At 69.8% G+C, this 56205-nt stretch carries 49 protein-coding genes and 1 tRNA gene (2 of these 50 only partly in view); 33 read left to right on the top strand and 17 right to left on the bottom strand.

All coding sequences use genetic code 11. The features are described 5' to 3' along the window. The 9 genes from LZ199_RS37330 to LZ199_RS37290 all read left to right on the top strand — a co-directional run. A protein-coding gene (locus LZ199_RS37330; RefSeq protein WP_253998566.1) for an ATP-binding protein crosses the window boundary here: on the top strand, positions 1-958 show its 3' portion. It extends 1538 nt beyond the left edge of the window; 958 of the gene's 2496 nt are visible here — the last part of the coding sequence; its start codon lies beyond the left edge, outside the window; it ends in the stop codon at positions 956-958. 43 nt (positions 959-1001) lie between these two features. Then, a complete protein-coding gene (locus tag LZ199_RS37325; RefSeq protein WP_253998565.1) occupies positions 1002-2879 on the top strand; it encodes a tetratricopeptide repeat protein in 1878 nt (625 codons plus the stop codon). Between the two features lie 12 nt (positions 2880-2891). After that, complete coding sequence (locus LZ199_RS37320; RefSeq protein ID WP_253998564.1) at positions 2892-3731, top strand: alpha/beta hydrolase; 840 nt, start codon at positions 2892-2894, stop codon at positions 3729-3731. Between the two features lie 55 nt (positions 3732-3786). Beyond that, the gene (gene bacN / locus LZ199_RS37315) at positions 3787-4128 is read left to right on the top strand and encodes a bactofilin BacN (RefSeq protein ID WP_141648417.1); all 342 of its coding nucleotides are present in this window, start codon (positions 3787-3789) and stop codon (positions 4126-4128) included. 59 nt (positions 4129-4187) lie between these two features. After that, complete coding sequence (locus LZ199_RS37310) at positions 4188-4511, top strand: bactofilin family protein (protein ID WP_002636698.1); 324 nt, start codon at positions 4188-4190, stop codon at positions 4509-4511. Positions 4512-4514: 3 nt separating this feature from the next. Beyond that, positions 4515-5210 carry a bactofilin family protein gene (locus tag LZ199_RS37305; RefSeq protein WP_253998563.1) on the top strand — a complete coding sequence of 232 codons (696 nt, stop codon included), beginning with the start codon at positions 4515-4517 and terminating at the stop codon, positions 5208-5210. A 97-nt stretch (positions 5211-5307) separates the two neighbouring features. Next, the gene (locus LZ199_RS37300) at positions 5308-6459 is read left to right on the top strand and encodes a ParB N-terminal domain-containing protein (protein ID WP_253998562.1); all 1152 of its coding nucleotides are present in this window, start codon (positions 5308-5310) and stop codon (positions 6457-6459) included. After that, positions 6459-7025 carry an orotate phosphoribosyltransferase gene (gene pyrE / locus LZ199_RS37295; RefSeq protein WP_253998561.1) on the top strand — a complete coding sequence of 189 codons (567 nt, stop codon included), beginning with the start codon at positions 6459-6461 and terminating at the stop codon, positions 7023-7025. The genes LZ199_RS37300 and pyrE overlap by 1 nt, the downstream gene beginning before the upstream one ends. Next, entirely contained in the window at positions 7022-7651 is a 630-nt protein-coding gene (locus LZ199_RS37290) for a hypothetical protein (protein WP_253998560.1), read from the top strand. The genes pyrE and LZ199_RS37290 overlap by 4 nt, the downstream gene beginning before the upstream one ends. 18 nt (positions 7652-7669) lie before the next feature. On the opposite strand, the gene LZ199_RS37285 is transcribed toward LZ199_RS37290, so the two are convergent. Genes LZ199_RS37285 through nadB form a run of 3 tightly spaced genes read right to left on the bottom strand, consistent with a single transcriptional unit; the run spans position 7670 to position 10588 of the window. Beyond that, a complete protein-coding gene (locus tag LZ199_RS37285; RefSeq protein WP_253998559.1) occupies positions 7670-8266 on the bottom strand; it encodes an LOG family protein in 597 nt (198 codons plus the stop codon). Between the two features lies 1 nt (position 8267). Continuing rightward, entirely contained in the window at positions 8268-8993 is a 726-nt protein-coding gene (locus LZ199_RS37280) for a rhomboid family intramembrane serine protease (protein ID WP_253998558.1), read from the bottom strand. Positions 8994-8998: 5 nt separating this feature from the next. Further along, on the bottom strand, positions 8999-10588 hold the full coding sequence (gene nadB, locus LZ199_RS37275) for an L-aspartate oxidase (protein WP_253998557.1): 1590 nt from the start codon (positions 10586-10588) through the stop codon (positions 8999-9001). An 87-nt stretch (positions 10589-10675) separates the two neighbouring features. Between nadB and LZ199_RS37270 the strand changes: the two genes are divergently transcribed. The 9 genes from LZ199_RS37270 (at position 10676) to LZ199_RS37230 (ending at position 24518) form a co-directional block, all read left to right on the top strand. Beyond that, complete coding sequence (locus tag LZ199_RS37270) at positions 10676-11365, top strand: lytic transglycosylase domain-containing protein (RefSeq protein ID WP_253998556.1); 690 nt, start codon at positions 10676-10678, stop codon at positions 11363-11365. Further along, the gene (locus LZ199_RS37265; RefSeq protein ID WP_253998555.1) at positions 11322-12887 is read left to right on the top strand and encodes a tetratricopeptide repeat protein; all 1566 of its coding nucleotides are present in this window, start codon (positions 11322-11324) and stop codon (positions 12885-12887) included. Before LZ199_RS37270 ends, LZ199_RS37265 begins: the two co-directional genes overlap by 44 nt. Before the next feature lie 11 nt (positions 12888-12898). Beyond that, a complete protein-coding gene (gene pgsA, locus LZ199_RS37260) occupies positions 12899-13588 on the top strand; it encodes a CDP-diacylglycerol--glycerol-3-phosphate 3-phosphatidyltransferase (protein WP_253998554.1) in 690 nt (229 codons plus the stop codon). 89 nt (positions 13589-13677) lie between these two features. Then, positions 13678-13752: transfer RNA gene (locus LZ199_RS37255), tRNA-Gly, on the top strand. Between the two features lie 259 nt (positions 13753-14011). Beyond that, complete coding sequence (locus LZ199_RS37250) at positions 14012-14794, top strand: ABC transporter permease (RefSeq protein WP_253998553.1); 783 nt, start codon at positions 14012-14014, stop codon at positions 14792-14794. A gap of 9 nt (positions 14795-14803) precedes the next feature. After that, on the top strand, positions 14804-16096 hold the full coding sequence (locus LZ199_RS37245; RefSeq protein ID WP_253998552.1) for an ABC transporter ATP-binding protein: 1293 nt from the start codon (positions 14804-14806) through the stop codon (positions 16094-16096). A 74-nt stretch (positions 16097-16170) separates the two neighbouring features. Then, entirely contained in the window at positions 16171-19986 is a 3816-nt protein-coding gene (locus tag LZ199_RS37240) for a rhamnosyltransferase WsaF family glycosyltransferase (RefSeq protein ID WP_323390163.1), read from the top strand. A gap of 270 nt (positions 19987-20256) precedes the next feature. Continuing rightward, positions 20257-22230 carry a methyltransferase gene (locus LZ199_RS37235; RefSeq protein ID WP_253998551.1) on the top strand — a complete coding sequence of 658 codons (1974 nt, stop codon included), beginning with the start codon at positions 20257-20259 and terminating at the stop codon, positions 22228-22230. Then, positions 22227-24518 carry a glycosyltransferase gene (locus tag LZ199_RS37230; RefSeq protein WP_253998550.1) on the top strand — a complete coding sequence of 764 codons (2292 nt, stop codon included), beginning with the start codon at positions 22227-22229 and terminating at the stop codon, positions 24516-24518. Before LZ199_RS37235 ends, LZ199_RS37230 begins: the two co-directional genes overlap by 4 nt. 62 nt (positions 24519-24580) lie before the next feature. Here the strand turns inward: LZ199_RS37230 and LZ199_RS37225 are convergent, their stop codons facing one another. The 3 genes from LZ199_RS37225 to LZ199_RS37215 are packed head-to-tail and all read right to left on the bottom strand — an operon-like array spanning position 24581 to position 28966. Further along, complete coding sequence (locus tag LZ199_RS37225) at positions 24581-26773, bottom strand: glycosyltransferase (protein WP_253998549.1); 2193 nt, start codon at positions 26771-26773, stop codon at positions 24581-24583. 20 nt (positions 26774-26793) lie between these two features. Then, complete coding sequence (locus LZ199_RS37220) at positions 26794-27333, bottom strand: hypothetical protein (protein ID WP_253998548.1); 540 nt, start codon at positions 27331-27333, stop codon at positions 26794-26796. Then, the gene (locus LZ199_RS37215; protein WP_253998547.1) at positions 27323-28966 is read right to left on the bottom strand and encodes a glycosyltransferase; all 1644 of its coding nucleotides are present in this window, start codon (positions 28964-28966) and stop codon (positions 27323-27325) included. Before LZ199_RS37215 ends, LZ199_RS37220 begins: the two co-directional genes overlap by 11 nt. 119 nt (positions 28967-29085) lie before the next feature. Here LZ199_RS37215 and rfbB point away from each other — a divergent pair, with 119 nt between their 5' ends. The 4 genes from rfbB to rfbC are packed head-to-tail and all read left to right on the top strand — an operon-like array spanning position 29086 to position 32454. Beyond that, positions 29086-30111, top strand: coding sequence for a dTDP-glucose 4,6-dehydratase (gene rfbB, locus LZ199_RS37210; RefSeq protein WP_253998546.1), 1026 nt, complete (start codon positions 29086-29088; stop codon positions 30109-30111). Position 30112: 1 nt separating this feature from the next. Beyond that, positions 30113-31015, top strand: coding sequence for an SDR family oxidoreductase (locus tag LZ199_RS37205; RefSeq protein WP_253998545.1), 903 nt, complete (start codon positions 30113-30115; stop codon positions 31013-31015). A 15-nt stretch (positions 31016-31030) separates the two neighbouring features. After that, positions 31031-31912, top strand: a complete 882-nt coding sequence (gene rfbA, locus LZ199_RS37200; RefSeq protein ID WP_253998544.1) for a glucose-1-phosphate thymidylyltransferase RfbA — start codon at positions 31031-31033, stop codon at positions 31910-31912. Then, a complete protein-coding gene (gene rfbC, locus LZ199_RS37195) occupies positions 31909-32454 on the top strand; it encodes a dTDP-4-dehydrorhamnose 3,5-epimerase (RefSeq protein WP_253998543.1) in 546 nt (181 codons plus the stop codon). The genes rfbA and rfbC overlap by 4 nt, the downstream gene beginning before the upstream one ends. Positions 32455-32482: 28 nt before the next feature. Here rfbC and LZ199_RS37190 read toward each other — a convergent pair whose 3' ends face one another. Next, positions 32483-32923, bottom strand: a complete 441-nt coding sequence (locus LZ199_RS37190; protein ID WP_253998542.1) for an SRPBCC domain-containing protein — start codon at positions 32921-32923, stop codon at positions 32483-32485. Positions 32924-32975: 52 nt separating this feature from the next. Here LZ199_RS37190 and LZ199_RS37185 point away from each other — a divergent pair, with 52 nt between their 5' ends. After that, positions 32976-33305 (top strand): ArsR/SmtB family transcription factor, encoded by a 330-nt coding sequence (locus LZ199_RS37185; RefSeq protein WP_253998541.1) that lies wholly within the window; start codon positions 32976-32978, stop codon positions 33303-33305. A gap of 19 nt (positions 33306-33324) precedes the next feature. Here LZ199_RS37185 and LZ199_RS37180 read toward each other — a convergent pair whose 3' ends face one another. Further along, positions 33325-35004 (bottom strand): hypothetical protein, encoded by a 1680-nt coding sequence (locus LZ199_RS37180; protein WP_253998540.1) that lies wholly within the window; start codon positions 35002-35004, stop codon positions 33325-33327. A gap of 187 nt (positions 35005-35191) precedes the next feature. After that, positions 35192-35974, bottom strand: coding sequence for an AAC(3) family N-acetyltransferase (locus LZ199_RS37175; RefSeq protein WP_253998539.1), 783 nt, complete (start codon positions 35972-35974; stop codon positions 35192-35194). A 198-nt stretch (positions 35975-36172) separates the two neighbouring features. Here LZ199_RS37175 and LZ199_RS37170 point away from each other — a divergent pair, with 198 nt between their 5' ends. Further along, positions 36173-37198, top strand: a complete 1026-nt coding sequence (locus LZ199_RS37170) for an LLM class flavin-dependent oxidoreductase (protein ID WP_253998538.1) — start codon at positions 36173-36175, stop codon at positions 37196-37198. 150 nt (positions 37199-37348) lie between these two features. Then, a complete protein-coding gene (locus LZ199_RS37165; protein ID WP_253998537.1) occupies positions 37349-37678 on the top strand; it encodes a hypothetical protein in 330 nt (109 codons plus the stop codon). 95 nt (positions 37679-37773) lie between these two features. On the opposite strand, the gene LZ199_RS37160 is transcribed toward LZ199_RS37165, so the two are convergent. Genes LZ199_RS37160 through LZ199_RS37150 form a run of 3 tightly spaced genes read right to left on the bottom strand, consistent with a single transcriptional unit; the run spans position 37774 to position 42224 of the window. Next, positions 37774-39645 (bottom strand): serine/threonine-protein kinase, encoded by a 1872-nt coding sequence (locus LZ199_RS37160; protein ID WP_253998536.1) that lies wholly within the window; start codon positions 39643-39645, stop codon positions 37774-37776. A gap of 34 nt (positions 39646-39679) precedes the next feature. Beyond that, positions 39680-40675: a tetratricopeptide repeat protein gene (locus tag LZ199_RS37155; RefSeq protein ID WP_253998535.1), complete on the bottom strand. Its 996-nt coding sequence runs from the start codon at positions 40673-40675 to the stop codon at positions 39680-39682. Then, complete coding sequence (locus LZ199_RS37150) at positions 40665-42224, bottom strand: PEGA domain-containing protein (RefSeq protein ID WP_253998534.1); 1560 nt, start codon at positions 42222-42224, stop codon at positions 40665-40667. The genes LZ199_RS37155 and LZ199_RS37150 overlap by 11 nt, the downstream gene beginning before the upstream one ends. 210 nt (positions 42225-42434) lie before the next feature. Between LZ199_RS37150 and LZ199_RS37145 the strand changes: the two genes are divergently transcribed. Further along, positions 42435-43508, top strand: coding sequence for a YihY/virulence factor BrkB family protein (locus LZ199_RS37145; protein ID WP_253998533.1), 1074 nt, complete (start codon positions 42435-42437; stop codon positions 43506-43508). 198 nt (positions 43509-43706) lie between these two features. Further along, positions 43707-44156 (top strand): RrF2 family transcriptional regulator, encoded by a 450-nt coding sequence (locus LZ199_RS37140; protein ID WP_253998532.1) that lies wholly within the window; start codon positions 43707-43709, stop codon positions 44154-44156. Positions 44157-44181: 25 nt separating this feature from the next. Here LZ199_RS37140 and LZ199_RS37135 read toward each other — a convergent pair whose 3' ends face one another. Next, positions 44182-45780 (bottom strand): ABC-F family ATP-binding cassette domain-containing protein, encoded by a 1599-nt coding sequence (locus LZ199_RS37135; protein WP_253998531.1) that lies wholly within the window; start codon positions 45778-45780, stop codon positions 44182-44184. A gap of 212 nt (positions 45781-45992) precedes the next feature. Here LZ199_RS37135 and tgt point away from each other — a divergent pair, with 212 nt between their 5' ends. From tgt to LZ199_RS37120, 3 genes are all read left to right on the top strand, one after another. Further along, positions 45993-47162 carry a tRNA guanosine(34) transglycosylase Tgt gene (tgt, locus tag LZ199_RS37130; RefSeq protein WP_253998530.1) on the top strand — a complete coding sequence of 390 codons (1170 nt, stop codon included), beginning with the start codon at positions 45993-45995 and terminating at the stop codon, positions 47160-47162. After that, positions 47159-48004 (top strand): MnmC family methyltransferase, encoded by an 846-nt coding sequence (locus tag LZ199_RS37125; RefSeq protein ID WP_253998529.1) that lies wholly within the window; start codon positions 47159-47161, stop codon positions 48002-48004. Before tgt ends, LZ199_RS37125 begins: the two co-directional genes overlap by 4 nt. A 223-nt stretch (positions 48005-48227) precedes the next feature. Further along, positions 48228-49091: an alpha/beta fold hydrolase gene (locus tag LZ199_RS37120; RefSeq protein ID WP_253998528.1), complete on the top strand. Its 864-nt coding sequence runs from the start codon at positions 48228-48230 to the stop codon at positions 49089-49091. Positions 49092-49134: 43 nt separating this feature from the next. Here LZ199_RS37120 and LZ199_RS37115 read toward each other — a convergent pair whose 3' ends face one another. Then, entirely contained in the window at positions 49135-49980 is an 846-nt protein-coding gene (locus LZ199_RS37115; RefSeq protein WP_253998527.1) for a hypothetical protein, read from the bottom strand. Between the two features lie 216 nt (positions 49981-50196). Here LZ199_RS37115 and gspC point away from each other — a divergent pair, with 216 nt between their 5' ends. Both gspC and LZ199_RS37105 read left to right on the top strand, forming a co-directional pair. Continuing rightward, positions 50197-51072: a type II secretion system protein GspC gene (gene gspC / locus LZ199_RS37110; protein ID WP_253998526.1), complete on the top strand. Its 876-nt coding sequence runs from the start codon at positions 50197-50199 to the stop codon at positions 51070-51072. Positions 51073-51293: 221 nt separating this feature from the next. Continuing rightward, positions 51294-52199 (top strand): NADP-dependent oxidoreductase, encoded by a 906-nt coding sequence (locus LZ199_RS37105; protein ID WP_253998525.1) that lies wholly within the window; start codon positions 51294-51296, stop codon positions 52197-52199. 59 nt (positions 52200-52258) lie between these two features. On the opposite strand, the gene LZ199_RS37100 is transcribed toward LZ199_RS37105, so the two are convergent. Both LZ199_RS37100 and LZ199_RS37095 read right to left on the bottom strand, forming a co-directional pair. After that, entirely contained in the window at positions 52259-53863 is a 1605-nt protein-coding gene (locus LZ199_RS37100; RefSeq protein WP_253998524.1) for an LVIVD repeat-containing protein, read from the bottom strand. Positions 53864-54026: 163 nt separating this feature from the next. Then, positions 54027-54785 carry a trypsin-like serine peptidase gene (locus LZ199_RS37095; RefSeq protein ID WP_407667292.1) on the bottom strand — a complete coding sequence of 253 codons (759 nt, stop codon included), beginning with the start codon at positions 54783-54785 and terminating at the stop codon, positions 54027-54029. A 278-nt stretch (positions 54786-55063) separates the two neighbouring features. Between LZ199_RS37095 and LZ199_RS37090 the strand changes: the two genes are divergently transcribed. After that, entirely contained in the window at positions 55064-55324 is a 261-nt protein-coding gene (locus LZ199_RS37090) for a hypothetical protein (protein WP_253998523.1), read from the top strand. 28 nt (positions 55325-55352) lie between these two features. On the opposite strand, the gene LZ199_RS37085 is transcribed toward LZ199_RS37090, so the two are convergent. Continuing rightward, on the bottom strand, positions 55353-56205 hold the 3' portion of the coding sequence (locus LZ199_RS37085) for a pyridoxamine 5'-phosphate oxidase family protein (protein ID WP_253998522.1). Its footprint extends 179 nt past the window's final position; 853 of the gene's 1032 nt are visible here — the last part of the coding sequence; its start codon lies beyond the right edge, outside the window; the stop codon is at positions 55353-55355.

Here is a 56205-nt window from a genome sequence, read left to right as displayed (position 1 = left end):
CTGCAAGGAGTTCGTGGAGCTGCACGGCGGGGAGATCTGGGCCGAGAGCCCGCCGGAGCATGGCTGCCTCTTCGTCTTCACGCTGCCGCTCGCGCAGGAGGCGCCGCGCAACCCGCGTCCACCCGTCGCGGCGACCAGTGTGCACGAGCAGCCGCGCGTCCTCGTGGTGGAGGACGAGCCGGAGATCGCCGCCGTGCTCTCGGAGGTGCTGCGCTCGAAGTACCGCGTGGAGGTGGCGCGCGACGGCGCGGAGGGCCTGGCCCGGGCGCGTGCCCAGCGGCCGGACCTGATTGTCATGGACGTCTTCCTGCCCAAGCTGGACGGCCTGGACGCCGCCATGGCGCTGAAGTCGTCGTCCGACACGGCGCACATCCCCGTCATCCTGCTGTCCGCGCACCAGGGCGTGGCGGAGAAGGTCCGCGCGCTCAACCTGGGCGCCGTGGACTACATGAGCAAGCCGTTCAACGCGGTGGAACTGCTCAACCGCACGGACCGCGCGCTCAAGCTGCGCCAGGGGGAGCGTGAGCATCAGGAGGGCTCGTCACTCCAGCGTCGCACGGGCAGCGACCCCGCCACGGGCCTTCATGACCGGCGCGGCCTGCTGATGCGGCTGGAGCAGGAGCTGGCGCGCAGCCGGCGCTACCACCGGGCCCTGAGCCTGGCGGTGCTGCGGCCGGACCGCCCCGTGGACCCGGTGCCCGCCAACATCGCGGACGTCATCCGCAAGCGGGTGCGTCACCCGGATGCCATCTCCCACCTGGGCGGAGGCGTCTTCGTCGTCGTTCTGCCCGAGTGCAACGCGGAGGCGGCGCGCAACGTCATCAGCCGGTTGATTCCGGATGTGGAGAAGGCGACGGACACCGAGTACCGCTCGGCGGTGGCGGACGTGAGCCAGGACAGCGACCCGGTGGAGAAGCTGCTGGAGAAGCTGGGCGCGCCTCCCCCCGAGGTGACCTGAGGCACCTGCACGCGGGCTGGGGCCGCGCTAGACTTCGTCTCGCGTGAGCCCCTCTCGCCTCCTCGCCGTCGTGCTGCTTGCCGCCCTGTGGGAGCCCGGAGCCCTCGCCGCGGCCCCTCCGGCCAGGCGCCCGCGCGTGGACCGGGAGGCGATGCGGGAGGCGATGGACGCGGCGGCCTCGGACGAGGGGGCGTTCTCCTCGTCCGCGAGCTACTCCCAGTACCTGCGCGCGCGGCTGCTGCACCATGCAGGGGACCATCGCGGCGCCGTGGATGCGCTGCGTCTGGCCCTGGCCACGGATGACGGCCACCCCCTGCTGCTCACCCGACTGGCGGAGGAGTACGCCCGGCTGGGGGACCTCGACAAGGCGGAGCAGGAGCTGCGCCGCGCCGTGGAGCGCTCCTCCGCGTACTACCCGGCCCACGCCATGCTGGGGCGCGTGCTGCTGGAGTCGGGCCGCTTCACCCGGGCGCGCCTGCACCTGCGTCGGGCCATCGCCCTCAAGCCTCGCGAGCCCGAGGCCTACCTCGTCCTCGCGCAGCTCTACATGGAGTCCGGCGCTCCGGCCGAGGCGGTGAAGGTGGTGGAGTCCCTCGCGCGGGCGCTGCCGGGCGAGGCCTCCGGCTACCGACGCCTGGGGCTGGCCCTGGCGGAGCGCGGTGACACGCACCGGGCCGAGCGCCTGCTGACGGAGGCCGCCTCGAGAGATCCGGGCGACGTGGAGGTGCTGGGCACGCTGGCGAAGCTGTACGAGGAGACGGGGCGGCCCGGCCGCGCGGAGGAGACCCTGGCCCGGGCCCTGGAGCGCGAGCCGGACAGCCAGGAGGTGTTGATGTCCGCGGGGCGCTCGGCGCTGAAGGCGGGCTCCGTGGTGCGGGCCCGGGCGTACTTCGACCGGCTCCTGTCGCTCTCCGGCGAGCCCGAGACGGCGGTGCGAGTGGCCTTCAGCTACCTGGCCGAGCGCGAGCCCGCCGCCGCCGTGGAGGTGCTGGAGTCCGCCCGCGCGGCCAGTGGCGACGAGCCCCGGCTGGCCTACTACGCGGGCCTGGTGCACGAGCGTCTGCGGCGCTTCGCCGACGCGGCGCAGGCCTTCGAGGCCGTGCCCGAGAGCTCCGACGTCTTCGCCGATGCCCGCGTGCGCCGCGCCCGGTGCCTGTCGCTCGCGGGGCAGCATCCCCGGGCCCTCGCGCTCCTGCGCGCCGCGCTCCAGGAGGCCCCGTCGGACCTGGAGGTGCGTGCGCAGTACGCCCGTGCGCTGGAGCGCAGCGGGGCGGCCGCGCGCGCCGAGTCCGTGCTGAAGGAGGGCCTGGCGCAAGGCCCCTCCGCCGCGCTGTATGACGCGCTCGCCGGCACGCTCCAGCGTCAGAACCGGGGCGCGGAGGCACTGGCCCTGCTGCGTGAAGCCGTGACTCGCGCGCCCAAGGACCAGGCCCTCTTGTATGTGCAGGGCGCCGCCTTCGAGCGCCAGGGGGACCTGGCCGGGGCGCAGGCGCGCATGCGGGCCGTGCTGGAGGTGGAGCCGGACCACGCCGCCGCCCTCAACTTCCTGGGCTACCTGCTGGCTCAGACAGGCCGAGACCTGGACGAGGCGGAGCGGCTGGTGCTCCGCGCGCTGGAGCTGCGTCCCGACAACGGTGCCTTCCTGGATTCCCTGGGCTGGGTCTACTTCCGGCGGGGGGACTATCCGCGCGCGGTGGAGGCGCTGGAGCGCGCGTCGTCGCTGGCGCCGGACGAGCCGGTCATCCTGGAGCACCTGGGAGACGCCTACCAGCGCGCGGCTCGGAGCGCGGATGCCGCCGGTGCGTGGCGCCGGGCGCTGGAGGTGTTGTCGTTGGACCCCGAGTCCGCCGAGCCCCCCGGGCAGCGGGAGGCGCTGGAGCGCAAGCTCAAGGCGCTATCCATGGGTGCGGCGGGCCGCTAAGTTGCTGGGCCTATGGCTCGCCACGACGAGGGCTATTTCACTGGCCGGGATGGAACGCGGCTCTTCTGGAAGACGCACCTTCCGGACGCGGAGCCGCGAGCGCATGTCGCGGTGGTGCACGGCTACGGTGACCACTTCGGTCGCTATCAGTACGTGACGGACGCGCTGCTGGCGGACGGCTTCGCGGTGCACGGCTTCGACTACCGGGGCCACGGCCGCGCCGAGGGCCGGCGCGCGTACAGCGAGAAGTGGCAGTACTACGTGGATGACCTGGAGGTCTTCTGGGAGCGGGTGCGCGCCGCGGCTGGTGGCAAGAAGACCTTCGCGCTCGGCCACAGCCACGGCGGGCTGATGGCGGCGCACTGGGCCGGCGGCCGCAAGGTGGAGGGCCTGTCCGGACTGGTGATGTCAGGCCCCTACTTCAAGCTGGCGTTGACTCCGCCCGCCGTGAAGGTGATGGCGGCACGCGCGGTGGGTTCACTGGTGCCTTGGCTGGGACTGGCTTCGGGACTGAAGGTAGAGCAGCTCACCGCGGACCCGGAGGTGCAGCGCGCCACCCGGGAGGACCCGCTCTACCTGTCCATCGCCACGCCTCGCTGGTTCATTGAATCCACCAAGGCCCAGGCGGAGGCGATGCTCCTGGCGCCGAAGATTCAAGTCCCGCTGTTCGTGCTCTGCGGAGCGGACGACGGGGTGGCGGCGCCGGCGGCGGCGCGGGTGTTCTTCGAGACGGCGGGCTCGGCGGACAAGAAGTTCAAGGAGTACCCCGGCATGAGGCACGAGCCGCTCAACGAGGTGGGGCGCGCCGAGGTGTTCCGGGATATCTCCGGCTGGATCTCCGCGCATCTCTGACATAATCAAAGCGCTCGGCTCCTCGGAAGGAGCGGGCTCTGGGTGAGGTCACCGCATGGCAACGGGTGAAACGGGCATCATCGGTAAGGGCATCGTCATCAAGGGGAACCTCACGGGCGGAGGGGACCTTGTCATCGAGGGACGGGTGGAGGGGCAGATTGCCCTGAAGAACCACCTCACCATCGAGAGCACCGGCAAGGTGCAGGCGGACATCCGCGCCGAGGAGTTGACCATCAATGGCGAGGCGAGCGGCAACATCGACGCCTCGACTCGCGTGGCCATCAACGCTTCGGCCAAGGTGGCCGGCGACATCAAGGCACCTCGCATCGTCATCGAGGATGGCGCCGTGTTCAACGGCTCCATCGAGATGGACGTCCGGCTGCCAGACGACATCTGAAGCTCAGGCCGCGCCGCTGACGGCGTGGCACACACCTTTCTAGAGGGCGGACAACACTCATGGCGAATACGGTCATTGGTTCGAGCATCGTCATCGACGGAGAGATTTCCGGAGACGAGGACCTGGTCATCCAGGGCACCGTGAAGGGGAAGATCTCCCTCAAGGAGAGCCTCTACGTCGAGGGCAGTGGCGTCGTCGAGGCGGACATCGAGACGCAGAACGTGGAGATCGCCGGCCGGGTGACGGGCAACATCGTCGCCAGCGACAAGGTCGAGCTGAAGACGGACTGCCGCGTCGTGGGCGACATCAAGGCGCCCCGCATCCTCATCGCCGATGGTGCCTCCTTCAAGGGCAACGTCGACATGGACATGAAGGAGCGCTGATTCGTGGCCACCCCGAAGGAGTTGAGCGGTAGCAACGACGTCAACAACACCGTGGTGGGGCCTTCCATCCTCATCAGCGGTCGGTTGACGGGCGATGAGGACCTCACCGTCCGGGGCCGCGTGGAGGGCGAGCTGACGCTCAGCCGTACCCTCATCGTCGAGCCGTCGGGCGTGGTGAAGGCGAACGTGGCGGTGCGCAACGCCATCGTCAGCGGCGTGGTGGTGGGCAACATCAACGCCACGGAGAGCGTGGAGCTGACCCGCGAGGGCCGCATGGTGGGCGACATCCACGCCCCGCGCGTCATCATCGTGGACGGCGCCAGCTTCCGCGGCCGCGTCGACATGGGTGACGTGGAGCCCGGCCGTCTGCCGTCGCAGCGCCCCGTGGTGGCCCGTCCGGCCGCTCCGGTGACGCGTCCCTCCGCGGCGCCTGCCCGCCCGAGCGCGCCCCCCGCGCGTCCGAGCGCGCCTCCCGCGCGTCCCCTGATTCCCGTGGCGACCCCCCGGCCCGCGCCGGCGCCGACGGTCACCACGCCCGCCCGTCCCGCGAGCAAGCCGCTGCCGCCGCCTCCGCCCCCTCGGGCCGAGCCGCGTCCGGTCGCCCCGCCCGTGGAGCCTGCTTCTGCCGAGCCGCCAACGCCCTTCGCGTTGGGTGCTGGCGCCAAGAAGAAGGTCGTGGTGAAGAAGAAGACCCGCTAGAGCTCGCTTCCCGCGCCGCCGGAGTCGGTGGCGCGGGAGTGGGCAGACCAGGGGTGCCACCATGGACGCCGAGCACAGGGTTGACGGAGAGGAAGGGATGCCGGGTTCTCCGGAAGGTGGCTCGTCGTCCACGCCCGAGGCTGTCTCGGCGCGAGGTGACGGAGGGCCCCAGGACTCCGCGCCGGGCGAGCCCGCGCCGCGGGAGCCGACGCACGTCGAAGGTGGGGAAGGGGAGTCATCCCCTGTCACCGCGACGGATGCGGGCGGCGCATCCCCGGAAGGAGGCTCGGTGGAGTCTCAGGCAGTCGCCGCCGAAGGAGCACCCGCCACGGGTGAGCCCGAGCGGCCCATGGAGTCGTCGGTGGGTGCGTCGGAAGAGTCGCAGGTGAAGTCCGCTTCGGAGCCGGGTGTCCCCGAGGAGTCGCGGCGCGAGGAGGGCTCCGGGCAGGAGTCCGCCACGGCCGCGAGTGCCTCCCCCGAGGAGACGCGGACGGATGTCCCCGAGGCGGGTGCTGTGTCCGCCGAGGCCCGGTCCGATGCCGCCGAGCCGACCGCTGCTGGCGAGTCGGAGTCCGGTGCGTCCGAGGAAGAGGAAGAAGACTCGGAGCCGGAGATGCTGGCCGCGCCGGAGGAGCGTCTGGCTGGTCGCGTGGTGACGGTGTTGATGCCGTTGGAGCGGCTCGAGGACGAGTCGGCCTACCGGCTGCGTCCCGAGGGTGACGTGTCGGGGCTGGCCACGGACATCGCGCGGCTGGGGCAGTTGTTCCCGGTGGACGTGCGGCCCCGGGGCGGCGAGAGCTACCAGTTGGTGTGCGGCTTCCGGCGCGTGGCGGCGCTGCGCTTCCTCAAGCGGGACGCGGTGCAGGCGCGCGTGCACACGGACCTGTCGGACGAGGACGCGCTGCTCATGTCGCTGGCGGAGGCCATCCACGCCACGCCGGTGGAGCCGGAGGTGCTGGAGGCCAAGCGCGACCAGCTGGAGGCCCAGGGCCGGCTGAGCGCGGCCGTGGCCGACATGCTCGCCAAGGCGCTCGCCACCGATGATGAGCTGGCACCCGAGGGCGTCGAGGAGGAGATCGACGCCGACGAGCTGGCGGGTGACGTGTCGCAGCGGCTGGGGACCATCAACCAGGAGCTCTCGCTGCTGGCGGACGTGTTCACCTCGCTGGATGAGTCGCGTCGCGCCGAGCTGTTGATGCAACTGCGGTACTCCTCCGAGCTGGTGGCGTACCTGGAGGGGTTGAAGTGATGTCCGACTTGCTCGCCCGTGACAGGGCCCGGCTGCTGGAGCTGCTCACCGAGCGCTCCTTCGAGCGCCGCCGCGTGGTGCTCTCGTCCGGCAAGGAGTCGGACTTCTACATCGACTGCAAGCGCACCGCGCTCCTGGCCGAGGGACACTTCCTCATCGGCCGGCTCTTCCTGGACGCCATCCGCCGCGAGGCGCCCGAGGCGGTGGGCGCGGGCGGGCTGACGTTGGGCGCGGATCCGCTCGCGTCCGCGGTGAGCCTCACCGGCTACCTGTCCGGGTATCCGCTGGCCGCGTTCATCGTCCGCAAGGAGCCCAAGGGCCACGGCACCGGCCAGTGGATTGAGGGCCTGAGCGGACTGGGCGCGGGCGCGAAGGTGGCCATCGTCGAGGACGTCGTGACGACGGGTGGCTCCACGCTCAAGGCGATTGAGCGGGCGAAGTCGGAGGGGTTGACGGTGCTCGGGGCGTTCGCCCTGGTGGACCGACTGGAGGGGGGACGCGAGGCGGTGGAGGCCGCGGGCCACCGACTCACCACGTTGTTCACCCGCAAGGACTTCATTCCGTGAAGAAGCTTCTCGCCACGGGAGCGCTGCTGGGCATGTTGTCCGGCTGCTCCACCATGCCTCCCGCCGTTGGCGAGCAGGCCCCCACGCTGCACGACGAGAACGCGGAGGCGGCCTACCGGGCGCTGCTCCACAAGTACTCGGGCCAGCAGGAAATCTACGACGGCTTCGACACCCGCCTCTTCGCCGGGGTGACGATACAGACGATGACGTTCCGCGAGGCGCGGGTGCTGCGCCAGGCGGCCTTCCAGGTGCTGCCGCCTCCCAAGGTGGAGGAGCTGCTCGCCGAGGAGCGCGCCGAGGCCGCTCAGGTGCACGAGTTCTTCATGGCCGTGCACGTCAACGACTACCGGTACCTCGACTTCGACTTCAAGAAGACCATCTGGCGCATGGCGCTGGTGACGCCCGCGGGTGAGGTGACGCCGGTGCGCATCCGTCGCCTGGGCCGCGCGGACCTGGAGATGCGCGCCTACTACCCGTACACCAGCGTCTTCTGGGTCGGCTACGAGGTGCAGTTCCCCACGGTGATGGCCAGCGGGCAGCCCGTCATTCCTCCCGGCACGGAGCAGGTGACGTTCCGCCTGGCCTCGTCGCTGGGACAGGCGGAGTTGAAGGTGTCCGCGCAGTAGCCGCTCGCGGCCCCGGGCTTACGTCTGCTCGGGGCGCTTGAGCCACTTCTCCGTCACCGTGAGCGTGGGGCCGGCGAGCAACCGGTCCACCAGCTCCGACGGTGACTCGCTCACCGCGAAGGGCAGGGCCTGCTCCATGGCCACGAAGCCCTCGGTGGCCATGTGCCGGGCCAGGGTGACGAGGGGCTGGAAGAAGCCGCGCGTGTCGAGCAGCCCCATGGGCTTCTGGTGCAGGCCCAGCTGCGCCCAGGTGATGATTTCGAAGAGCTCGTCCAGCGTGCCGAAGCCGCCGGGCAGGGCGAGGAAGGCGTCCGAGCGCGAGGCCATCAACGCCTTGCGCTCGTGCATGGAGTCCACGCGGACAAACTCCGTGAGGCCCAGGTGGGCAATCTCCCGCGCGCCCAAGAAGTGCGGCAGCACGCCCACCACCTTGCCACCGGAGGCCAGGGCGGCGGCGGCCACGGTGCCCATGAGGCCCACGCTCGCCCCACCGTAGACGAGCGTCAGGCCGCGCCGTCCCAGCTCGTGGCCCAGGGCCGTCGCCGCCTCGGCGTACTCGGGCCGCGCGCCCGGACGCGAGCCACAGAAGACGCAGATGCTCCGCACGTCCCCCATGTCAGAAGGCTCCGCGCCGCTCGGGGTGGGCCGCATAGAGAGCCACCAGCGCGGTGAGGAACAGGATGATGGGCAGCGCGAGCGCGTACACCTGACGGCCCTGCCGCAGGGCCACGCCACAGGGCAGTCCGAAGAGGAAGCCGCCCAGGTGTCCGGACCAGCTGACGAAGGGCAGCAGGCTGAGCACGGCCACCTGCACCAGCCAGATGCCCAGCTCCCGGCGGCCCTGGCGCGTGGCGATGGGCAGCATGGCGCCCGCCCACCCCAGAATCATCCCCGACGCGCCGACCATGGGCGTGTCGAAGTTGAACAGCAGTGAGAAGGTGGACGCGCCCAGCGCGGTGACGAGCGACAGCCCCAGGAAGCGCACGCTGCCGATGCCTCGCTCCAGCGTGAAGCCCAGCGTCACCACCACGGACATGTTGAACACGAGGTGGAGGATGCCGCCGTGCTCGAAGGCCGCGCCGAGCAGCCGCCAGTACTGGCCGCCCTGCACCGCGGGGCCGTACAGCGCCCCCACGGGAAGTTGTCGCGAGGCGAACGACGGCAGCTGGCCGGCCTCCTCCAGTCCGAACACCCCCACGCAGATGGCGATGATGGCGTAGCAGACCCAGGGCTTGGGCTGGGGCGCCTGGGGCGGCGGCGGGGTGCCGAACGGGTGGCCCCCTCCGCGCTGTTCAGGACCCGAGCCGGGGGCGTCGAGGATGTGTCGCGGTCCGGAGGACATGTCGCTCACAGCTCCCGGGAGAGGGTGGTGTCGCGCAGCCAGTGATGGTCATCCGGGTGCGGATAGTCGAGCGTGAAGTGCAGGCCGCGGCTCTCCTTGCGGCGGCTGGCGCAGTCGACGATGAGCAGGGCCACGTCGGCGATGTTGCGCAGCTCGATGACGTCGCGAGTCACCTTGAAGCGCCAGTAGTAGTCGCGAATCTCCTCGCGCAGGAGCTCCAGCCGGCGCCGCGCGCGCATCAGCCGCTTGTCCGTGCGGACGATGCCGACGTAGTTCCACATGAGGCGGCGAATCTCGTCCCAGTTGTGGCTGACGACGACGCTCTCGTCGGACTCCACCGCGCTGCCAGCGTCCCACGCCGGTGGGTCCTCGCTCGGCGGGGACAGGGCGGCCATCTCCTCCTGCGCCACCTGGACGGCGCGCTGGCCGAACACCAGCCCCTCCAGCAGCGAGTTGGACGCGAGCCGGTTGGCGCCGTGCAGGCCCGTGCAGGACACCTCGCCGATGGCGTACAGGCCCGGCACCGACGTGCGCCCGTGCAGGTCCGTCACCACGCCGCCGCACTGGTAGTGGGCCGCGGGCACGACGGGGATGGGCTGCACCGCCATGTCGATGTTGAACGCCTTGCAGGTGGCGTAGATGTTGGGGAAGCGCTCGGTGAGGAAGGCCCGGCCCATGTGCGTCATGTCCAGGTACACGCACTCGTCGCCGGTGCGCTTCATCTCCGCGTCGATGGCGCGCGCCACCACGTCGCGCGGGGCGAGCGCGCCCAGCGGGTGGTAGCGCTCCATGAAGGTCTGCCCGCCCTTGAGCTTGAGCTTGCCGCCCTCGCCGCGCAGCGCCTCGCTGATGAGGAAGCTCTTGGCCTCCGGGTGGTACAGGCAGGTGGGGTGGAACTGGTAGAACTCCATGTTCGCCACCTGCGCGCCCGCCCGGTACGCCATGGCCACGCCGTCACCCGTCGCCACGTCCGGGTTGGACGTGTACAGGTACACCTTGCCCGCGCCGCCGGTGGCCAGCACCGTCACCTTCGCCAGGAAGCGCTCGATGCCCCCGTCCTCCAGGAGCGCGTACGCCCCCACGCACCGCGTGGTGCCGGGCCGGGGCTGACGCCGGTCCAGGATGAGGTCGATGGCGGCCGTGTTGGCGAAGAAGGTGATGTTGGGCGTCGCGTCGCACTGGGCCAGCAGGGCGCGCTGCACCTCGCGCCCGGTGATGTCGCCCGAGTGGATGATGCGGCGCGCGGAGTGGCCTCCCTCGCGCGTCAAATCAAACTCGCCGGAGGTCTGCCGGTTGAACTCCGCGCCGAGCGTCACCAGCTCCCGCACGCGCTCCGGCCCCTCCCGCACCGTCACCTCCACCGCGTCCCGGTGGCACAGGCCCGCGCCGGCCACGAGGGTGTCCTCGATGTGGGCGTCGAAGCTGTCGGTGGGGGCGAGCACACTGGCGATGCCTCCCTGGGCATAGGCCGTGTTGCTCTCTCCGCGCTCGCGCTTGGTCAGCACGGCCACCGTGCCGTGCCTGGCCGCCTGGAGGGCGAACGAGAGGCCCGCAACGCCACCTCCCAGGACGAGAAAGTCGAACCGATGGGGCATGGCGGACAGGCTTAACGACTGTAAGTGCCGGAAACAAGGCGTTTTCTTGAGGACTTTCCTGCGTGTGTCTAAGGTTCGGGGGCCGATATGCGTGCCATTCCCGCGCTCAGCCTCTTCGCCGTGCTGGCCCTCCCGCTGTGGGCGGGGGCGTCCGAGTCCATCTACCGCTACGTGGAGAAGGACGGGACCATCGTCTACACGAACGTTCCGCCCTCCGGCTCCAAGGCCGCGAAGAAGATGAAGGGCTCGTTCGCCCAGGCGCCCGCGAAGAGCTCGCCGGTGGTGGGCCGCAAGAACACGCCGCCGGACCTGGACCCGCACATCGTCGCGGCGGCGCTGCGCTATCGCATCCCCACCGCGCTGGTGCGCGCCATCATGCACGCGGAGAGCAACTTCAATAAGAACGCCCTCAGCCACAAGGGCGCCAGCGGACTGATGCAGTTGATGCCGGCGACCGCGTCGGACATGTATGTGAAGGACATCTTCGACGAGCGCGACAACATCGAGGGCGGCGTGCGCTACCTTCGCGTGCTCGCCAACATGTTCGAGGGCGACATGGTGAAGATGATTGCCGCCTACAACGCGGGGCCAGACGCGGTGAAGCGCTACGGCGGCAAGGTGCCCCCCTACGAGGAGACGCAGGGGTACGTCCGCAAGGTGCTCCAGCTCTACTACCACTACAAGGAGCGCGAGCGGCCCGCCGAGAGCGGTCCCCGCGAGCCCACATCCCAGAATGACGACGCGCGTGAAGGGCCGGGCGGAGACGAGCCCCGCTGACGACGAGTTCCTCCAGCAGCTCCAGCGCGGTGGCGAGCTGCTGGCCGCCAACAAGGTCATCGAGGCGAAGGAGTTCCTGGAGCGAGCCCACCAGCTCCAACCCCGCAACGAGAAGGCGCAGAACCTCCTGGGCCTCTGCTACTTCAAGCTCGGCCTGTTCGACAGGGCGGCCGAGCTGTACGAGATGCTGGTGCGCGACAACCCGGTGGACCCGACGCTGCGGGTCAACCTGGGCCTGGTGTATCTGAAGACGAACGCGCTGCAGCGCGCGGTGCGAGAGTTCGAGACCGCCACGGACCTGTCCCCCGAGCACCAGAAGGCCCAGAACTACCTGGGCCTCGCCCTGGCGCAGATGGGCGAGTACGGCCGCGCGCGCGAGCACTTCCTGCTCGCGGGCAGCGACCAGATGGCGGACAAGATGTCGCGCGCCATCGCCGGGGAGAACTACTCCCGGCCCACGCCCGCCCCCGTGCCGCCTCCCGCGCGGCCGGCGACTCCCGCGCCCGTCCCCGCGCCGCCTGCTCGCGAGGTGGCTCCGCCGCCTCCGGCCGCCGTGGACACGGCACCCAGGGAAGAGGAGATCCGCTTCGCGGAGGACGAGGGCCCCAGCGCGCTGCGCGACAGCGACGGTGAGGGTGACGAGGGTCCGGTGCTCACCGCCGCGCCCGAGGAGACGGTGGACCTGGAGGAGGAGCCGCCTCCCACCGCCGCGCCGAGCCCCGGTGAAGAGGCTCCCCGGGACGCGGCCACCGTGCCCACCCCGGTGCCGCTCACCAAGCTGCAGCTCACCAAGGTCGCCGCGCGAAGCCCCGAGGCCGCCGTCGCCGCGACGGTGAACAAGGCCGCGCCGCGCCCGGAGAACGCGACCTCCACCGCGCCGCTCTTGTCGGAGCTTGCGCCCTCGCTGTCCCTGGACGACGAGCGCGCGGGACGTCCCTTCGTGCTCGTGCTCGGCGAAGGGCGCTTCAGCATGGCGGTGGAGGGGGAGCTTTTGACCCGGCTGGATGGGGTGGTGGCGCTCCAGGGCCAGGTGACCTTCCAGCCGGAGATGAAGCGCTTCCGGGGACGGGCGACGGACAAGCCGTTTGGTGACGGGCCGTCGCGCATGGTCCGGGCGCGCGGGCGCGGGGTGCTCCACCTGGAGCCGGCCGACAAGCGCGTCTTCCTCGCGGTGGACCTGGGTGAGGACTCGGCCTACTTCCGGGATGAGAATGTCTTCGCCTTCGAGGAGCCGGTGATGTTCGAGAACGGCCGGGTGCCGTCGGACATCGCCCCGGACCTGGACCTGGTCCACTTGCGGGGCCAGGGCCAGGTGCTGCTCAGCCTGCCGGGGCCGCTGCGCTCGGTGCTGGTGCGCCAGGATGCGCCGGTGACGGTGCCCCTGACGCACCTGGTGGGGTGGCAGGGCAACCTCACGCCCCGGGTGGTGCCCCTGCTCAAGTCCCCCTCGGGCGAGTCGCTGCGCACCGCGGTGGAGCTGGGGGGCGAAGGTTTTGCCCTGATCTCCCTCGGGGTTCGCTAGAAGAGCGCGCCATGGCCACGGACCGAGCGACCCGGAAGCAGCGCAAGAAGGAGGAGCGGGCGCGCCGTCGCGCGGAGCGCAAGCCGAGCGTGCTGGTGCAGGAGTTCTGGAACCTCCCCAACATGCTCACGTTGGGGCGCATCCTCCTCATCCCTCCCTTCGTCTGGTTCCTCTACGACGCGGATCCGCTCAGCTCCCTGTTCGCGGGCCTCGTCTTCGCCGTCGCCTCCATCACCGACGTGGTGGACGGCTACCTGGCGCGCAAGTGGAACCTCATCACCGTGGTCGGCAAGTTCATGGATCCGCTGGCCGACAAGCTCATCGCCATGGCCGCGCTGGTGATGATGGTGCGGCTGGGGCGCATCGCCGCGTGGGTCGTCATCGTCCTGCTCGCGCGCGAGCTCATCGTCAGCGGCCTGCGCACCATCGCCGCGAGCGAGGGCATGGTCATCGCCGCCGGCCAGGAGGGGAAGTGGAAGACCTCCCTCCAGCTCGTGGGCATCATTTCACTCTGCGTTCACTACGTGCACCCGCTGTCGCTCGGCTCGTTCAGCACGCCGGTGGACTACAACCTCGTGGGCAAGGTGCTCGTCTACTTGTCCGGCGCGTTCTCGGTCTGGAGCGCCGTCGTCTACTTCCGTGCGTTCCTCGCCATGCTCGCGAAGCGAGGGGATGAAACGCAGGCTGCGAAAAGTGTTTGACGTGTTCGGAGGGCCTCTGTATACCCCACCTCACTTCGGACGCGGCGCCGACACGGGGCGCGGACGAGAGGGAAGTCGCGGTAACTGATGCGGGAATAGCTCAGCGGTAGAGCATCGCCTTGCCAAGGCGAGGGTCGAGGGTTCAAATCCCTTTTCCCGCTCCAATACGAAGGCCCCCTGGGAAACCAGGGGGCCTTTTTGTTTTGGCGCAATCACACGCATGACTGTCTTGTCCTCGGCGAGCCCGCAGGGCGGCGCGCCTGGGACAACGCTTCCTGGCCCTGCAGGGCGGGAGTGCTGGCGAGCGTGCCGGGCCTGCCCGGGTGACGGGCGGACAGTCTCGCCGCGTCGTGGCGGTCATGGAGGCGGGCGGTATCTGCTTGCCTCGCACGCACTCGGCCCTTGCTATAGAAGGGCCTCTTCATGATTCGCCTCGTCCGAGAACTGTACCAATACCGGGGCCTGCTCCTCAGTCTCGTCCAGCGTGAGCTCAAGGCGCGCTACCGCGGCTCGTTCCTGGGCTTCCTTTGGACGTTCCTGAATCCCACGCTGAACATGTTGGTGTACTCGCTGCTGTTCACCGTGATGATGCGGGCGAACACCCCCCACTACTCGTACTTCATGTTCGTGGGGCTTCTGCCGTGGATCTGGTTCTCCACGTCCCTGGGAGCGGGCGCGAGCGCCATCAGCGAGCGGCGCGACTTGATGACGAAGGTGCGCTTCCCGGCGCAGGTGCTGCCCACGACGGTGGTGCTGACCAACCTCAGCAACTACCTGTTGTCGCTGCCGCTGATGCTGGGCCTGGGGCTGTTCCACGGCCAGTACCCCACCTGGCACGTCATCGCCTTCCCCGTCGTCGTCCTCATCCAGCTCATCTTCACGCTGGCGATGACGTACATCCTGGCCGCCATCAACGTCACGTTCAGGGACTTGCAGCACATCGTCGGCAACCTCCTGACGATGTGGTTCTTCATCACCCCGGTGCTCTATCAGGCGTCCACCATCCTCGATGAGCGCGTGCGCACGGTGGTGCTGGTGGCGAATCCCATGTCCAGCTTGATGCTCTCCTACCAGGCCATCTTCTACGAGCACCGGTTTCCGGACCCCTGGCCTCTGGCGGCGCTGGCCGCCTTCTCGCTGGCGCTGCTCTGGGGCGCCTCGATCCTCTTCGAATCCCGCCGCGAGGAGTTCGCGGAGTCCATCTGAGCCGTGGCCATGCAGGAACCCCTCGACGCCATTGTCATGCGCGATGTCGTGAAGAGCTTCCGGAAGAGGACCATCCGGGGCGAATACACGACCTTCAAGTCCGAGCTGCTGCGCTGGTTGCGCGGCAAGCGCCAGCCCAAGGAAGGTGGACTCATCACCGCCCTGCGCGGCATCACCCTGAACATCCCCCGAGGCAAGACGGTCGCCATCATCGGCCGTAACGGCTCCGGCAAGAGCACCCTGCTCAAGCTCATCACCGGCATCTACGCGCCGACCTCCGGCCACATGGAGATCAACGGCCGCATCTCCGCGCTGCTCGACTTGGGCGCGGGGTTCCACCCGGACTTCTCCGGGCGGGAGAACATCCTCATCAACGGCATCATCCTCGGCATGTCGCGCGCGGAGGTCCGTGAGCGCATGGATGACATCATCGCCTTCAGCGAGCTGGGCGAGTTCATCGATGAGCCGGTGCGGACGTACTCCAGCGGCATGTACATGCGGCTGGCGTTCGCGGTGGCCACGCACGTGGACCCGGACATCCTCATCGTCGACGAGATTCTCGCCGTGGGCGACGAGCACTTCAGCAAGAAGAGCATGGCGAAGATGACGGAGTTCAAGAAGCGCGGGAAGACCATCGTCCTGGTCACCCACGACTTGAGCACCGTGGAGCGCTGGTGTGACGAGGCCGCCTGGATTGACGGGGGCTACATCCGCCGCGTGGGTCGTCCGTCGGAAGTCGTGGCCGAGTACAAGCAGGCCATCGCCCTGGCGGAGGCCCAGTCCGTGGTCTTCACCCCTCCGGCGCTGACGGAGGACGGTGGCGCGCTGCCCCAGGTGAACGTGCCCGGCGCGGAGGCGCCCGTGCGCCTCTCCGGCCTGAAGCTGGTGAGCCCCTCGGGAGAGGTGGCCCCCAAGCTGACGCCCGAGTCCTCCGTCGAGGCCTGCGTGGACTTCTCCGCGCAGGGGGTGTGCGAGGACCTGGTGTTCGAGGTGTCGCTCCAGACGCTGGAGGGACGCGCGCTGTACGAGACGAGCACCCGGGTGGAGTCGGTGCCGCTGCCCAGGGAGCTGCCGGCCTCGGGGCGGGTGCGCTTCGTGCTGCAGCGCCTGGGGCTCCTGGCGGGCACCTACGTGTGCGAGGTGACGGCGCGCACGAAGGGGGGCGTTTCCCGTGAGACTTGCACCTTCGTGGTGAGTTCTTCCGTGGCGGAGCGCGGGGTGTTCCGCCCTGTGCACCACTGGGTGGTGGAGCCCGTCCCGGTGGCCGTGGCGCCCGTGCTCGCGGGCGTGGGTCATCCCTGAGCAGGGCGGAGGACTCGCATCGCGAGGGGGTGTAGCCGTGCGGCCGGCACGTGAAAGAGAGAGGCGGTACGGCGGTGAAGACAGTGCTGGAGAAGCTCGCCGGTGACGCGCAGGTGCCCGATGCGGCGCCTGGGGCAGGGGATCTGGCCCGGATGGTGGCGGTGGTGCGCGCGCTGCTGGACTCGCGTCGCCCCTGTCTGCCCGAGGCCTGTGAGGAAGTGACGGCGCTGGAGGGCACGCTGCGACTCTTGACGGCGCAGCTCCACCGCGCGCGTCCGGACGGAGCGCACGCGCTGACGCCCCTCCAGGAGGCCGCGCGGTGGGCGGTGCCACATGAGTTCGCCGTGCCGGACTCCCACCGAGCCGCCCGGCTGGGCAAGGTGGTGACGGCCACCAAGCGCGCCTTCATCGAAGGGCTGCAGCCCTTCCACGTCGAGTCGCTCCGTCCCCAGGCGGACTTCAACAAGGCCGTGCTGCGGGTGCTGGAGTACCTGACGGTGCACCGGAGCCTGGGGCTGGGCGAGGACCTGTCGTCGTGGGCGCGCGCGCAACTGGAGCCCAAGGCGGATCCGACGCGCTGGAAGGTGACGCGCTCGCACCGTGGGGGCACGCTGGGCTCGGTGGTGGAGGCCGCCAAGCGCTCGTACCTCTCCGCCGCGGGGCCCATGCTGGAGGGGCTGCTGCGAGGCCAGGCGGAGTGGAACTCCACCATGGTGGAGGCGGTGGTCGCCGCCGCCGGGCCGCGCGCTCCGGACGAGGCCACCGGCGCGAAGTGGGTGGCGGACCTGTGCGAGCGCAATGACCCGCTGCGGCCGGAGGCGATGTCCCGGACGCTGCGCGCGGGTGCGCCGCTGTGGACCGAGCTGTTTCGCCGACAGACGCGCTTCAACGAGCAGGCGGTGCTGGCGCTCGCGAGCGTGCTGGGGACTCGCACGCCACCGCCCCAGGTGCCGGCGCTGGGCGACTACGAGGGCTGGTGTTCACGTCGCGAGCCCGGGGACATCGACGCGGCGCGCGAGGCGCTGAGCTCGCTGTCCGCCCGGCCCAAGGTGTCGCTCATCACGGCCGTGTCCGACACGCCCGAGTCCCTCTTCCGCGAGTGCGCGGACTCCGTGCGTGCGCAGGTGCATTCCGACTGGGAATGGCTGCTGGTGGATGATGCCAGCACGGCCCCGCATGTCGCGGCGATGTTGCGCGAGGTGGCGGCACAGGACTCGCGCATCCGCATCGTCTCGCTGGAGCAGGGCGGGGACCTCGCCCGGGCGATGAGCGCGGGACTGGCCGTGGCGACGGGCGAGTGGGCGGGCTTCCTGGACTGTGGCGACACGCTGGCGCCGCATGCGTTGGCGGAGGTGGTGCTGGCAACCTCGGCGGAGCCCTCGCTCGACGTCGTCTACAGCGACGAGGACCGGCTGGACGCGCGGGGTCGGCGCACCGCGCCCTTCTTCAAGCCGGACTGGTCTCCGGACCTGCTGCGCTCGGTGAACTACGTCCGCCACCTCCTCGTCGCGCGCAAGCGCCTGCTGGAGGAGGTGGGGGGCGTGCGCGACGGGTTTGCCGACGCGTGGGACTTCGACCTGATGCTGCGGCTGAGCGAAGGCGCGCGCGGCATCGGCCATGTGGCGAAGGTGCTCTACCACGGGCGCGCGAATCCGGAGCTGCTCACCAGCGCGTCCGCGGGGCTCGCCGGGGCGACGGACGCGGGCGAGCGCGCGCTGCGCGAGCACCTGGCGCGCAAGGCGGAGTCGGCCGAGGTGGCGAGCCTCGCGCCCGACAGGTTCCGGGTGCGCTACCCGGTGAAGGGCACGCCGAAGGTCTCCATCATCGTCCCGTTCAAGGACCGGCCGGACCTGCTGGAGCTGCTGGTGCCGGGGCTGCTCTCGCGCACCACGTATCCCCACTTCGAGGTGCTGCTCGTCTCCAACAACAGCGTGAAGCCGGAGACCTTCGCCCTGCTGGAGCGGCTGAAGGACTCCCGGCTGGTGAAGCTGACGTGGGACTTCCCCTTCAACTACCCGGCCATCAACAACTGGGCGGCGAAGCAGGCCACGGGCGAGCTGCTCCTCTTCCTGAACAACGACATGGAGGTGGTGGACCCCGGCTGGCTGGAGGAACTGGTGTCGCAGGCCCAGCGCTCGGAAGTCGGCGCGGTGGGATGCAAGCTGCTCTTCCCCGAGGGGACGGTGCAGCACGCGGGCGCGGTGGTGGGAATCACGGGCATGGCGGGGCATCCCTTCTGGCGCCTGCCGGATGGCCCCATCTCCACGCCCTTCGGCCACACGGAGTGGACGCGCAACTGGCTGTCCGTCACCAGCGCGTGCGTCATCTTCCGGCGCGACGTCTTCGAGAGCCTGGGCGGCTTCGACGAGCGCTTCCAGGTGTGCGGCAGCGACGTGGACATCGGCCTGCGGCTGAACCAGCGCGGGCTGCGGGTGGTCTACACGCCGCACGCTCGGCTCATCCATCATGAGTCCGCCAGCCGACGCGCGGACGCCGTCCCGGAGTCCGACTACTGGCGCTCCTACGTCTCCTATCGCCCGTGGCTGGGCGAGAAGGGCGACCCCTTCTACAACCCCAACCTCTCGCTGCTCGGCACCGACTGCACGCTGCGCCAGCACGCGGAGACGGGCGAGACGCTGGCCTTGCGCACGCTGACGCATGACGTGCCCAGCGCCCAGGACGCGGCGATGGAGGCCCGGGCGCTCGCCCAGCGTCACCTGGTGGACCACCTGGGCGAGCTGGACTTCACGCCGGAGCAGGCCGCGGAGTCGCGCGCGACGGCCCCGGCGGCGCTGGCGGCGCTGCGCTCACGCGGCAAGGTGCGCACGGCCACCTGGTTCATCCCCGCCTTCGGCCACGTCTACGCGGGCATCCACACGCTGTTCCGCTTCGCGGACCTGATGCACCGCCGCCACGACGTGCGCAGCGACTTCGTCGTGTACGACAAGCCCGGCGCCAGCCCCGGCGACTTCGAGGCGCGCGCGGCCACCGTCTTCCCGGAGGCGGCGGGTGCCTTCCGCGTCCTCTCCGGCGCGGCGGACCTGGCGCGGCTCCCCGCGTGTGATCTGGCCATCGCCACCTACTGGACGTCCGTGTACCAGGTGCTGCGCCACCCGAGCGCGGGCGTGCGCGCGTACTTCGTCCAGGACTACGAGCCGATGTTCTTCGCGGCGGGCACCCAGTCCGCGCTGGCGGAGCAGACGTACCAGCTCGGCTTCCAGGGCATCTTCAACACCCCGGGCCTGCGCGACACGGTGCGCGCGCTGCACGGCATGGACGGCTTCGCCTTCGAGCCCGCGGTGGACGGCGCGCTCTTCCATGCGCGGCGCCCCGAGCGCCGTGGGCCCGTGCGGGTCTTCTTCTACGGGCGCCCGGGCAACGAGCGGAACGGGTTCGAGCTGGGGCTCGCGGCGCTGACGCGGCTCAAGCGCGAGCTGGGCCCGGCGGTGGAGATTCTCACCGCGGGCGCCGAGTGGCACCCGGAGTCCTACGGCGTTCGCGGCCTGGTGACGAACCTGGGCGTGCTCCCCGCGGAGCGCACGGCGGCGCTCTATCGCGAGTGCGATGTGGGGCTGTGCTTCATGTTCACCCGACATCCGTCCTACCTGCCGCTGGAGATGATGGCGTGCGGAATGACGGTGGTGACCAACGACAACCCCGCCAATCACTGGCTGCTGGAGGATGGCAGCAACTGCTTGCTGGCCGCGCCAACGCCTGGCTCCGTGCTGGCGCGTCTGCGGATGGCGGTGGTGGACGCCGACCTGCGCACCCGCCTGGGAGCCCGCGCCGCCGAGCGCGTACGGCGCACCACCTGGGAGCAGCAGGTGGACCAGATGATGGCTCATCTGCTGACGCGGGAGGTTGGCGCAGCCCGCTCGGCCGCCGAGTGACAAAGGTCACCCGGGGCCCGCTCGGCTGGAAAGAGGGCGGGCGGATAGCCGAGAATGAAGAAATCGCCAATGCGTCCAAGGTCCTCCCTGGGCGCTTTTACCCTTCACTTACAGCACGTCCCTTGCCTGACTGCCGCCGGGCATGGGAATGGTTGCGATGCTGCGGAAAATCCCGCTGGCAACCCTTTCGGTCCATGCAGGCGGCGTCATTCACATCGGCACATGTACAAAGATATCAAGAGTGAGGGCCCGAATGGGGACGCGGCCCAGATGAGCGACAGTCTCCATTTCTGGAAGACGACCAGCGGCCACTCCTACCGGGAGCTGGTGCGGGTCCGCGAGGGGCAGGGCAACGCCGCGTACGGTCAGCAGGAACGCGTGTTGACCGCGCTCATCCGCTCCGAACAGCGCCGGCTGGACCGCTCGCTGTCCGTGTTGGAGTTCGGCTGTGGCTTCGGCCAGCACGCGACGTACCTCTCCCAGCTCTCCCATGTGCGCTACCACGGGTACGACATCTCGGAGTCGATGACGGAGCCGCTGCGCCTGGAGCCGCCCGCGTCGCTGCGCCCCGTGGAGGAGCGCATCTTCTGTGGGGATGACCCGCTCACCGCGGTGGGGGGCCGGCGCTTCGACGTCGTCTTCTCCGTCTCCACGCTCGTGCACAACCCGAGCGAGCGCATCACCGCGCTGCTGGAGACCATGGGGCAGCTCGTGCTGCCCGGCGGCATGCTGGTGCTGGTGGAGAACCCGCTGATGCCGACCAGCGTGTGGGACCCCTCGTGTCATCCGGGCTCCTGGCTCCACGCCTTCGCGGACCTGCTGCCGGAAGGGTGGGATTTGCACCACGGCCCCGGCCTGGTGGAGACGAACGACGTCTACGTCCTCAAGCGCCACGCGGGGCAGGGGCGGCGCTACTTCCACCTCGTGGGGCCGGATGCTCCGCGAGACGAATCCCAGCCGCTGACGCTGGAGGCGCTGCACGCGCGCGCCATGCCTCGGCTGCTGGAGTGGGCGGCCCGGGCCAGCAAGTCCATGGCCGCGCCCGTCACGAGCAGCGAGGCGAAGGTGGTGGAGCTGACCGAGCGCCTGGCGGCGGAGTCCGAGCGCTTCGCTCGCCGCCAGCGGCTCCAGGGCCTGTCCGACGACCTCGCCCGCCTCCGGGCCTCGCGCGTGCCGTTCCCGGACGCGCCGACCCCGCATGCGGCGCCGCCCCAGGCCGTCCCCGGCTTCATCCTCAACGCCTCGCTGGACACACGCTGGTCCGCGGACCTGCCCCAGTTCAGCAAGCTGATGCACGTGTTCCACCAGGACTGGCACGGCATCCGCGCCGCCGCCGGCTACCTGCCGGGACAGAAGCTGGCCATCACCTCCGAGCGCGTGCTGGACGAGCGCGAGCTGCGCGCGGCGATTGAGCTCGTCGAGCGCAGCGGGTGCCGCCAGGTCATCCTCCACGGCTACTCGTCCAACGCGCGCGACTTCGTGGTGCTGCTGCGCCGGGTGCTGGGCTCGTCGGTGCGCATCCTCGCGCTGTGGCACGGCTCGTCGGCGCAGTTCCATTACTCGTTCGAGCTGGACTGCTTCGCGCAGCTCATCGACCTGCGGCGCCGGGGCGTCATCGACGCGCTGGCGACCGTGAAGCCGGGCATGCACCTGCTGGCCCCGGAGGTCTTCCCGAAGACGGTGCTCAACCTGCCGCCCAGGCTGTCGGAGGCCGAGCGCATCGCTCCGACGCGCCGCCTCACGCGCGCCGCGCTCATCCCCACGCCCAACGACTGGCGGAAGAACTTCTTCACCAACCTCTTCGCCTGCCAGGCGTCCTCGCGCATCGACGACATCTACGTCACGGCGAGCTACCGGCTGCCGGACGTCATGAAGAGCCGCCGCCGCATCCACCAGGTCGCGCGCCCCAGCCGCACGGAGCTGTTCGACCTGGTGCGCCGCTGCGACATCGTCCTCAATGCCTCCTTGTCGGAGTGCCAGCCCATGACGGGGCTGGAGGCGCTCGCGCTGCGCGTGCCGTGTGTCTACGGGCCGCTCAGCCTGGGCGAGCTGGACTCGCATCCCTTCCAGAAGCTCGCGCAAGTCTCGGGCGTGGACTCCGTGGAGGTGGTCGCCGCGGCCATCGAGCGGATGGTGGCGCTGCGCGAGCGCTCGCCCGGAGAGCTCACGGAGATGATGGTGGACTACGAGCGGGCCCTCACCTTCGAGGCGGTCAAGGTCCTCGAGGAGTTCGTCCAGTCATGAGTCCGCGTCGAGTCTGTCTCGTCACGGACGAGATCTACCCCTTCACCCCGGGCGGCATCGGCCGCGTCCTCCACAACCTCATCGAGGACTCGCTCCAACGCGGGCAGGGCGTGGAGTTCCACGTGCTGTTCCCCTCGCACACGACGGTGAAGCCGCGCGAGGTGGAGCGTCACTTCCAGGGCAAGGTGAAGGCGCACGTCGCCCCGGCCCGCCGCGAGTGGGACACGAGCTTCGACGAGGGCGGTGTCTATCCTCCGCCCGGAGCGTTCACCGACACCGTCTGCCACGCCCAGTCGATGGAGCTGCTGCTGGAGCTGCGCCGGCTGGAGGAGGAGGGGACTCGCTTCGACGTCATCGAGTTCCCCGACTACCGAGGCTGGGCCTTCTGCGCCATCCAGGAGAAGCTGCTGGGGTGCGGCCTGGAGGGCGCGCAGGTGGTGGTGCGACTGCACTCGACGGGCGGGATGCTGGCGCCCTTCGAGCGCCAGTTGCTGAACTGGGAGCACATGGGGCAGTTCGAGCTGGAGCGCAAGGCGCTGCTCGACGCGGACCTGGTCATCGCCCACATCCCTGGCGTCGCCGAGCTGAACTGCTCGTTCTACGGCTTCCCTTCGACGTGGCTGGACAAGGTGAGGCGGGAGTTTCCGCCGGTGGCCGCCAAGGTGGCGGCAGTGCCGCCGCGCACGGAGGGCGAGCCGGACCTGCTCTTCGTCACCAAGATCCAGAACATCAAGCGCACCGACGTGTTCGTCCGGGGCGCGGCCGGGTTCATGCGCCGCTTTCCGGAGTACCGGGGCAACGCTGTCCTCGCCTGCCATACCGCCAGCGCGGACTACCTCGCCTACGTCCAGAGGCTGATTCCGGAGGACCTACGCTCGCGCTTCCTGTTCACCGGGCCGAGCAAGGACCGTGACGCGCTGATGCGGCACGGCATCGTCGTCATCTCCTCCGACTACGAGTCGCTCAACCTCACCGCCTACGAGGCCTCCGGCGCGGGCGCCACGCTGGTGCTCAACGGCGCGTGTGTCGCGTTCGCTCCGGCGAGCCCCTTCAAGGACGGGGTGAACTGCTACACGTACGGCGGCTCGGTCGAAGGGCTCGTCGATGCCCTGGAGCGCGCGTGGCGTGCTCCGGCGCTCCTCCCGGTGGAGTGGACCGCGCAGCCTCCGTACTGGGAGACCTTGCGCAAGCAGCCCGCCACGGCCCGGCTGGCTTCGAATGGTGACCTGCCGCTCGTCAGCGTCCTCATCACCAACCACAACCTGGGGCGCTTCCTCCCGGAGACGCTGGCGAGCATCGCCGACAGCAACTACCCGGAGATTGAAGTCATCATCGTGGATGACGCCTCGACGGGCGCGTTCGACCACGAGGTGCTCAACCGCATCGAGGAGGCAGCCGCCTCCGGCACCAGCGGCGTGAAGCTCATCCGCAACCCCATGAACCGGGGGCTGCCCGCATCGCGCAACATCGGCCTGCGCGCGGCGACGGGGGACTACATCCTCCCGCTGGACGCGGACGACTGCATCAGCCCCACCTTCATCCGCATGGCGGTGGAGGCGCTGGAGCGTCACCGGGAGTTCGACGTGGTGGTGCCCGCCACGGGCTACTTCGACTCCGACGAGGGCCGGGCGCAGCGGCGCTTCATCGACTACGCCCTCTTCATCGGTGACTGTCCCTCGCTGGGCATGGTGGCCAACCGGCTCGCCTGCGCCACGTCGCTCATGCGCAGCTCGGTGTTCGAGCGCATGCGCTACACGGAGGAGCTGACGAGCTACGAGGACTGGGACCTCTACCTGCGCCTGGCGCATGCGGGGCACCGCTTCCTCGTCACCAACGCGCTCCACTTCCACTACCGGCGGCGCAAGGGGTCGATGATTACCGGCGTCAACCCGCGACGGCATCATGAGCTGGTCTTCCAGCTCCACCAGAACCTCCCGCGTCCATTGCCCGCGGGAGTCCAGCTGGCGGCCTTCATGCTGCTGGCCTCGCCTCCCAACGGAGCGCGTGCGGCATCCGCGGAGCCCACTGCCGTGGCGGTGAGCGGGGAGGTGCCGCTGCGCTACGGCGTGGTGGACACCCTCAACTCCACGCTGAAGCGGATGCCGATGATGCACCGGCTCCTCAAGCGCGCGGCCAGTGGCCTGACGCCGGAAGGCGCGGAGGAGCGTCCCACGCGCTACGCGCTGGTGGACCTGCTCAACCGCACGCTCAAGGCGATGCCGGTGGTCCACCCCACCGTGAAGCAGGTGGTGAAGACCACCAGCAAGCTGAGCATGGGGCGGCGCTGAGCCGTTTCACGCCGCTCCGTGGTGCCTGCCTCGCGAGTCGGGCACCACGGCGAGGAGGCGGTTCAGCGGTCTGTCCGGGACTTGCCGCTCAGCCGGTCCACGAGCTGATGCCGGAGGGGCCGGGAGTCGCCCTCCGAGCCCACCACCCACGAGACGGCGCCGCGCAGCGTGTGGTGGACGAAGTCCATGCGCTTGAGCGTGCCGTTGAGCCGGTCCACGAATCGGGTGAGCAGGGGTCGGGGGATGGCCGCCGCGGCCTGGGCGAGGAGCCGTGCCTCCTGCTTGCGGGCCTCGCCTCGGAGGATGCGGACCGCGCGCTCGGGATGTAGCGCGAGCCCTGGATGCTTCTGGTTCAGGTAGGCCAACAGCCCATCGCGCTCGGAGACGAGCGAGGTGCGTGTCATCGAGTCCAGCCGCACGCGGTAATAGAACAGGCTCTCGGGGATGACGGAGCCTTCGAGTCCCCGCTCCGCGAGCGAGCAGAAGACATCCCAGTCCTCGAACCCCGTGAACCACTCGTCGTAGCCGCCGACCTCCTCGACGAGTCGACGCTCCATCAGCGCGGTGCAGGTGGAGGCCACGTTGGCCACCCACAGCGCATCGCGCTCCATGCCCCAAGGCACCCAGCCGCCCGTCACGCGGGTGGCGTCGTCGACGAAGTAGTTCACCTGCGACGTGGCGTAGCCCAGCCCCGGGGTGCCCTCCATCACCGCGACGGTCTTCTCCAGGAACGTCGGAGCGATGAGGTCATCGGGGTCCAGGGGCAGGACGTAGTGCCCGCGGGCGTGCTTCAGCCCCGTGTTGCGTGCCGCGCTCAGTCCCCCGTTGCGCTGGCGGATGATGCGCAGGTCCGGAGCGCGGACCCGCTCGAGCATCTCGATGCTCTCCGAGTCGGTGGAGCCGTCGTCCACGAGGACAATCTCGTAGTCGGTGAAGGTCTGCGCGCGGATGGAGCGCAGCGTCTCCGGCAGGTAGTGCCCCATGTTGTAGTAGGGCACCAGCACCGACACGAGTGGCGTGTCGGACCTCGGCTTGACGCGCTTGGGAAGCACACGGTGGCGCATGTCCGCCACGGACTCCACCGCGGCTTCCACCTGCTTCACGATGCTCGCGGGGGCGCAGTAGCCGGCGATGCGGGCAGGGGCCTCTCGGCGCGCCGTCTCGCGCGGGGTGGGGTGTGTCAGCGCCATCTCCAGGGTGTCCGTCAGGTGGGCCACGTCTCCCGCGCGGAAGAGCAGGCCACTGCGACCCTCCTCGATGAGCTCCGCCATGCCGCCTGCGTTGCTGCCCACGACGAGCGCGCCAGCGGACATCGCCTCCAGGCAGCGGTGGGGGAAGTTCTCCCACAGCGCGGGGAAGCAGCACACGGTGGCGTCCGCGAGCGCGACGGCGAGGCCGGGCGTGGAGCGCGCGAACTCGAAGTCGATGCGCTCGCGCCACATGGGCGCGATGCGGCGCTCCAGCGACGCACGCATGGAGCGGCCAGCGGGCCCCGTCGGAGTGTCTTCACCGATGAGCAGGAGCGTCGCGTCGAGGCCCCGCTCGAAGAGCCTCTGCATCGCATCGACGAGCAGGTGGACGCCCTGCCGATGCTCCAGCGGGCCGAAGTACAAGACCTGGGGGCGGCCTTGCTCCGCGTGCGCGGGACTCTTCGAGACGTCGTGAGGGAAGGGGTGGGGAACGACGACACCCCGGGTCTCCAGGTTCAGCCGTGAGCGCACCTGGTCGAGCAGGGCGTGGGTGGGAGACAGGACCAGGTCCGCTTCGCGGATGGAGGCGTCCTCCATGTACTCCCAGCGGGCCAGGTCCAAATCGAGCGCGGCGATGCCGTTGAGTGCCCGAAGCTCGCGGGTGGGTGTGTGCAGCCGCACCGCGAGCACGGCGGAGGAGAAGTGGCCCAACGTGCGCCGGGCCCTCAGCGCGAAGTAGCCCTCGAAGTCGCGCTCGGGAAACTCGATGAAGTCGAAGGCGTGACGTGCATGCAGCTCACGCAGGGACGAATAGACGTCCATGGCGTGGCGCATCGGCCAGAAGGGAAAGGCGCCCGCGAAGGCGGAGTCCATCTCCGAATGGACCGCGTGCACCTGGACGCCGGGCAACAGCGTGACGGCGCGTTCGAGGCCCGCGTGAGGCGCGGTGAGCACATGCACCTCATGGCCGGCCTCAGCGAGCGCGCGGCTCATCAGCGCCGCATATGTGCCGATGTCGCCTCCGAGGAAGGGAGACAGCTCTCTGGAGACCAGGCAGATGCGCACGAAGACCTCAGAAGGAATGGCTATCGCCGACCGGAGCGGCGACGAGAGGGGCTACCCGATGGCCGAGGGGGACGCTCGGGAGCCTCGTCGCGGCCAGCGGCCTCGTGGGTGGCGAGGCCCCGCGCCGCGTCCTCCATGCGAGCCAGCCTGCGCTCCACGTCCTGTCGCCAGGTGGCCTGGGTGCGCGCGTGCTCACGCTGGACGTCATGGATGGTGGCGAGCGCATCGAGGATGGACTCGTTGAACTCCACCTGCTTGCGGAGCGTCTCGTTGATGAACGGCTGGAAGGCGAGACGGAAGGCCCGCTTCGCGAGCACGAGCGCCAGGCCCGACAAGCCGCCGCGGTGTGACGTCACCGGCCCGGCGTAGCGGCTGTCCATCTTCCCGCGTGCCTCCTGGAGCAGCGCGGGCCACGGCGTCGGAGTGGCGGGCCGCGCGGACGCCTCCAGCGTCTGGCGCAGGGCTTCGCGCGCTTCAGCGGTGGGCTCGGGCAGCTTCTGGGTCTCCTTCGCCACGGCCTCGGGCGAGGGAGCACGGGTCAACAGGTCCTCAGCGCGCACGTGCGTCACCTCGAACGAAAGAGAGTCCTTCCAACAACGTCATGAGGGCCTCCTCGGGGCGTGACGGCTCCAGCATCACCAGCCTGTCACCCAGGTGTCGGCGCGCGGGCTCCAGCACCGTCGGCGGATGCTCGGCCGTATACGTCCCCAAGGCCCTCGCGCCCACGTGCGGCATGAGCGCCTGCGCCGAGAGCGAATCCACCCCCAGCAAGATGACCGGCTCTGGCGATACACGCGTCGCGGTCTCCAGCGACGAAGAACCCGGCAGCGCTCCCGGCCCTCGACCCACGGGTTGGTCCGGCGTGAAGTGCCACACGGACACGCCCTCCACCTGCTCGGGGCCGACCTCCAGCGAAGCCTCGGCACCCCGAGGTCGGAGCGCGAGGACCCGTGCACCGGGCAGCTGCTTCGCCAGCTCACGCGCCAGCCGTGACGCCGCGTCCTCGGGGCGCACGGTGTAGCCCGGGCACACCAGCTCCACCGTGACGTGCCCGCGCGAAGCCACGGAAGAGGGCGCCTGCGTCGAAGGTGCGGTCAGCATGGCGTCGAACGCCTCGCGCACCTGCTCGGCCACGCGCGCTTGCGAGAGGACCTGGAGCCGTGCCCGCTGGGCCTCGAGCACCTGCGCTCGCAGCCGCGGACTCCGGTCCAGCACCGCGAGCAGCTCCGCGACCTCCGCCGGGTCATCCGACAGCGTCGCGAGCCCCGCGCCACCCATCGTCTCTGGCACGGCCGCCGCGCCGTAGGCGACGACGGGCACGCTCCGGTACATCGCCTCCAACAAGGGCACGCCAAACCCTTCGTGCCGGCTCATGGAGAGATACGCGGACGCGGTGGCGAAGCACGCGGAGAGCTGCGCCGCGCTCACCCGGCCCAGGAACAGGACGCGCTCCGCGCCGAGCACCTCCTTGAGTCCGTGCAGGTACGCGCCATACGCCCCATCCCGATGCAGATACCCGGCGACGACGAGCCGGCTGCGAGGCTGGTACAGCCGCTGGTACGCGGTGAAGACGCGCAGCACGTCGTCCACCTTCTTGCTGGGCACGGCCCGCCCCACGAAGAGGACGTTGGCGCAGCCGTCGCTCAGCTCCGCGAGCAACCCGGGGTCCGGCGCCGTGTCGAAGGCGCTCCAGTCGATGGCGAACGGCAGCGTCGACACCGACGCGTAGCCCGCGGCCACCAGCTCCTCCGCGCTGAAGCGCGAGTAGGCGAACGCCCGCTCGACGTGGGGCCTCAGCTCGAGCAGCTCGTCCCGGGCCGCGTCGCACGCGGCGGCCACCTTGCGCTCGAACCCCTCGAACAGCCGGGCAGGCGTCACGTTGTGGTACACGAGCACCTTGCGACCAGGCGCCCGGGCGATGAGCGGCACCAGCCGGGACTGGAAGCTGTGATGCACCAGCAGCACGGAGTCCGGGCGGGCGTGCTTCGCATGCTCGCGGACGTGCCGGACCTGGTCCTTGCACACGTCATCCCAGTCCTCGGCATAGATTTCCGAGGCGAAGCCCCAGCTCCGCAAGAGGCCCTGGAGGTAACGCACCTGGTTGCCCACCGCGTCTCCCCAGGCGAGCCGTGGGAGGAGCTGATGGACGGCCTGGGGACCCGACGCCAGGGGGCTGTGTCTGGATGCGCTCACGCCCGGCTCCCTTAGCCCCGCGAGGGGGAGCACACAAGCCCGAGCCCCCTGGCGCCTTGACCGTCGACGACCCCTCCGATACGCAGGCACCCTCTCTGAGCACTCGAGGCCCGCGGCACATGAACGTATTGGTGACAGGAGGGTGTGGCTTCATCGGCTCCAACCTCGTGAGGTACCTGCGGCGCGAGCGACCCGAGTGGACAGTGGTCAACCTGGACCTGCTCACCTACGCGGGCAACCTGGAGAATCTGTCGGACCTCGAGGGCGACCCCCGCCACGTCTTCGTCCGAGGCGACATCAGCGACCGCGCGCTGGTGGAGCAGCTGCTGTCCACGCACGCCATCGACGCCGTGCTGCACCTGGCCGCCGAGAGCCACGTGGACCGCTCGATTCTGGGGCCGGAGGTGTTCATCACCACCAACGTGCTGGGCACCCAGCGACTCTTGGAGGCCTGCCGCGCGCGAGGCGTGAAGCGCTTCGTCATGGTCTCCACGGACGAGGTCTACGGCTCGCTCGGCCCCACGGGCGCCTTCACCGAGGCCTCGCCGCTGCAGCCCTCCAGCCCGTACTCCGCCAGCAAGACGAGCTCTGACCTGGTGGCGCTCGCGTACCACCACACGTTCGGCATGGACGTCGTGGTGACGCGGTGCTCGAACAACTACGGGCGCTACCAGTTCCCGGAGAAGTTGATTCCGCTCATGGTGGTCAACGCGCTGCACGACAAGCCGCTGCCGGTGTACGGCGATGGCGCGAACGTGCGCGACTGGCTCCACGTGGAGGACCACTGTCAGGCGCTGTTGCGCGCGCTGGAGCAGGGCCGCGCGGGAGAGGTCTACAACATCGGCGGCGGGGCGGAGCGGCGCAACATCGACATCGTGAAGGCCATCCTCGGGCTGGTGGGCAAGCCGGAGTCGCTCATCCAGTACGTGAAGGACCGGCCGGGACATGACCGGCGCTACGCCATCGACCCGTCGAAGATTCGCGCGGAGCTGGGCTGGACGCCCGCGCATACGTTCGAGCAGGGGCTGGCGGAGACGGTGCGCTGGTACGTGGACCACCCCGCGTGGTGGCAGCGGGTGATGAGCGGCGAGTATCGGCAGTACTTCGAGACGCAGTACCGGGGTCGTCTCCAGGGGAGGGCGTGACATGCGCGTGCTCGTCACGGGCTCCAACGGTCTGGTGGGCAGCCGCGTCTGCGTGCTGCTGGAGAAGCAGGGACACACGGTGGTGGGGCTGGGCCGAGGGCCCCGTCGCACGGGCGGCGAGTACGGCTACGTATCCGTGGACCTGACGCGCGAGGCGGACGTCACCACCGCGCTGGAGACCGCTGCTCCCGAGGTCGTCATCCACTGCGCCTCCATGACGGAGGTGGACGCCTGCGAGAAGGACCCGGAGGCGGCCTACGCCGGCAATGTGAACGCGACGGCGGCGGTGGCTCGCGGAGCCCGCAAGGCCGGCGCGCACCTGGTGCACGTGTCCACGGACTACGTCTTCGATGGCGACGCGGGCCCCTACGACGAAGCCGCCACGCCCAACCCGCGCGGCGTCTACGCGGTGACGAAGCACATGGGGGAGCAGGCGGCGCGGGTGCTCGCGCCCGGCTGCGCCATCGCCCGGACGGCGGTGGTGTACGGCTGGCCTCCGGTGGAGGGGCGGCTCAACTTCGGCGCGTGGCTGGTGACGAATCTGGAGAAGGGACAGCCCGCGAAGCTGTTCGAGGACCAGATTGTCTCGCCCAGCCTCGCGGACAACGTGGCGGCGATGCTGGTGGAGCTGGGGGAGCGCAAGCTCGGGGGCGTGTGGAATACGTGTGGCGGCACCGTCGTCGACCGCGTGGCCTACGGGCGGGCGCTGTGCGAGGTGTTCGGGTTCGACGCGAAGCTCATCGTCCCCACGCGCATGGCGGAGCTGAAGCTGCCCAGTCCCCGGCCGCTGAAGGGCGGGCTCAAGACGGACAAGGTCCGCGCGGAGCTGGCGGCGAAACCCCTGGAACTGGCCGAGTCGCTGGCGCGCTTCCACGCGACGTGGAAGGCCGCGCGCGGGCACTGACGTCGAGAGGTAACCATGAAGGGCATCATCCTCGCAGGCGGCTCGGGCACGCGGCTGTACCCACTGACCCGGGTGGTCAGCAAGCAGCTGCTGCCGGTGCACGACAAGCCGATGATCTACTACCCGCTCAGCACGCTGATGCTGGCGGGCATCCGCGACGTGCTCATCATCTCCACGCCGCAGGACCTGCCGCGCTTCCGGGAGCTGCTGGACGACGGCGCGCAGTGGGGCATGCGCTTCGAGTACGCCGAGCAGCCTCGTCCAGAGGGCCTGGCGCAGGCGTTCGTCATCGGCCGCGACTTCGTCGGCAAGGACCCCGTGTCGCTCATCCTGGGCGACAACATCTTCTACGGGCACGGCCTCAGCAGCCTGGTTCGCGAGGCCGCGAAGCGCACGGCGGGGGCCACGGTGTTCGGGTACTACGTGAAGGACCCGGAGCGCTACGGCGTGGTGGAGCTGGACGCGAGCAACCGCGCGGTGAGCCTGGAAGAGAAGCCGCTCAAGCCGAAGTCGAACTACGCCGTCACCGGGCTGTACTTCTATGACAACCAGGTGCTCGACATCGCCGCCGCGCTCAAGCCGAGCAAGCGGGGCGAGCTGGAGATCACCGACGTGAATGCCGAGTACCTGCGGCGCGGACAACTGGACGTGGAGCTGATGGGACGCGGGTACGCGTGGCTGGACACGGGGACGCACAGCTCGCTGATGGAGGCGTCCAACTTCATCGAAATCATCGAGCGGCGCCAGGGCCTCAAGGTGTCGTGCCCGGAGGAGATTGCGTACCGGATGGGCTACATCGACGCGAAGCAACTGGTGACGCTGGCGGAGCCGATGCGGAAGAACGAGTACGGGCAGTACCTCCTGGCCGTCGCGGAGAACCGGGGCGCGGTGTCATGAAGGTGACGCCGCTGGAGATTCCGGACCTGTTGCTGGTGGAGCCGAAGGTCTTCGGTGACGACCGGGGCTTCTTCATGGAGCTGTTCCACGCGAAGCGCTACGCGGACGCGGGCATCCCCGGGCCCTTCGTGCAGGACAACTACTCGCGCTCGGCGCGGGGGACGCTGCGCGGGCTGCACTTCCAGGAGCCGCAAGGGCAGGGGAAGCTGGTGCAGGTGTTCGCGGGAAGCGTGTACGACGTCGCGCTCGACGTCCGGCGTGGCTCGACGACCTTCGGCCAGTGGGTGGCGGTGGAGCTGTCCGCGGAGAACCGCCGACAGCTCTGGATTCCGCCCGGCTTCGCCCATGGCTTCTGCGTGACGAGCGACACCGCCGACTTCCACTACAAGTGCACGACGCTGTATGCGCCGGAGACGGAGCGCTGCATCGCGTGGAATGACCCGGACCTCGCCATCCCCTGGCCGGTGTCCGAGCCGCTGCTGTCCCCCAAGGACCTGCGCGCGCCCCGCCTCAAGGACGCGCCGGTGCTGCCCTCGCTGTAGTCCACGTCGAGGGCCGCGGAGGGGCGCTTCAGAAGGCGCCACCCGCGCGCAGGTTGATGCCGAACTCGAGGTACGCCTTGAGACACAGCATCATGTGCATCCAGCCGCCACAGTTGTCGTAGGACGCCTCGATGCCCTTCTCGTCCGTCTTCCAACCGGACTCGCGAATCTGGACCAGCGTGTTGCGCTCGTCGATGGGCTTGAAGAGCATCTCCACCCGCGTGTTGTAGCCACCGCCCGCGGCCTCCCATTCGAAGACGATGCGCTCGTCCTTCGCCACGGTGCGGATGACGACGTCGTGCTCGCCGGGCACCTCCGCGAACCGCCACTTCACCGTCGTGCCCTCCACCATGGGCGCGCTGGCGGCCTGCACGAAGTACCCGCTCAGCTTCTTGGGGTTGATGACCGCGTCGAAGACCTCGGCCACCGGCTTCTGGATCTTCAACTGCACCTGGAACTTCGGCTCCATGGAGCTTCCTCCCGCTGGGGTTTCAGCGAACGACATGTTATAGTTCTATAACATGTCACGGGAGGCCCAGGACGACCAGATCTTCAAGGCGCTGGCGGACGCGCGGAGGCGGGCGATGCTGGACTTGCTGAAGGCCGCGCCGCGGACGACGGGCGACCTCTGCGAGCACTTCGCGGCGTCGTTGGACCGGTGCACGGTGATGCAGCACCTGGGGGTGCTGGAGCGCGCGGGCCTGGTGATTGCCGTGCGAGAGGGGCGCAAGCGGTGGAACTACCTCAACGCCGCGCCCTTCAAGGAGATCCACGACCGGTGGATCTCCCCCTATGCCGCCGAGGCGGTGACTCTGTTGACCCGGTTGAAGAAGGACCTGGAGGAGGACTGAGTCCTCCTCGTCAGGTCGGCTACAGGCTCTTCAGGAACTCCACCAGCTCCGTGCGCTGCGACGCATCCGGCACGTAGATGGGGTGGGGCGCCTTGTCGCCGCGCAGCGGGTCCAGCAGCGACGTCAGCCCCACCACGGAGCTGTCATGGAGGAAGCGGTCCTTCCTCCCCAGGTCGAACAGCAGCGGCATCGCGGAGCCACGTGGCTCGCCCCGGCGGCTGGCCTCCACGACGACGGTCTTGTCGTCGAAGATGGTGGCCGGGTCATCCTGGATGGGCGCGAAGGCGATGGGGCGCACCCCGGCCTCGGCGGGACGCTCGGCGAGCACCGTGGGGTTGTAGCCCGGGAAGAGGGCCTTCATCGGCACGATGAAGGACGGGACGCGCTTGCTCTGGTCCACGTTGTGGCAGCGGGTGCACCGCGCGGAGAACTGCTCCTTGCCGCGCGCGGCCAGGGTGGCGTCGAAGGCCCCCGGTGCCGGCGCCGCGAGGCCGTCCGTGTACGCGTTCAAGTCACGCAGCGCGTCCTCGTTCACCCGCAGGCCCACTGGGGCCTCTTCCGTCCCCGCCTTGTCGGAGAGCAGCGTCGCGGTGATGTAGGGGAAGCCCTCGCCCACCACGCCGCCCTTTCCCTGGACCTGGGTGTCCTTGAGGATGGTGAGGTAGTCGTCCGCCAGCTCGTTGCCCGCGGCCACTCCGCCCAGGGCCTGGAGGAACGCGCGGCCGTCCGGCGTCACCAGGCTCGTCGGGTCCAACAGCACGGTGTAGACGAGGTTGTTGAAGTTCTCGAGCCGGGCGATGTCGCCAGGAGTCCCCCACGGCGCCGCCAGGTCCGTCCGGAAGAAGGGCGCGATGTGCTGCTGCGCGCCCGTGCCGTCCGGCGCGTCGTCGAAGGTGCCCAGCGGATAGAAGGCCGGGTTGCTCACGAGCGCATCGACCTGCGCCTCGGTGGACGTCTCGGTGAGCCCCTGGTCCGACGGCGCCCTGCCAATGGACTTGTTCCCGTTGGCGGCGAGCTTCACCTGGAGCAGCGGGTAGAGCGCGCGCGTGTTGGCGGCGAGCGCGAAGATGCCACCCACGTTGAGGTTGTGCGGCGTGGGGCCGTCGATCTGCTTGCCGATGGAGCCGCCCCCCAGGTTGTTCGGAGACTTCACCACCGAGCCGTCGGTGATGGCGTGGCACAGCGCGCAGCTCACGCCGACCTTGTCGCCGCTGGCGACGTCCAGCCTGCCATCGCCGTTGGTGTCCTTGACCACGACGCCAATCACCGCGTTGGCGTTGAGCAGCGCCAACGTGGTGGCCGGGTCATTGAGCAGCGGCCCGCTGGTGCCCTGACTGGCCAGCTCGTTCGCCACCGCTGTCTTCGTGGCGTCGTCCAGTGCCTCCACGTTGACGCTCAGGCCCGCTTGCAGCGCCTGCACGGGCGTGAGCTTCGCGGCGACGACGCCCGCCGGCAGGCGCACCGCGTCCGTCCAGAAGCCCTCGTTGCCGAAGGTCTCGAAGCGGAACACCTGCTGACCTCGCGTCGCGTCTCCTCCCGTCAGACGCGGCAGCTCCGGCCCCTGGTCCTCGGGGCCCTCCTTCGTCTGGTTCTGATTGACGGAGTCGCCACTGTCCTTGCTTTTCGAGCAGGCCCCCTGCGAGGTGGCCAGCGCCGCGGCCAGGAATACCCAGCCGACATGCCCGTGAGTCTTGTTCATCCCGTCCCCCAATTGCTGACGCGCTTCAAAGCGCGCTGCTAATGAGGCACTGCGCGCACACAAGGCACGGGCATTTCGCGCGCGCTCGAACGCCCGTCGTTCCCGCGACACCCGGGTTGATCTCCGGTGCGCAGTTCGGCCCTGGAGTGCCAGGCGCCTTCCGCCAGCCGACGCTTTCGCCGCGCGGTCAGGTCGCGACGCCGGGGACGCTCGCTCGCGCCGCGTCGCACTCCTCGCAGCCGTTGTCCAGAGGACAGAGGAACGTGAGGGGCGCCACGGCGAGCCGGTCCACCGCGAGGGGCACGAGCGCGCGGGAGTCGAACAGGCGCGCGTGTGCATGGCCCACCGGGCCCTCGTGCTGGAGGCCTTTGGCCCGGAGCCAGTCGTCGGCGATTCGGAAGCCCTGGCAGCAGTGGTCCGTCTCCGGAATCATCACCGTGCTCACCACGCCGTCGACCTCGACGACACACGGATGGGAGATGGAGTAGGGGACGTTCGCCAGCGCCTCCGCGAGGTGCAGCGTCGTGTTCTCCGAGTGCGTCACGCCGAGCAGGAGCACCTGGCCGCCCAGCTCATGCACCCGGCCCACCGGACTGTCGGGGCCGTGCGGCGGGGCGAGGGGCTGCGGTCGGCAGATGTCCGCCGCGCGGGGGCCCTCGGCGGCGAAGGAGCCTCCCGGGTGCGTGCTGCGGGTGACTCCGGGCTGTCGCCAGAACAGCTCCGCGGTGATGCCCATGTCCGTGGTCGGCGTGGACACCGGGTCGAACACCGTCTCCCCGTCGGTCATCGTGGGCATGACCAGCGTGCCTCCCGGACCCAGGGCCGCGCGCAAGGCGCCAATCAGCCCGAGCGGGCCTCCCTCGACGGGCCGCACCGCCTTGAAGGACGTGTGGACCAGGAGCACGCCTCCCTCGCGGACGCCCAGGGCCTGGAGCTGCTCCACCACTTCCCGCTGACTGAACTCGCGCATGGACACCGGGCGATTCTACCGTGCCGGGCGCCGGGCCGCTGCCCGAGCGCGCCCATCTCACGAGGGAGCGTCCGAGCCCTCCCGCGTTTCCCGTGCGCTCCCAGGCGCCCCCGGTTAACGCTGGGACGCCGGGGGTGGTGCCGCCCGGGACGGGGCGGGCCCGTCCTCCGTTCCGCGTGCATGCCCTGGGGTCCCTCGATGATTCCCTTCTCCGTTCTCGACCTCTCCCCCATCCGCCAGGGCAGTGATGCCGGCGACGCCTTGCGAAGCACGCTGGACCTGGCTCGTCACGCGGAGCGCTGGGGCTACCGGCGCTTCTGGCTCGCCGAGCACCACAACATGACGGGCATCGCCAGCGCGGCCACCGCCGTCGTCATCGGCCATGTCGCGCAGGGCACCTCCACCATCCGCGTGGGGGCTGGCGGCATCATGCTCCCCAACCACTCGCCGCTCGTCATCGCCGAGCAGTTCGGCACGCTGGAGACGCTGTACCCCGGCCGCATCGACCTGGGCCTGGGCCGCGCGCCCGGCACGGACCAGCGCACCGCCGCCGCCCTGCGGCGCAGCCGCGTGGACTCCTCCGACGCGTTCCCCCAGGACGTCGCCGAGCTGCAGGCCTACTTCCAGGAGCCGGAGCCCCACCAGGCCGTGCGCGCGGTGCCGGGCATGGGCCTGAAGGTGCCGCTGTGGCTCCTGGGCTCCAGCCTCTTCAGCGCGCAGCTCGCCGCCGCCATGGGCCTGCCCTTCGCGTTCGCCTCGCACTTCGCGCCGCAGCAGATGATGACGGCCCTGCGGCTGTATCGCAGCCAGTTCCGTCCGTCCGAGGTGCTCCAGAAGCCCTACGCCATGCTGGGCATCAACGTCTTCGCCGCTGACACCGAGGCCCAGGCCCAGCGCCTCTTCACGTCGCTGCTGCAGGCCTTCGTCAACCTGCGGCGCGGTCGGCCGGGCCAGCTTCCCCCTCCCGTTGAGACGATGGACGGACGCATCACCGAGTACGAGCTGGCGGAGGTGGAGTCCATGCTGGCCTGCTCCATCGTCGGAGACCCGGACCAGGTGGGCGAGGGACTGCGCTCCTTCATCGCCGAGACGCAGCCGGATGAGTTGATGGTCACCGCGCAGATTTTCGACCACGCGGCGCGACTGCGCTCGTACGAGCTGCTCTCGCAGGTGCACGCCAGGCTGTCGGGCGACGCGAAGCCCACCACGTCCATCGGCGGGTAAGGGGGCCCGGCGCTCGGGAGGTGGCTCCCGGGCGCGTCCGGATTGAGACGGCCGAGCCATGTGACAGCAGATTACGGAGGCGGGCGGAGCTTCATCGGAAATCGGGCCTTGGGCATGATGCGGGAGTTCCCCCTGGCTCTGGAGTTTCCAATGAAGGCTTCCCGCATCCTCGCCGCGCTGACCGCCTGCTTCTCCTTGTCCCTCCTGGCCTGCGGAGGAGGCGAGCCCACCGCGGACGCCCCCGAGACGGAGGCCCCGGTGAGCAGCGTGGAGCAGGGCATCGGTTACCCGCCGTCCTGCAGGAGCGGCGACACGCTCATCTATTGGGTGGAGAACGTGCAGGCCTGTGTCCTGAAGTGCGGCTCGACGCGTGTTCAGGGCCAGCCGGCGACGCAGTACGCGGCCTGTCAGTCGAACATCTCCGGGACGAAGACGCTCATCAACGTGCGTCACTGCATCCCGGGCTGCAGCCTCGAGTAGTCGTTGCACCGCGCGCTGACGTCGCGTGCGCCTCCGGTCCGCTCCGGTTCGTGGCTCTCCTGGAGCCACGCCACCGTGAGCGGACGCGGCTCCTGCTATTCGGACACGTCCGGCGGGAGCATCTGGCGGCACCGGGTGATGCCACGCTGTGCGTCGGCGAAGCGGGGGAAGTCCTTCGTCACCGCGCGGTAGAGCTTGATGGCCTCCTCGCAGTTGCCCTCGTCCTCGCGGGCCCGAGCGCGCGCCAGTCGCTTCGTCACGTCCTCGATTTTCGCGCCCAGCTCCGCGAGCTTCGGCTCCAGGGAGTCCAGGCCCATGCTCCTGGCCAGCTCGTACTTCTCCGCGGCCTTGGCCAGCTCGCCGTTGCTGAAGTCGTCGCCGATATCGATGAGCCGGTCCTGGGCGCGCTCCTTCCTCCGCTCCAGCGCCGCGTCCTCCGCTGCCGCGGCCGTGCCCTCGGTGGGCGCCGGCGCGTTCTCCCCGGCGGTCTGCTCCGGGGGCGGAGGAGGGGCCTCTTCGAGCGGCGGAGGGCCACGCGGGGGAGGGGGGCGCGGCGGCGGGCCATGCGGCGGAGGATGCGGAGGCGGATGCCCCATGTCCCCCGCGCCGTAGGCGCCCGGAGGTCCGTGGCCGTCACCCGGAGGAGGACCGCGCAGGGCAATCACGCCGAACCCGCCGGCGAGCAGCGCGCCCGCGACGCTCAGGGCCAGCACCCAGCCGGAGCGCCCGCTCGGGGGCGGTGCATAGGGCGAGGCCGCGTGCGCCGTCTTGTCGAAGCCGTCCCTCGCGGCGGGGCGCTGAGGAAGCTCGGGCATGCCCGGCGCGGGCTGCGTCAGGGGGATGGGGGCCACGCGGCCGGTGTTGTAGAAGCCCGGGTCGATGGGCGGCGTGGGCACCGCGGCGCCGCGCAGCATCGTGGCCTCGGTGCCGTCGCCGTAGAGCATGGTGCCCGGCGAGGTCGTCTCCGGCGCACCCGGCTTCACCACGGGGCTGACGCCGCTGATGGCGGGCCGGCCGGACATGGTGGGCAGCGCGTTGCTCAGGTCCGCGGCGAACGCCTCCATCGTCGTATAGCGCTCGACGCGCTTCTTCGCGGTGGCCTTCTGGATGACCGCGTCGAGCGCGGGCATGTCCAGGTCCGCCACCACGTCCACCAGCCGGGGGACGGGCTGGTGCACCTGCTTCTGCATGATGTCCGCGACGCTCGTCCCGTCGAACGGCTGCACGCCGGTGAGCAGCTCGAAGAGCACCACGCCCACCGCGTAGATGTCCGCGCGCGCGTCCACGTCCTGGCCCATGGCCTGCTCGGGGGACATGTACCGGGGCGTGCCGGCCACCGCGCCCTGCGCCGTCAGCCGTGTGGCTCCGTCGGCGATGCGGGCGATGCCGAAGTCCAGCACCTTCACGTGCCAGCCGCGCATGCCCTGCCGGACCATGACGTTCTCCGGCTTCAAGTCCCGGTGCACCACGCCGCGCGCGTGCGCGTACGCCAGCACGTCCGCGACCTGGAGGATGATGTCCCCAGCCTCATGCAGGGTCAGCCGGCCCACGTTCGTCAGCAGGCGCTTGAGGTCATCGCCCTCCACGTACTCCATGGAGATGTAGAGGCTGCCCTCCTCGTCCTGTCCGAAGTCGTGCAGCGTCACCGCGTTGGGGTGGCCCACGCGCGCGTAGCTCTTCGCCTCGTTGAGGAAGCGCCGCGCGACGTCGGGGTCCAACGACAGGCCGCTGTTGAGGAACTTCATCGCGACCTGCTGGCCAATGCCCACCTGCTCCGCCAGGTACACGGAGCCCATGCCGCCCTGGCCCAGGCGCTTGATGACGCGGTAGCGGCCCGCCACCGTGCGGCCCAGCATCCGGTCCACCTGCGGGGCGACCTTCAGCTGCTCGGTGCTTCCACAGCTCGGGCACGCGCCGCCCCAGGTGTCGTGCTCCGCCTCGCACCGCTGACAGATGAAGAGGGCCATCCAAGTCCTTCCTGACCGTGAGGTGGGGGCGACGTCAGCGTGACGGGGGTGCGGCGTAGCGCTGGAAGAGCAGGCGCTCCAGCTCGCGCGCGCCGTCCTCCTTCGACGTGCGCTGCGCCACCGCCGCGCGCAGCAGGTCCGTGCGCGGGTCCTCCGGCAGCTCCGCCTCCATCACCGACAGGGCACCGCGCAAGTCACCGGCCCGCTGGAGCGCCGCCGCGCGCCACACCCGGTACTCCGTCACTCCGGGCGCCGCCGTGGCCGCCTTGGCGAACAGCCCCTCCGCGCCCTTGGAGTCTCCGCCCTGCAGCGCGGCCAGCCCGTCCAGGAACAGGCCCTGCGCGGGGGCCTGGGGCGCGGCCTCTCCGGTGTCCTTCGCCAGGCCCAACAGCTCGTGTCCGGCGCGCAGCCGCTCCGTCTCCAGCGCCTCGCCCTTCAGCGCGCGCTGGTGCACGTCCTCGGCGGCGGCGCGGCTCGCGGTGCTCAATCGCGTGCCCATCTCCGCCAGGTCCGTGCCCAGGTAGCCCTCCGTCACCAGGGTGCGCAGCTTCTCGCCCGCGCTTCCCGAGCCCAGGAGCGTGCCGGCCTCCAGCGCCTCGAAGAAGTCGGACTTCAGCTCCACGTGCCGCGCCGTCAGGTCAGCGGGCACCTGGTTCTTCTTCTTCTTGCGCAGGGCCTTGAGCTGACGCTCGCACAGGTCCAGCTCGCCCTTCGCCTTGGGGCGCTCCTGGATGTCCGGCGCGCTCTTCAGCCAGGCGCGATACGCGGCGCACGCGCCCGCCGTCTCCTTGGCGCCCATGCGCGCGCGCCCCAGGCCCAGGTAGGCCGGCAGCAGCGCCGCGTTCGCCCGCGTGGCCTGGAGGAACACGCGCGAGGCGTCCGCGTACTTGCGCTTGTTGTAGAGCTTCGTGCCCTCGGCGACGAGCGCGTCGGCGTTGCCCACGGAGGGCCCCACGAGCGGCTCCGCCCCGGCCGCGCCACACACCAGCAGCGCACACGTCAGCAGCAGTCGGCGCGACTCAGAACGCATAACCCACCCCTCCACGGAAGTTGCTCGTCCCGGCGATCTTGCTCAGCAGCGAGAAGCCCCGCTGGTACGCGACGGAGGCGTACAGCCCCTCGTAGACGAAGATGCGCGCGGAGGCCTGTCCGGACGCGTGCAGGTCCAGCGCATAGAGGCCGTCCTCGAAGCGGGGCGAGTTGCCGGAGCCGTCGTCCTCCTCCTTCGCCAGCGCGCCTCTCACGTCGAGCCCCGCTTGAATCGCGAAGGACACCGGCCCCAGCACGTAGCGAAGCTGCGGCTGCAGCGCGCGCAGCGACAGCATCTGGACCTTGGCGCTGACCTGCGTGAGCCCGGCCACGTTCGGGTTCTGCACGTCCTGCGGCACGTTGACGCCCATGGTCCACACGTCGCCGGTGGAGTACCAGGTGGCGCCCACCAGCATGACGCCGAAGTACTGGCCATACCGGCCGTACTCCAGCCCCAGCCCCCGTAGCTTGCGCGAGCCCGGCGCGCGCACGCCGTTGCCACGCACGTCGCTCAGCCCGCCCTCCGTCTTCACCGGCTGCGCGGTGAGCGTGTCGGACGTGAGGCTGGTGAACTCGTAGGCCGCCTCCAGGTAGCTCTGCCGCGCCATGGTGGCCTCCTGCCGCCGCTTCATGGCCAGCTTGAAGGCCTGCATCGACGTGGGCTTCAGCTCCTGCTCCAGCGTGTACGTCGCGCCCGGGGCGATGTCCGCCTGGACCTCGTGCGGCTCATAGCCTTCACGCGCCAGACGCAGGGTGCGCGAGCCGGGCTGGATGCCCTGGTCCACCGCGTCCTTGCCCACCACCTTGCCGTCCACGGAAATCTCGGTGCCCTCCGGCAGAGCCTTCACCACCAGGCGCGCGGGCACCTTCTCCAGGGCCGGCCGCAGCTTCACCTGCTCGCGCGAGCCCACCACGCGCGTCTCCTCCTTCGGCAGGTGCGAGGCCAACTCGAAGCGGAACGTGTGCTCGCCGGGCAGCACCTCCGTGGCGTAGGGCGTGACGCCCATCTTCACCCCGTCGATGAACACCGTGGCGCCGGCGGGCTCGGACACCGCCTCCACCAGCGCGTTGAGGGACAGGAACTTCACCAGCACGCCCGCCAGGGCCTTCTCGAAGGCGGGGTTGCTCGTCTCCGCCTCCGCGCGCGCGCCGCTCTCCGAACGCACGCTCACGGCGCGGAAGCGGTAGCCCGCGTCGTCCTGGCCCACGCGCACCAGCACCACGCGCTCCAGGCCCAGCGACGCCAGATAGGTCCCCAGGGGCTCCCGGCACCGGGCGCCACCCGCCAGGCAGCTCAGGTCGCCCTCCTTGCCCTGGAGATGTCCGGCCAGGGCGCCCACGCCCACCACCTGCTGGGGCTTCACGTCCCCTGGCAGCAGGGTGGCGATGCCGTCCTCGGTCCGCTTCACCAGGGCGTCCTGCCCTGGGTACATGGGCTGGACGAGCCAGAGGGTGTGGGCCGGGGCCTCGGCGCGGGCTTCGGGGGCGGCGCCGGGTGTCGCGCTGGCGACCAGCGCCAGGCTGACACTCAGGAGAGAGGCGACGAACATTGCGTCCTCGGGGCGGGCTGAGGCGGTGAGTCCCGTGTGCCCGGATAGGGCGGGAAACGGGCGCCGGGTGTTTTTTAGCGGATGAAATGTTTTTCAGGAAGCCGGCTCCCTGAGGGTGCAGCAGCCAGGGAGGCTGCCCGTCCGGGCAGGGGCGCCACCAAGGGTCCGCATGGCCATCTTCCCTGGGGCATACATGTGCGAGGGGACGAGATGGTCTTGCCAGGCAAGGGCATGGGGTGGTGGGAGTTCTTCAAGCTCCTGAAGGATGAGTGGAAACGCGATGATGTCGGCGACGTCGCCGGGGCTTTGACGTTCCGCGCCATCCTGGCGTTGTTCCCCTTCCTCCTGTTCCTCGTGTCGCTGGCGGGCGTCCTCATCGACCCGAACCAGGCCCAGGTGCTCATCCAGGAACTGGGCAAGGTGGCCCCCAAGGAGGTGACGACCATCCTGGGGGAGCGCATCCAGGCGCTGGCGGACAGCAACCCGGTGGGGCTCCTGACGGTAGGTGGCGTGGGCGCCATCTGGGCGGCCTCCGGGGGCATCGTCGCGTTGATGACCGCGCTGAACACGGCCTACGGCGTCGAGGAAACGCGCCCGGTCTGGAAGCTTCGGCTCATCGCGGTGGCGACGACACTGGTGGCCGCGGTGGTGGCCATCTTCGCGGCGCTGGCGGCCGTGGCCACGCCCGCGCTGGCCACCAAGCTGCCGGGCCCCATGTCCACGGTGGCGCTGTGGCTGCGCCTGCCCGTGGCGGGCCTGCTGATGATGTTCCTGTGGGCGGTGCTCTATTACGTCCTGCCCAACGCGAAGCAGAAGTTCCGCTTCATCACCCCGGGCTCCGTGGTGGGGGTCCTCATCTGGGTGGCGGCGTCGTGGGCCTTCTCCAAGTACGTGGCCAACTTCGGCAAGTACGACGTGAACTACGGCGCCATCGGCGGCGTCATCGTGCTCCTCTTGTGGATGTGGCTGTCCTCGCAGGTGGTGCTGCTGGGCGCGGAGATCAACTCCATCCTGGAGCAGCGCTCGCCCGAGGGAAAGGCGCCGGGACAACACGTGCCGGGGCAGGGCAAGGCGGTGCTGGCCACCAAGACGGAGCTGGAGCAGGGCGGGGCGGACATCCCTGGTTCACGGGGCTTCCGGCCCGCGGTGGACCCGGAGACGGGCGCGAGCCTCACCTCCGGCGCGCCCCCGAAGCTGCGGCAGACGCCGCTGGCCGCCGCCGCGAAGTGGGCCGCGGGCCTGGGCCTGGGTGTCTTCTTCCTGCGGCGGAGCACCCATCGCTGAGGCCGCGCGGCTCGACGCCGTCAGGTTGCTTCCGAATCCCTGGTGCCTGACGCCCTCGGGTACCTTTGGACTCGTGAATCCCTGAGTCCCGGGGCTCCCAGCGGACAAGCAGCCCGGCAGTCGGGGAATGCCGGGTTGCATGCCGTCGGGGCGGACGATAGGTAACCTTCGAGGTCTCCATTCCAGCCCGGAGGGCGAGTGAACAGCCGATTCACCATGGCGGCGCACATCCTCGCGATGCTCGCGAAGTGCGCGGGTGACGCGGCTGGACCGCTGACGTCCGAGGCGATGGCGCGCAGCATCCAGACGAACCCCGTCGTGGTGCGGCGGCTGTTGGGCGACCTGGCGCGTGCGGGGCTGGTGGAGACGAAGCGGGGCGCTCGCGGCGGGGTGACGCTGGCCCGGCGCCCCGAGGACATCACCCTGCGGGACATCTACGAGGCGGTGGAGGAGGGCGCGGAGCTGTTCGGCCGGCACCCGGTGGGGCCCGCTCCGGACTGCACCATTGGCCCCTGCGTGGCGGAGTATCTGGAAGGTGTCTTCGGCCGCGCGGAGGCCGCGCTGAAGCAGAGCCTGGAGGGCACCACCGTGGCCCAGATGTCCCAGGATTTGACGGCCCGCTTCCGCGCGCTCAACCCGACGGGCTGAGCGGCGCGGGAGGGCGCGTTCCAGCTCAGCGGCGCTGGGCCGCGGAGGCCGCGTGCTTCTCGCGGAACTCGGCGTAGGGCCCGTTGAAGTCGAGCACCTCGCGGCCCGCCTCCAGCGACCAGATGCGCGTGGCCACCTCGGAGATGAGCTCCTGGTCGTGCGTCACGACGATGACCGTGCCTTCGTACTTCTGCAGGCCCTCGGCGAGCGCGGAGATGGACTCCAGGTCCAGGTGGTTGGTGGGCTCGTCGAGCACCAGCACGTTGTCCTGCATGATCATCAGCTTGGACAACAGCAGTCGCACCGTCTCACCACCGGAGAGGGTGTCGGTGTTCTTCATCCGCTCCTCACCGGAGAAGAGCATCCGGCCGAGCACGCCTGAAATCTCCTCGTTGGTGAGCTTGTCATGCAAGTCGCGCAGCCAGCCGAAGCAGGTGGTGCCCTTGCGCACGACGCCGTGGTGGTCCTGCGGCAGGTAGCCGACGGTGGCCTGGTGGCCCCAGCCAATCTTGCCGGTGTCCGGCTCCAGCTGGCCGGCGAGCATCCTCACCAGGGTGGACTTGCCCACGCCGTTGCGGCCGATGACACAGACGCGCTCGCCCTTGCACACCAGCGCGTTGAAGGGGCGGATGACGGGCACGCCGTCGAAGGACTTGCTGATGCCCTCCACCATGAGCGTCTGCTTGCCGCTGACGACCTTCTGGTCGAAGCGGATGAACGGGCGCGCGATGTTGGAGCGCTTGAGGTCGTCCGACTTCAGCTTGTCGATCTGCTTGATGCGGCTCTGCACCTGCGAGGCGCGGGTGCCGGCGTGGAAGCGCGCCACGAAGTCCTGGAGCTGGGCGATCTTCTTCTTCTTCTCTTCCGTCTCCGACTCCACGCGGGTGCGCAGCTGGGACTTCTGCCGCACCATGTCGTCGTAGCCACCGTTGTACTGGATGATGGCTTCGTAATCGATGTCAGCGATGTGCGTGCAGATGGAGTTGAGGAAGTGCCGGTCGTGGCTGATGGTGATGAGCACGCCCTCGTACTCGTGCAGGAAGTTCTCCAGCCAGCGGATGGAGTCGATATCGAGGTTGTTCGTGGGCTCGTCGAGCAGCAGCCCCTCGGGCTTGCCGAACAGCGCCTGGGCGAGCAGCACGCGCAGCTTGAGGCCGCCGGTCAGCTGCCGCATGGGGCCCTCATGGAAGGCCTCTTCGATTCCCAGACCCGCCAGCAGCGTGGCCGCGTCGCTCTCCGCCGAGTAGCCATCCTCCTCGGCGATGACGCCCTCCAGCTCGCCCAGCCGGTTGCCGTCCTCCTCGGTGATGTCCGACTTGGCCAGCAGCTTGTTCTTCTCCGACATGGCCGCCCACAGGGGCAGGTTGCCCATGAGCACGACGTCGAGGACGCGCTCCTCCTCGTAGCGGAAGTGGTCCTGGCGGAGGATGCCCAGCTTGCGCGGCCGGACGATGTTGCCCATGTCGGCCTCCTCGTCTCCGGCGAGGATCTTCATGAACGTGGACTTGCCGGCGCCGTTGGGGCCGGTCAGGCCGTAGCGACGGCCCGGTGAGAAGGTGACGTTGACCTCCTCGAAAAGCTTCTTGGGCCCGTAGGCCTTGGAGACGTTGATGACGTTGAACATGGCGGGCGCTTTGTAGCGGAATTGACGCGGAGCGGCCAAGGAAGCGTGGAATCGCGCTCCATCCGTCTCGCGGTGACCGCATTGAACGCCCGGCAGACAACGAAAAATGCCCTGAAATAGCGGGCTCTTGTGGCCCCGCCCGGCCGGCCGGTGGGGGAACGGGCGACACGGGTGGACCGTGGGGGAGGGATGACGGGTATAAGCCCCCGCCCATGGCCGTTCGCTTCGAGCTCATCACCACCGACCCCACCGGCGCCCGCGCCGGAGTGCTTCACACCCGGCGCGGAGCCTTCCCCACGCCCATGTTCATGCCGGTGGCCACGCACGCCGCCTTCCGGCATCTGGGCATGGAGGAGGTGAAGGAGACGGGGGCCAGCATCCTGCTGGCGAACACCTACCACCTGATGCTCCGGCCCGGCGCGGAGGTCTTCAAGCGCTTCGGTGGCATCCACCCCTTCATGAACTGGGATGGGGGCGTGCTGACCGACTCGGGCGGCTTTCAAATCTTCTCCCTGCCGGAGGACCGGCTCATCACGGAGAAGGGCGCGCACTTCCGCAGCTTCTACGACAACAGCCGGCAATTGCTCAGCCCCGAGTCGAGCATCGCCATGCAGCAGGCCATCAACTCCGAAATCATGATGGTGCTGGACGTGTGCATCGACTCGCGCACGGACGAGGCGGGCACGCGCGACGCGATGGAGCGCACGCACCGGTGGGCGGTGCGCAGCCTGGCGGCGAAGGACAAGGTGGACACGGGCCAGGCGATGTTCGGCATCGTCCAGGGCGGCGTCTTCCCGAACCTGCGCGACGAGAGCGCGGAGTTCCTGACGAAGCTGCCCTTCGACGGGTTCGCCATCGGCGGGCTGGCGGTGGGCGAGACGAAGGCGGAGCGTGAGACGATGACGTTGCGCACCACCGCGTCGCTGCCGAAGGACAAGCCGCGCTACCTGATGGGCGTGGGCACGCCGACGGACCTCATCGAGGCGGTGCTGCGCGGCGTGGACATGTTCGACTGCATCATCCCCACGAAGATGGCGCAGCAGGGCTACGCGTACACCTTCCAGGGCCTGGTGCGCATCACCCGCAACGTGTTCCGGCTGGCGGACGAGCCGCTCGACGCCGAGTGCGACTGCTACGTGTGCAAGAGCTACACGCGCGGCTATCTGCACCACCTGATGCGCGGCAAGCACCACCTGGGCTCGCGCTTCCTGTCGGTGCACAACGTGCGGCACTACCAGAAGCTGATGGGCCGCATCCGCGCGGGAATCCTGTCCGGCACCTACGAGCAGGTGGCGCGCGAGCTGAAGGTGGCCATCGCCACGCCCAAGGACCTGAAGGAAGGGGCGAGCGCGAACGAGGTGACGCTGAAGGAAGTCGGATGAGCGAGGAGGGCAACCCGCGCGACGGGGACTTCGAGCTCGTCACGCTGCGCAACGGCTCGCGTGCGGTGCGGCACCTGGGCCATGGCGAGGTGATGCACCCCTCGGTGGGCCCGTGGAAGGAGGCCCTCGGCCTCTACGTGGAGCAGCCCCGGCTCGGGGAGCGGCTGTCCCAGGAGGGGCCTGGGCTGGTCATCCACGACGTGGGGCTGGGAGCCGCCACCAACGCGGTGGCCGCGCTGACGTGCGCGCGCGAGCTGGGCGCCGCGCGTCGCCGGACGCTGGAGGTCATCAGCTTCGAGGTGGACCTGGCGCCGCTGCGGCTGGCGTTGGCGGACGCGGCGGGCTTCCCATTCCTGCAGCCGTTTCGCGAGGCGGCCGAGACGCTGATGCGCGACGGTGTCTGGGAAGAGGCGGGCCTGCGCTGGCGGCTGCACCTGGGAGACGCGGTGCCGTTCCTGGACGGAGCGCTGCCGGTGGCGGACCTGGTGTATTTCGATCCGTTCTCCCCCGCGTCGAACCCGGACATGTGGACGGAGGGCGTGCTCGCCCGGGTTCGCCGCCACTGCCGCGAGGACGGGGAGGGCTCGCTGCTGTTGACCTACAGCGCCGCGACGCCCACGCGGGTGACGCTGCTGCTGGCGGGCTTCTTCGTGGGGGCGGGTGCGGCCACGGGGACGAAGGGCGAGACGACGGTGGCCTCCACGCGCCGCGAATCCCTGGCAGCGCCCCTGGGCACGCGGTGGCTGGAGCGCTGGACGCGCTCATCGTCCCGGGCACCGCATGGGGCCACGCTGACGGCTGACATCGAGGCTCGTGTGCTTGCCCATCCGCAGTGGCGCTGAAGCCAGCCACATGTGATGGATTGGGCGCTTGATTCCTCCTCATGCAAGGGAATGGATGTGCGAGTGAGCGCGCGCCCCCATGGGACGACTTGGGCGAAGTGGTGGCGGGAGCCTCCGGCCGCCAGGGACGGCTGGCGGCCCCTGCCGCGCGAGTGCCTTGCACCCGGTCCACGCGTCCGAGGCGCGAGACAGCGGGCGCGGTTCGCGGTATCCCGACAGGGCCATGAGCGAGGCCCTTCAACTCGATGACTGGGGCGGCACCGGCCCCGTGCTGCACCTGGCGCACGCCAACGGCTTCCCCCCGGGCACCTACCGCAAGCTCATCGAGCGCTTGAAGACGCGCTACCACGTCGTCTCCGTGCGGAGCCGTTGCCTCGTGCCGGGCTCGGACCCGCTGGCCATGCGGACCTGGAACGACATGGCGGACGAACTGGCACAGGCCCTTCGCGCCGCCGGGCTGAAGGACGTCATCGGCGTGGGTCACAGCATGGGCGGCGTGGCGACGCTGCTGGCATCCGTGAAGGAGCCGGGCCTCTTCCGCGCCATCGTCACGTTGGACCCCGTGTTGTTCTCGGGGATGCGCAAGCTGGTGCTCGACACCCTGACGCTGCTGGGCCAGCGCAGTCGGGTGCCCCCCGCGAGCCTGGCGCGCCGCCGGAGGGAGCACTGGAACTCGCGCGAGGAGGCCGCCGCGAGCTATCGCAAGAAGCCCCTGTTCCAGAGCTTCGACCCGGACTGCTTCCAGGACTACGTCACGTATGGGCTCACGGAGGCGGCGGAAGGTGGCTTCAAGCTCACCATCCCTCGTGCCTGGGAGGCCCGCGTCTTCGAGACGACGCCCGAGGGCCTGTGGAGCTCGCTGCGCTCCATCTCGGTGCCCACCCTCATCGTGCGGGGGCGTGACACGCGCACGCTCGCGGCTTCGGCCTTCGCGCGCGCTCGGAAGGTCGTTCCGGGGGCCCGGCTCGAGGAGTTCCCCGGCGGCCACCTCTTCCCGCTGGAGGACCCGGAGGGGTGTGCCCGCCGCATCTTCGCGTTCCTCGACACGCTGGAGCCGCCCGCTTCGGAAGTCCGTCAGGCGCGCTGACCGCGTGAAGTACCCCGGGCCATGAGCACCGGGGGCATGGGGCTCACCGCGCCGTGTCGTCCGCCACCGCGGGCGCGGCGGTCGGCTCGGGCGTGGGAACCGCATCCGGCGCGGAGGGAGGCAGCGCGGCCTCGCGCGCGAGGAGCGCCTCGAAGGCATCCACCATGGGGCTCGCCGTGGTGCCGTCCACGACGCGTTGCCACGTTCCACCGGGGGCGCGGTGGGAATACCCGCCCCACAGCAGCCTGCCCCGGAGGCCCAGGAAGACCTCGTCGTTGACGAAGCCCTTGTCCGCTTCCGCCTCCATCAGCTCCAGCAGCCGGATGCGGTCTCCGTCGCTCACCTTCTTGAGGCGGGGCGACTGCGCGGTGATGACGCGGATGACGTGCTCCTTCACGGAGGCGGAGCTGGCGGAGACTTCCATCGACCGGTGGCCCAGCGCTTCGAGCTTCGACTGAACCGTCGTCGCCACGGCCACGTCCTCGGCCTGGGCCTCGAAGCGCTGGTCGAAGCCTTGCCTGCCCGCTTGCTGCTCCTGGGCGGGGCTCCCCGAATCACCCGAGACGAAGGCGCCCACCGCGCTGACCAGCGGGAAGCCCACGCAGCAGAACGTCAGCGCGGCCAGCGGGAACAGACCGCCCATGCGGTGCAGCAGCGGCGCCACCGGCACCGGGCCGACCTGTTGCTCCGGCACCTCCGAGCGCAGGTTGCAGCGCCCGCAGACCCGCGCGTACTTCGTTCCCAACGAGAAGAGCGGGAACCAGAAGACGTGAATCACCCGGTAGTGACGCTGGAGCCGCTGGGCCGTCTCCTGGTGGCAGTCGGGGCAGGGCGCGCGCTGCTCGCCGAGTTCCTGCTGTTTCGGCGTACTGCCAGAGATGATGAACATGCACGGCTCCGCGAAGTGAAGGGGCGGCTGAATACCCCAGCGGGGACAGCAGCGTCCATCGTGACAGCTTGTCTCGGACATACAGCCGCCCCGTGACAGTCCAGACAATCCCGCGAGCACTCGCCGTGTGTTGCTTTCGCTCGGAGATGCGGTGTCCTCCGAATGAGGCCCGGTGTGTGGCTTTCCCTGGCCCCGTGCTTGCTCATGCCCGTCGCCATGATGAGAACTCTGCTCCAGAAGCACTTCTGGCTGGTGAGCTGTGCCTTCATCCTGGTGGCCGCGCTGATTGCCGCGCGCACCCTCCACCTCATCACCGCGTTCCAGCTCGAGATTCCCGTCTCCGGCCTGGGCTCGACGCCGTCGGGGCCCATCCGGTTCGCCCGCACCGAGGCACGGCTGGAGCTGCGCAGCGAGCCACTGGCGCGTCTGCTCGGCGTCAAGGAGCGGAACCCGGTCGTCCCTCCCGCCGCCCATGATGGGCCACGAAGGAGCGCGCGGCGCGCGAAGCTCGTGGGGACGCTGACGTCGCGCGAGCCCATCTGGTCGCTTGCGTCCGTGGAGGACCTCGACAGTCGGCGGGTGCGCAGCCTCCGCGTGGGGGACGTGCTCCAGGACGCGGAGGTCATCGTCATCGAGCGCGAGCGCATCATCGTCACCCGGGAAGGACAGCAAGAGGTCATCGACCGCGAGGGGCCCGGGGGGCCACCGTCGACCGGCACTCCGGTGTCGGCGAGCAGCGACAGTGGAGGAGGCATCCGGCGTGTGGGCGAGCACGCCTACGAGGTGCCTGACACCTATCTGGACCTGGACCAGTGGACACAGGGCTCCGCGCTCACACAGGCGCGCATCGTTCCGGCGTTCAGGGAGGGGACGCCCCAGGGCTTCAAGCTCTTCTCCATCCGGCCAGGCTCCGTGTACGAGAAGCTGGGCCTCCAGAATGGAGACATCCTCCAGCGCATCAACGGCGTCGCGCTCGACTCGACGGAGAAGGCGCTGGAGCAGTACATGCTGCTCAAGAAGTCCCGGCACCTGGAGGTCGACATCGACCGGGGCGGCCTGGCGCTGCGCAAGGTCTACGACCTGCGACCGTGACACCGCGGGCTTGCCTCCAGGGGGCGCACACCGTTGCTACTCAGGGCCTTTGCCGCACCCAGGCTGGCTGGCGAGCCCAGCGCGCCTGTTGTCTCTCAGGGGCTTCGTGAAGGGGAGTCAAGAAAGCAAGCGGTCGCGCCCGATGGCGCTCCCTCCGTCGGTACTTATCGTTGCTCCGTTGCGGGAGCGCGCTTCGTGCCGCTTCATCCAGGGAGGCATCCATGAAAGCAGTCGTGCTGAAGGCCTATGGAGATGTGGAGAACCTCGTCGTGCAGGAGATGCCCGAGCCGAAGGTGGGGCCGGGCGAGGTGAAGGTCCGCGTCACCGCCGCGAGCATCAACCCGGTGGATTGGAAGATTCGTCGAGGCGACATGAAGGACGCGATGCCCATGACGTTCCCCGCCATCCTGGGGAGGGACGTCTCGGGTGAAGTCGTCGAGGTGGGGCAGGGCGTGAAGGACTTCAAGCAGGGCGACCGGGTGATGGGCGTGGTGTCCTCGGGCTATGCGCAGACGGTGGTTGCCCCCGTGGACGTATGGGCCAAGGTGCCCGACGCGTTGGAGCTGAAGGACGCGGCCGCGTTGCCGTTGGTGACGCTGACGGGCGTGCAGTTGATTGAAGAGCAGATGAAGGTCGCCAAGGGGGCCACGGTGCTCATCACCGGCGCGGTGGGTGCGGTGGGTCGCGCCGCCCTGTTCGCGGCGAAGGCGCGCGGAGCGAAGGTCTGGGCCGGCGTGCGGACCACCCAGTTGGAGGAGGCCCGGAAGCTTGGGGCGGACGGGGTCGTCGCGTTGGATGATCCGAAAGACGTCGCGAAGCTGCCCACGCTGGACGCCGTGGCGGACACGGTGGGCGGCGAGGCCGTGGCGGTGGTGTTGGACAAGGTGAAGCGCGGCGGCATCGTGGGCAGCGTGGTGGGGCCGCCGAAGGGCGCGAAGGAGAAGGGGCTCGAGGTGCGCAGCTTCCACTCGCACCCGGACGGCCGCCGGCTCGCGCAACTGGGGGAGAGCGTGGCCAAGGGCGAGTTGTTCATCCCCATTGGCAAGACATTCAAGATGGATGAGGCGAAGGAAGCCCAGAAGCACGCAGAGAAGGGCGGCTCGGGCAAGGTGCTGCTCGTCAACTGATCCCCAAGGAGCGTCAGCCCGGGCGTCTCACGTGCCCGGGCATGACGCTCCCCCGGCCCCTACAGCTCGTTGAAGATGAGCAGGCCTCGCGACGAGTCGACGACATACACGTAGCCGTCGCCGGGGATGCGGACGCCGAAGGCGCCCTCGAAGATGCTGTCGCCCCGGAACGGGTCGCTCTCGCGGAAGGTGTGGTGGTGCGCCACCTGTCTGGGTTTGGTGGGATTGGACACGTCCAGCACGCGCAGCCCTTCGTGGTACCAGGCCACGTAGAGGAGGTTGCCGCGCAGGATGAGGTTGTGCATGGACGTGACCTTGCGCATGCGGAACTCGCCAATCTTCACGATGCGGGACGGGTCGGTGACGTCCAGCACGCGCACGTGGGAGGCGTTGAACTCGCCGCCCTCGAAGGCGATGGTCTTTCCGCCGAAGGTGCCCACCGCGCTGTGGTGCGCGTATTCATCCATGGAGCGCTCGTAGCGGCCCAGCCGGCTGACGTTGTCCAGGTGGGTGACGTCCACCACGTTGTAGCCGCCGAAGGAGCTGCTGATGTACAGGCGGTTCTCGTACGCGAAGGCATCGTGCGGACCTCCCAGCTCCGCGTCCTCGGGCAGGGAGATGATGGTGCGCAGGACGGGATTGAGCGGCTCCGTCAAATCATAGACGTGGGTGCCCGTGTTGGGGACCATGGCGTAGAGCCGGTCATTGTCGACGAGCACCGTGTGCGCGCCGAAGTCCCCCGTCGGCAGGCTCTTCACGAAGGTGGGGAGGGCGGGATTGGAGATGTCGTAGACGATGGGGCCCGTGCCGTTGCTGGCCACGTAGAGGGCATCGCCCTTGGCCCAGACCCCGTTCCAGGAGTTGTCCTCGGGCAGGGTGATGGTCGTCGTGACGACGGGCGCGGTGGGGGTCCTCACGTCGATGACGGTGAGCCCGCCGGCCCGGCCCTTGTCCGGCAGGGAGACGACGTAGGCGTGGCCCTTGGCGACGTAGATGTCGGCGGGCAGGCCCACCGGGACGAAGCGCTCGGAGACGAGGTTGAGGCCCCCCGAGGACTCGGGCTCCCCGGTCGACAGGGCCACCCGGTGGGCCTCGAAGGTGCCCTTGAGGCTGAGCCGACCCCGGCGGCAGTAGGCGAAGCAGCCGGTGATGACGTTCGGAGCGGGCGTCTTGCAGCCCACCATGGAGACGGTGAGGTCCGTGCGGGTCAGCCGGCCGATGAGGGAGAAGCGTCCTCCCTGCGTCTCCTTGAAGCGCAGGGGCTCGTCGTACATCGTCCCGCCGTCCTCCTTGAGCAGGAAGCCGATGGGGACACTGACGATGCCCACGCCGCCGTCCGCGAGCTGGCGCTCACCTCGGCCGTCGGACAGGTAGATGCCCTCCGGTGGAATCGCGGAGAGGGCCTGCGAATCGCACTGCGACACGTCGAAGAGCGACAGGTCATCGCAGGCGCCCTGCTGCGCGGCGACCGCACTGGAGGAGCACGGGGCGAGCGGACCTGGATCCTGCCAGTCCCCAGGGTCCTCGAGCTCGGTGTACGTCCCGTCCCAGACATACGGCCCCGCGTCGGGTGTCGAAGGGGAGGGGGAGTCCTCGCAACCGGAGAGGAGCTGGAGGAGCACGATGGCCAGCGGCGCCCGGAGCGAGCGAAGGGTGTCTGTCATGGGGGACCTTTCGAGGTGTGCACCCCGCGTGATTCGCGGGACACCCATTCAGACAGCTCCGGGTCCCAACTCCCTCATCCCCAGGGGAATACTTGCGCCATGACAAGCACCCGCGCGGCTGTGTTCAGCCACGTTGACATGGCTTCACGCGTCACACCTGGCTTCAGCGGTCGGCGATGTCCACGGCCTGTAGATACTCGGACGCCTCGACAATCGCTTCCGCTGTCCAGCCCCTGTTGGCGCCCTTGCCGGACGCGTCACAGTCGCCGTCGGTGTGGACGCCCAGCACGTGTCCCTGGCGGTTGAGCACGCCCGCGCCGGAGGTGCCCACGAGGGTGTCCAAATCCTTGTAGTAGACGAGCCGGTTGCACGAATCGAGGTAGTTGCCCTCGGCGATGACCTTGGGCCGGCCCCGGGGGTGCTGGATGACGGCCAGCCGCTCGCTGCTCCGGGTCGTCAACAGCAGCGGAGCAATCCCGGCGGGGAGCACGTCGAACTGGATGAGCGCGTAGTCGGGCTCCATCGCCTGCTCGATGACGGTGCCCTCGGTGATGAGCTCCTCGCCATCGGGTTGGTCCTCGAAGTTGAAGACCGCCAGCGAGCGGTCCCCGAGCCCCACGCAGTGCCCCGCGGTGAGCACCACCGGCCCCGCGCTCGCGGCTATCAACGTCCCGGTGCAGCGTCCGTCGAGCAGGACGACCGCGCCCTCGGTTTCCTGGAGGAGCGCGAACTCACCCTGATAGCTGTTGACGGGAGTGAGGTCGCTGGTCGGTCCGCACTGCGTGAAGCCGCTCACCTTCGCCTCCGTCGGCGCCTCGCACACGGAAGGCTCCACTTCGGGGGGCGTCGACTTGCCTCCACAGGCGGACAGGCCCAGGAGCAGGGTGCCCGTCAGGAGCGAGCGCCACATCGTCATCGTCATCGTCGAACCAGGGAGCCCACGCCTCGTCGCCCGGTCGAGCTTGTTCAGCGCGGGGATGCCGCCGCGGATGGACTCGCCCGTCTCCGTCAACATCGCGTGGTGCCTCTTGCCTTGAGGGGGTGGCTCCGACGCGCCATCACGGGCGTATCGGGCGGACCCTGAACTTCTTAGAATGTTTGAGTTGCAGGGTCAATGAACGCAGGTTCAGCGGCCCATCCATCCAGGGAGAGGTCATGCGGTGTCTTGGCATTGTGAGGGAGGCCTGCACCCGAGTCCTCATGCGACACGTGCATGGGGCTGTTGTCGTCGGATGTCTCACCGCCCTGCTGACCGCGCTCCCGGCTCACGCGTCCTCCGAAGGTGACCTGGAGGTCTACACGTGGCCGGTCCTCCTGCTCATCCTGCTGGAGGTCTGGTGGCCAGTGTTGGTGGCCGCGATGGTCCTCCTCGTGGCGCCCGTGGTGCTGTGGCGCGTGTGGCGTCGCCGCGCGAGCCGACGTGCTCCGGTCCGAGCGCGCATGGTGCGCCCGTCGAAGTGACGAGGACCCGGGTGGCGGGCCGGCTCACTCAATAGAGGTTCTTCTTGTAGTCCTGCGACAGGCCCCAGCTCATCAGCCGCTTGGAGACGAGCGCGCGCACCGTCGCCGCGGCAGCTCCCGTCTGAGCGCTGCGCTTGACGTGGACGACGAACACGTCGGACATCTTCGGCAGCTGGCTCGCCGGGACGTGGCGTGAGGTGTCCCACAGGCCGGCGTCGGTGATGGCGCGCCCGGAGCTGAGCCGGGCCTCGCTGAAGTCGAGCGACAGGGCGATCTTCGGCACCTTGTTCGCGACCGCCATCGACTCGAGGAGCGCGGGCTCGGTGGTGAGCGAAGCGACGCCGGAGAACTCGAGCGCACGGGCCTCTCCTGGAATCAAGGCGAGCAGGGCGACGCGGGGCTGCTCGATCACGTTGTGGAACGTGTCCGTGCGGCGGTTCCCGGGCCGGTCCGCGACGGCCAGCCGCGTCCCGTCGAGTCGGAGGAAGCCCGCCGGGTCGCCCTTGGGGCTCGTGTCCGCGCGCCCCTGGGCATCCCACGAGGCCAGCACGACGAAGGGCGTGCGAGCGAGCCAGTCCCGTAGGACGACGTCACCCACCGGCCCCGGTGCCATGCCCGTGGCCGGGGGCGGGGTGGCAGCGGCCGGCTTCCAGAGGGAGGAGCGCAGGATGGCCTTGGCGCAATGGACGAAGGTCTCCTCCACGGTGAAGCGCAGGGTCGTCCCCTCCACGCTCGCGGTGCCGTTCACCCGCAGCGTCTCGCCCAGGCCGGGGACGAAGAACAGCAGCCCGCAGCCCACGGTGGGGTTGAGGGCGATGGGGTCGGCCAGCTCGAAGCAGAGGTGCGTGGAGTCCACCACGCGGGCGAACCCGTGCGGCCCC

Origin of the sequence: Myxococcus qinghaiensis, assembly GCF_024198215.1 — a bacterium.
GTDB classification, from domain to species: domain Bacteria; phylum Myxococcota; class Myxococcia; order Myxococcales; family Myxococcaceae; genus Myxococcus; species Myxococcus qinghaiensis.
Note: the sequence above shows the minus strand (reverse complement) of the source record. Positions and strands in the feature narration are given on the sequence as shown.

What these genes read in the sequence shown, in the direction of transcription:
- LZ199_RS37235 (WP_253998551.1), top strand. Translation starts at nt 20,257, where the DNA reads ATGAGCGACAGTCTCCATTTCTGGAAGACGACCAGCGGCCACTCCTAC.
- LZ199_RS37120 (WP_253998528.1), top strand. Translation starts at nt 48,228, where the DNA reads ATGAGCGAGGCCCTTCAACTCGATGACTGGGGCGGCACCGGCCCCGTG.
- LZ199_RS37285 (WP_253998559.1), bottom strand. Translation starts at nt 8,266, where the DNA reads ATGGGGGACGTGCGGAGCATCTGCGTCTTCTGTGGCTCGCGTCCGGGC.
- LZ199_RS37230 (WP_253998550.1), top strand. Translation starts at nt 22,227, where the DNA reads ATGAGTCCGCGTCGAGTCTGTCTCGTCACGGACGAGATCTACCCCTTC.
- LZ199_RS37265 (WP_253998555.1), top strand. Translation starts at nt 11,322, where the DNA reads ATGACGACGCGCGTGAAGGGCCGGGCGGAGACGAGCCCCGCTGACGAC.
- LZ199_RS37155 (WP_253998535.1), bottom strand. Translation starts at nt 40,675, where the DNA reads ATGCGTTCTGAGTCGCGCCGACTGCTGCTGACGTGTGCGCTGCTGGTG.
- LZ199_RS37095 (WP_407667292.1), bottom strand. Translation starts at nt 54,785, where the DNA reads ATGACGATGACGATGTGGCGCTCGCTCCTGACGGGCACCCTGCTCCTG.
- gspC (WP_253998526.1), top strand. Translation starts at nt 50,197, where the DNA reads ATGATGAGAACTCTGCTCCAGAAGCACTTCTGGCTGGTGAGCTGTGCC.
- LZ199_RS37135 (WP_253998531.1), bottom strand. Translation starts at nt 45,780, where the DNA reads ATGTTCAACGTCATCAACGTCTCCAAGGCCTACGGGCCCAAGAAGCTT.
- LZ199_RS37165 (WP_253998537.1), top strand. Translation starts at nt 37,349, where the DNA reads ATGAAGGCTTCCCGCATCCTCGCCGCGCTGACCGCCTGCTTCTCCTTG.
- LZ199_RS37125 (WP_253998529.1), top strand. Translation starts at nt 47,159, where the DNA reads ATGAGCGAGGAGGGCAACCCGCGCGACGGGGACTTCGAGCTCGTCACG.
- LZ199_RS37145 (WP_253998533.1), top strand. Translation starts at nt 42,435, where the DNA reads ATGGTCTTGCCAGGCAAGGGCATGGGGTGGTGGGAGTTCTTCAAGCTC.
- LZ199_RS37180 (WP_253998540.1), bottom strand. Translation starts at nt 35,004, where the DNA reads ATGAACAAGACTCACGGGCATGTCGGCTGGGTATTCCTGGCCGCGGCG.
- LZ199_RS37250 (WP_253998553.1), top strand. Translation starts at nt 14,012, where the DNA reads ATGATTCGCCTCGTCCGAGAACTGTACCAATACCGGGGCCTGCTCCTC.
- LZ199_RS37270 (WP_253998556.1), top strand. Translation starts at nt 10,676, where the DNA reads ATGCGTGCCATTCCCGCGCTCAGCCTCTTCGCCGTGCTGGCCCTCCCG.
- LZ199_RS37115 (WP_253998527.1), bottom strand. Translation starts at nt 49,980, where the DNA reads ATGTTCATCATCTCTGGCAGTACGCCGAAACAGCAGGAACTCGGCGAG.
- LZ199_RS37100 (WP_253998524.1), bottom strand. Translation starts at nt 53,863, where the DNA reads ATGACAGACACCCTTCGCTCGCTCCGGGCGCCGCTGGCCATCGTGCTC.
- LZ199_RS37320 (WP_253998564.1), top strand. Translation starts at nt 2,892, where the DNA reads ATGGCTCGCCACGACGAGGGCTATTTCACTGGCCGGGATGGAACGCGG.
- tgt (WP_253998530.1), top strand. Translation starts at nt 45,993, where the DNA reads ATGGCCGTTCGCTTCGAGCTCATCACCACCGACCCCACCGGCGCCCGC.
- LZ199_RS37245 (WP_253998552.1), top strand. Translation starts at nt 14,804, where the DNA reads ATGCAGGAACCCCTCGACGCCATTGTCATGCGCGATGTCGTGAAGAGC.
- LZ199_RS37170 (WP_253998538.1), top strand. Translation starts at nt 36,173, where the DNA reads ATGATTCCCTTCTCCGTTCTCGACCTCTCCCCCATCCGCCAGGGCAGT.
- pgsA (WP_253998554.1), top strand. Translation starts at nt 12,899, where the DNA reads ATGGCCACGGACCGAGCGACCCGGAAGCAGCGCAAGAAGGAGGAGCGG.
- LZ199_RS37310 (WP_002636698.1), top strand. Translation starts at nt 4,188, where the DNA reads ATGGCGAATACGGTCATTGGTTCGAGCATCGTCATCGACGGAGAGATT.
- rfbB (WP_253998546.1), top strand. Translation starts at nt 29,086, where the DNA reads ATGAACGTATTGGTGACAGGAGGGTGTGGCTTCATCGGCTCCAACCTC.
- LZ199_RS37185 (WP_253998541.1), top strand. Translation starts at nt 32,976, where the DNA reads ATGTCACGGGAGGCCCAGGACGACCAGATCTTCAAGGCGCTGGCGGAC.
- LZ199_RS37160 (WP_253998536.1), bottom strand. Translation starts at nt 39,645, where the DNA reads ATGGCCCTCTTCATCTGTCAGCGGTGCGAGGCGGAGCACGACACCTGG.
- LZ199_RS37280 (WP_253998558.1), bottom strand. Translation starts at nt 8,993, where the DNA reads ATGTCCTCCGGACCGCGACACATCCTCGACGCCCCCGGCTCGGGTCCT.
- nadB (WP_253998557.1), bottom strand. Translation starts at nt 10,588, where the DNA reads ATGCCCCATCGGTTCGACTTTCTCGTCCTGGGAGGTGGCGTTGCGGGC.
- LZ199_RS37205 (WP_253998545.1), top strand. Translation starts at nt 30,113, where the DNA reads ATGCGCGTGCTCGTCACGGGCTCCAACGGTCTGGTGGGCAGCCGCGTC.
- bacN (WP_141648417.1), top strand. Translation starts at nt 3,787, where the DNA reads ATGGCAACGGGTGAAACGGGCATCATCGGTAAGGGCATCGTCATCAAG.
- LZ199_RS37150 (WP_253998534.1), bottom strand. Translation starts at nt 42,224, where the DNA reads ATGTTCGTCGCCTCTCTCCTGAGTGTCAGCCTGGCGCTGGTCGCCAGC.
- rfbA (WP_253998544.1), top strand. Translation starts at nt 31,031, where the DNA reads ATGAAGGGCATCATCCTCGCAGGCGGCTCGGGCACGCGGCTGTACCCA.
- LZ199_RS37090 (WP_253998523.1), top strand. Translation starts at nt 55,064, where the DNA reads ATGCGACACGTGCATGGGGCTGTTGTCGTCGGATGTCTCACCGCCCTG.
- pyrE (WP_253998561.1), top strand. Translation starts at nt 6,459, where the DNA reads ATGTCCGACTTGCTCGCCCGTGACAGGGCCCGGCTGCTGGAGCTGCTC.
- LZ199_RS37105 (WP_253998525.1), top strand. Translation starts at nt 51,294, where the DNA reads ATGAAAGCAGTCGTGCTGAAGGCCTATGGAGATGTGGAGAACCTCGTC.
- LZ199_RS37190 (WP_253998542.1), bottom strand. Translation starts at nt 32,923, where the DNA reads ATGGAGCCGAAGTTCCAGGTGCAGTTGAAGATCCAGAAGCCGGTGGCC.
- LZ199_RS37300 (WP_253998562.1), top strand. Translation starts at nt 5,308, where the DNA reads ATGCCGGGTTCTCCGGAAGGTGGCTCGTCGTCCACGCCCGAGGCTGTC.
- LZ199_RS37175 (WP_253998539.1), bottom strand. Translation starts at nt 35,974, where the DNA reads ATGCGCGAGTTCAGTCAGCGGGAAGTGGTGGAGCAGCTCCAGGCCCTG.
- rfbC (WP_253998543.1), top strand. Translation starts at nt 31,909, where the DNA reads ATGAAGGTGACGCCGCTGGAGATTCCGGACCTGTTGCTGGTGGAGCCG.